This is a genomic window from Sphingobium sp. MI1205, assembly GCF_001563285.1.
In the GTDB taxonomy this organism is placed as follows: Bacteria; Pseudomonadota; Alphaproteobacteria; order Sphingomonadales; family Sphingomonadaceae; genus Sphingobium.
The window spans coordinates 1,041,695-1,099,365 of record NZ_CP005188.1 but is presented as its reverse complement, the minus strand read 5'-3'; the positions used below and the strand labels follow the sequence as shown (position 1 = coordinate 1,099,365).

Here is a 57,671-nt window from a genome sequence, read left to right as displayed (position 1 = left end):
GCGGCGACCAAGGATGATGTCGAGCGGGGTGCCGGGCTTCATGCCCTTGCCGATGTCTCCGCCTGCGAGGGACATGACCTGGGCGACGTCGCTGCTGCTGACACCGGCGCGGGACAGGGCGCGGGCGAGGGAATCGCCGCCGCCGATCTGGGCGCGCAGTTCGATCTGCGGGCGTTCGGGCGTTTCGCGCAAAGGCTGCACGGCGTCGGTCGGCCCCATGCGCCGCCCGCTGTCCGCGCCCATGGCGAGCGGGGTGATCATCTGGCTGCGCACTTCGTCGAACTGCGCCTGTTCAAGCAGGGGCTGCGGCGCGCCGGGTATGGGGTGAAAGCCGGGGGAGAGATAAAGGGCGGCGGTGCAAAGGCCAAAGCAGGTGGCAAGGCCGCGGAACCATGTGCGGCTGCCGACGCGCTGGCCAAGGTCGGGGACCAGCTCCACATCTTCCGCCCAGTCACGCAGGCGGGTGCGCCAGTCGCGCGCATCGGCGGGCGACATGGCGCCCTTTGCGATGGCGTCCGTCAGCCAGAAGGACGCGGAGGCGCCCCCCTGTTGAGGATTAAACTGGCTGCCATGAAACACGTTGAAACGGCCCCCCGCGGGCAAAATACGCCCGACCCCCGCCGTGCGTTCGCGTGCATTGTTGTGAACGCATAGGGTTAAAGTCAAATAAAGACGGAATTTTTAACCCTTTTTGCGCGACGAAACGTGCCTTTCAGCCGTTGAGCAATCGCCACTTTCCTTAGCTCAAGGAGATTCCCGCCCCCTTCCCCTTGCCCTCGCCGCGTCCATCCCCGACATAGAGAGGATCATGGCCCAGTTCGCCCGTTCGCCCGTCACCGCCGTGCTGGGTCCCACCAATACCGGCAAGACGCATCTGGCCGTCGAGCGCATGTGCGGCCATTCGAGCGGCATGATGGGCTTCCCGCTGCGCTTGCTGGCCCGCGAAGTCTATGAGCGGGTGGTGGCGATCAAGGGACCGGGGCAAGTCGCGCTGATCACCGGGGAAGAGAAGATCGTACCTCCGGGCGCACTCTATTATCTGTGCACCGCCGAATCGATGCCGGTCGATGGGGATTATGCCTTTGTGGCGTTGGACGAAGCGCAACTGGGGTCCGACCCGGAGCGCGGGCATGTCTTTACCGACCGGCTGCTGCGCGCGCGGGGCCGGGAAGAAACGATGATCCTCGGCTCCGCCAGCATCAGCCGGGTCGTCAGGGCGCTGGTGCCCGAAGTCGAGATCATCAGCCGCCCGCGTTTTTCCACATTATCCTATGCGGGCGCAAAGAAGCTGTCGCGCCTGCCCAAGCGGTCCGCCATCGTCGCCTTTTCGGCCGAGGAGGTCTATGCCGTTGCGGAAATGCTGCGGCGGTTCCGGGGCGGCGCGGCCGTGGTGATGGGCGCGCTGTCGCCCCGCACCCGCAACGCGCAGGTGCAGATGTTCCTGAATGGCGAGGTCGACTATCTGGTCGCGACCGACGCGATCGGCATGGGGCTGAACCTGGACGTCGCCCATGTCGCCTTCGCATCGCTGCGCAAGTTCGACGGCAGGCGCACCCGGCGGCTGACGGTGGCGGAAATGGCGCAGATCGCGGGGCGCGCCGGGCGGCATCACAAGGACGGCACTTTCGGGAGTCTGGGCCATGAGGATGGCGACGCGGCCTTCACACCCGAAGAGATTGAGGCGATAGAGGCGCATCGCTTCCCGCCTGTCGATCAGCTTTTCTGGCGCGAAGGGAAACCGCGCATGGACAGCGTCAACCGGCTGATCATGGAGCTGGAAACCCGGCCCGACCTGGACCAGTTGCGCGCGGCGCCCGAAGCGGTGGACCTGGCGGTGCTAAGAAGGCTGGCCGACGATCCGCTGGTGATCGACCGGGCCAAGGGGAAAAGGCAGGTTGAACGGCTGTGGGCGGCGTGCGGCCTTCCCGATTTCCAGAAAGTGGGGGCTGAGCATCATGCCAGGACGGTCGGGCGCATCTGGCGATTCCTGTCGGAAGGCAATGGCCATATTCCGCGTGACTGGTTTGCGCAGCAACTGGCGCGACTCGATTCGGTGCAGGGTGATATAGACACGCTGTCGGCGCGGATCGCGGCGGCGCGCACATGGTCCTACATCGCGCATCGGGCCGACTGGCTGGCGCATCCGGCGGAGATGGCGGAGCGCACCCGCGCGCTGGAAGAAAGGCTGTCCGACGCCCTGCACAGCGCGCTGACCCAGCGCTTTGTGGATCGCAGGACCACCGTCCTGCTGCGCGACATGGGGCAGGATGCGAGCAATCTGCCGGTCGATTTGGAGCAAGACGGGACGGTCTGCGTCGATGGTGAGACGATCGGGCGACTTGACGGATTTCGTTTCTCAGTCGATCCGGCTACGCGGCATCAGGACAGAAAGATGCTGCTGGCGGCGGCGGAACGCCGCCTTGGAAGGATATTGCGAGTGAAGGCTGACGAATTGCTGGGCGCGCCCGATACCGATTTCGCGCTCATGGACGAAGCCGGGCAGGCGCCGGGGATCAGCTGGAAGGGCGACGCCGTGGCGGCACTGCTGACCGGCCCGTCCCTGCTGACGCCGGAAATCCGGCTGGATCGCGGCCTGCTGGCGCTGGGTCAGGACGTGCAGAAGCAGATTGCCGGTCGCCTGACCACATGGGTCGAGGCGCAGAAGGAAAAGCATCTGCTACCGCTGACCAAGATGGTCGCCAGTGCGTCCGACCCGGAAGTGCCCGCAGTGGTCCGCGCCGTATTCGCGCAACTGGCCGATGCTGGCGGCGTCATCGCCCGAACGGAGCTTGATTCGGCGCTGGGCCATCTGGACAAGGATCAGCGGCACCTGCTGCGGCGTGCGGGCATCGATATCGGCGTGCTGGACATTTATCATCCCGGCCTGCTGAAACCGGGTGCTGCCCGTTGGCGGGCTGCGCTGCTGGCGGCGCGTATCGCCAAGCCGTGCCTTCCTCTGCCCCAGCCCGGCCTGACGTTGATCCCGGCGGGTGAGAAACAGGAGCAGATGGGCGCGCGCATCGCCGGTTTCCGGGGCTTTGGCGAGCAGATGCTGCGCATCGACATGGCCGAACGCATGGCGCGCACGGCGCATGAGGCAATCGCAAAGGGCGAGGCGTTCACGGCGCTCAGCCCGCAGATCGTGTCGCTGGGCCTGAGCGAAGCAGCGTTCCTGCAATTGATGCGCCTTGCCGGGTTCCGGCCGATCGAGGCGGCTGAAGAAGGTGGCGTCAACTGGGCATTCCGCGGACGGCAGAAGGTGCGGCCCGACCAGCAGCAGGCGCGCGGCCAGGCCCGGCGCGCAGCCCCCGCGCGTGGTGCCCCTGCACGCTCCGGTTCGACCGGGACGACGGCGCCTGCGGGCAATCATGCCTTCGCTGGCCTTGCCGAGCTGCTCGGCCGCAATGGGTGAGAGCGCTGCCCTCGGCAATCACGGGCCGAGCCTGCGCATAGACAAATTCCTGTGGTTCGCCCGGCTGGCCAAGAGCCGGTCGGTCGCCCAGAAAATGGCCGAGGAAGGGCATATACGCCTGAACGGCCGCCGCATCGAACGCGCCCATTCACCGGTGCGCGCAGGCGACCTTATCACCTTTCCCCATGCCAGCGGCGTGCGGGTGGTGCGCGTCACCGCGCTTCCCGGACGGCGCGGACCAGCGCCCGAAGCGCAGACATGTTATGAAGAACTGAAGCTGGGCAATTGACCCTGCAAAAATATCCTCATTGACCTTCTGGCTCGCCGGGCATAGCAGGGCCGCCGCTGTCGAAACCTATTGAGTGCTGACCCATGACCTATGTCGTGACCGACAACTGCATCCGCTGCAAATATATGGATTGCGTCGAGGTCTGTCCCGTGGACTGTTTCTACGAGGGCGAGAATATGCTGGTCATCAATCCGAGCGAGTGCATCGATTGCGGCGTGTGCGAGCCTGAATGCCCCGCCGAAGCCATTTTGCCCGATACGGAAAATGGCCTGGAAAAGTGGCTGGAACTCAACACGAAATTCTCCGCCGAATGGCCCAACATCACCGTCAAGGGCGACGCGCCTGCCGACGCCGACGAGATGAAGGGCATCGAGAACAAGCTGGAGAAATTCTTTTCGCCCGAGCCCGGATCGGGAAGCTGAGCCAGCCGTTATAGGCTTGGAGCGAGGGCCTGATTCGATGCCCCCGCCTGACGCTTTTGACTACCCCTAGCGTCTCATGCCCCTGCACACTCCCGGATTTTGCGTCGGGGGTGGCAATTTTGTTACGAATCTGCTAAATAAGGGTCAAGAGGCGGAAACGGTCGCATCCGTCCTGGAGTATTTGCTCATGTCCTGACGATAGCGCCGCGTTACCCTCGGCTTATGCCTATCTGCGCAACCGCGACGCGGCGGTTATTCGTCCCCGGTAGAATTAGAAAGGTTTCAAATGGCTGCCAAGGCGCTGTCCTTTGACGTTGGTGATTATGTTGTTTACCCCAAGCACGGCGTGGGTCGCGTCGTCGAGCTGCAAAAGGAGCAGATCGCGGGCATGGAATTGGAGCTGTACGTGCTCCGGTTCGAAAAGGAGCGGATGACGCTCCGCGTGCCGACCAACAAGGCCGAAGGGGTCGGCATGCGCAAGCTGTCGTCCAACAAAACCCTGGAAGAAGCCATCGAAACGCTCAAGGGCAAGCCCAAGGTGAAGCGCACCATGTGGTCGCGCCGCGCGCAGGAATATGAAGCGAAGATCAATTCGGGCGACCTGGTGTCGATCGCCGAAGTGACGCGCGACCTGTTCCGTGCGGACGATCAGCCCGAGCAGAGCTATTCGGAGCGGCAGATTTTCGAAGCCGCGTCGAGCCGCCTCGCCCGCGAACTGGCCGCGATGGAAGAAACGGATGAGCCGAGCGCGCTGCAGAAGATTCTGCGCATCCTGAACGAAGCTGCCCCCAAATATGTGAAGGTGGAAGGCTGAACCGACTTCGGCCGAGCCGACCACGGCAGGTTGAAATAAAAAGGGCGTCCCATGCGGGGCGCCCTTTTTCCATTCCAGGCCCGGTCGGCTGACGACCGTTATTCGCTCGCCGGAGCGCCTGCCGCATCCTTGGCCGCGTCACTGACGTCGCTGGCGGCCTGACCGACCTGGGTGGCCGCACCCTCGACCGCGCTGTCCTTGCTCGTCTCGCTGCTGATCAGGAAAAAGGCGGCAATCGCCACCACGACCACCAGCAACAATATCGCGATCGCCGTACCGCCACCGCCGCGCTTTTCAATCACCGTGGTCGTCGTCGCCGGACGCTCCTGATAATCGGCCATCAATGTCCTCCTCATCGTTACGCCACCCGCACGAATAATGCTCTGCGCCGAGGGGGGTTCCTGACCGGCGATGGCGGGCATTTCGATTTTGCGCGCAGAGGTCGCTCGGGGGTTAGGGCGGGAAATGCATTCAGCCGTTCGTCCTGAGCCTGTCGAAGGGCGTGCGGGGGGCTTCGACAAGCTCAGCCCGAACGGGACTTAGGGCATAAACCTTCGCTCGTCCTTTTTGCACTCAACTCCGCGCCACAAATGCGCCTTTCGTCCGGTCCTTAACCACCTGGTCAGCGCGAAACACGGAGCCGCTCATGGTGATATAGACGCCTGGCCCTGCCGTCTGAACTGTGGCGAAAGCCATGCCGAGGTTAAAGCTGGCGTCGCTTTCGCCAAAGCGCGCGGGGGCCAAGGCGCCGACCAGCACGATCGTCTTGCCGGGGAGGTCGCCCAGCATCGCCGCCGTGTCCGTCATCGTGTCAGTGCCATGGGTGATGACGATGTAGCTTTCAGGCGCGGTGGCGGCGCGCTCGCGGATCAGGGCGCGGTCGGCGTCGTCCAGTTCAAGGCTGTCCTTGCGCGCCACTTCCTCGATACGGAAGGGCCGCTTGACCCGCGCGATATCCAGCAGCTTCGCCATCACCGTTTCGCCGACCTGATAGTCGGATAGCGCGTCGAAGTAGATCTTGTCGATCGTACCGCCGGTGGTGAGGATGAGGATGGGCGTGTCGGCGGGTAGCATGGCAGGCTCCGGGGATGGAGAGGTTCAGCCAGCAACCTAGCCAGCTTCTGCGGCGATAGAAACGGCCCGCTAGCCGCCGCGCGCCATTTCCTCGCCCCGGTCGCGGGCTGCCGTCAGCGTATCGGTAAGCAGCTTGAGCAGCCGGTCATCGGCATCCAGGACATTCAGTCCCTCGCGGGTCATGCCCCCCGGACTCGCCACGCGGTCGGCCAAAATGGCGGGACTGTCGCTTGCCTGCGCGACCATGTTGGCAGAGCCCTGCACGGTGGCGAGCGCCATGCGGGCTGCCTGGTCGGCGGGCAAGCCGATCGCTTCGCCCGCGCGCGAGAGGGCATCGACGAAGCGGAACAGGAAGGCGGGGCCGCATCCTGACAAGGCGGTCACTTCATTGAACAGCGCTTCGTCGGCGATCCATTCGGCAAGGCCCAGCGGGGCGATCAGCGCGTCGATGGCCGCCCGATCCGCCGGGGAGCTGGCGGCCTCTGCATGGAGCGCAGTGACCCCCTGCCCCAGGCCGACAGGCAGATTGGGCATGGCACGAACGATCTGCCCGGCATTGGGAAATTGTCGGCGCAGCTCGGCCAGCGGCGTGCCAGCCAGGATGGAGATGAGCGTCATTTCGCCGCCGCACAGGGGAGCCAGCGCCTGCGCGACGTCGCCCAACTGATAAGGCTTCATGCCAAGCAGCACGGTCGTGCCGGGGGGCAGCGTGTCGGGATAGCTGGTGACCACCTGAACGCCGTCCGCGACCGGGCGGCCGCTGGGACGCAGGACGGTGACGGATGCGGGGCCGAGGCCGCAGGCGAGCCAGCGGGTCAGCATCTGCCCGGCCATATTGCCGCAGCCGACAAGGAACAGGTGGTCCGGCCAGGGTTCGGTCATGAAAAAATGCCTCAGGCTTCGCCGCGCGTTTCGATGAGGCTGGCGGAAATCGCTTCGGTTGGGCTCTTGCCGCCCCACAGGACGAATTGGAACACCGGATAGAAGCGTTCGCATTCGTCGATCGCGGTTTCGACCAGCACCTGCGCCTGATCGAGCGTCAGCACGCCGCCCGCGCCCAGCAGCGCGCCGTGGCGGAACAGGATGATGCCGCTCGACGACCAGAGTTCGAAATGACCGAGCCAGAGCTGTTCGTTGATGAGGCCGAGCGTTTCGTAAATGGCGGGACGCTTTTCATCCGTCACGCGGATGTCCGGCAGGGCCAGCAATTGCAGCACCTGATCCTCGTCCCGCCAGATGCCGCGCAGTTCATATTGCGCCCAACTGCCCTGGCTGCTGGCGACGATCTCATCCTCACCAACCTGATCGAAACTCCAGCCATTCGCCTCAAAATAGGCGGCCAGCATGTCGATCGGCGCGGCTTCCTGGCCGCCATTTTCAAATTCGTCGCTGTCCATCATCTGCTGGCCATAGAGCATTTCCCGGCGGCAGGGAAACCGTGCGAATCGGGAAAACGCGTCAACCCGGCGCTTCGTTGCAGAAATTAAACAGTCGGCGACGGAGAGCCTTAATCCGTGGGGGCCGCCCCACCCTTGGGTGAGCGCACCGTCTTGGTGACCGGCTCAGACGACCTACCCTCCAGCGCGTCGATCCGGGCCTTGAGCAGTTCGACTTCTTCGCGGGCCGCCGCCGCCAGCGCCTTTACAGCGTCGAATTCATCGCGGCTGACGAAGTCCATGCCGCCGATCCATTCCTTGGCCTTTTCACGGGCGTTGGCTTCAAATTCCCGGCTCATGCCCGCAACCGTTCCAGCGGCGCCGTTCACCAGCTTGGCGAGGTCGTCGAAAAGGCGGTTTTCGCTCTGCATGTCCTGTATCCTTGATTACCGGCGCGTAGGGGGTGCGCCATGAGAGTTCATATCTGGGTCTTGAGCGCGGGCGCGACAAGTGTCTCCGCATCGGGATTAAGGCGGCCGATCTCATAATTGAGGGCCGATGCAAAGCCCAGCCAGGCAAGATAGGGCAGCAGTAGCAGCCCCGCGACCCGGCGGATGCGCCAGAAAAGAAACGCCGTCACCGCGACCACGACCAGCAGCACGAGGATAAGCGTAAAGGCATTGTCCACCTGATGCGCGCGGAAAAATAGCGGCGACCAGACAAGGTTGAGCAGCAGTTGCACGAGAAACAGGATGATGGCCACGCCCCGCCCCCGCGCGCCGCGCGCATGGATGACGATGGCCAGCGCCAGCCCCATGAGGATGTACAGGATCGTCCAGGCGACGCCGAACGCCCAGCCCGGCGGCATGAAGTCGGGCTTTACCAATGCGTCGAACCAGCGATTGCCATAGCCGCTGTTGGCGAGCCTGCCGGACAGAAAGCCCAGGAACACAATCGCCGGGACGGTGACAAGCGCCCAGCGGAGGTAGGCCAGGCGCAACTGACCCGGGGACGCGATCTCGTTCATCGTCGGCGCAGCTCCACTAATCCTCACTCGGCGGCTTCGGGCGAATCCTTAAGAGCCGTGTCAAGCCGCCGACCAACGGTTTGCGGTGAAACGGTTCGTCCCGCAACCCGCGAATAGAGGATAGGGATCAGGAATAGCGTAATCAGCGTAGCCAGCGAGACGCCGAACACCACCACCACGCCAATCGACTGGCGCGCAGCCGCCCCCGCCCCACCGCGAATGACCAGCGGCATTGCGCCGATCACCGTGGCGATGGAGGTCATCAGGATCGGGCGCAGGCGGCGGGCGGCGGCCTGGCGAATGGCCTGCGCGATCTCCATCCCCTCGTCGCGCAGCTGGTTGGCGAACTCGACGATCAGGATGCCGTTCTTCGCCGCCAGCCCCACCAGCATGACGATGCCGATCTGGCTGTAGAGGTTGACCGACCCGCCGGTCAGCGCCAGCCCCAGCACGCCGCCCGCGACGGCCAGCGGCACGGTCGCGATAATGACGCCGGGGTGGATGAAGCTTTCAAACTGCGCGGCCAGAAGCAGATAGACGATGACGATAGTGAGGCCGAACACCAGCCAGATCGCGCCCCCGGTTTCCCGCAGCGACTGGCTTTCCCCGCGATAGCCGAGAGCCAGCACCTCGGGCGACTGGCGGGCCTGCGTTTCCAGATAGGAAAGCGCCTCACCCAGCGAGTAGCCGGGCGCAAGCGCCGCGGTCAGCGTGATGGAGCGCAGCTTGTTGAAGCGATTGAGCTGGCGCGGCCCAGCGACTTCACGAACGGTAACGACCGCCGACAGCGGCACCAGCTGGCCAGTACGGGTGCGCACCTGGATACGTTCAAGATCGGCCTTGGTCTGCCGCCCTTCCCGTTCGGCCTGGACCAGCACGCGATATTCCTCGCCACGGTCGACATAGGTGGTGACGCGGCGCGACCCGAGCAGCGTCTGCAGCGCCTGGCTGATGTCGTTCGCCGACACGCCAAGGTCGCCCGCGCGCTGCTGATCCACCTCGATCCGCATCTGCGGCTTGGTTTCCTTGTAATCGCTGTCGAGGTTGATGAGGCCCGGATTGCTCGCCGCAGCCGCCATGATCCGGTCGCGCGCGGCGACCAGCCCTTCATAGGTAGACCCGGCAAGGACCAGGTTGACCGGCAGGCCCCTGCCCCGGCCCAGCCCAGATCGCGGAGCGACATTGCCGCGCACGCCGGTCTGGTTGGCAAGCACCTTGTTAATGGTGTCGGCCACTTCCGCCGTGGTGATGGTGCGTTCTTCCCATGGCCGCAGGAAGGCGATGATGGTGCCCCCGTTGAAATCATCGCTCGCGCCGAAACCCGCTGGCGTGCGCATGTTCAGCACTTTGAGCCTGCCGTCCTTCAGCAACGGCTGAAGATCGTCCTCGATGCCGCGCATATAGTCTTTCATCCGGTCAAAGCCAGTGCCTTCGGGCGCGGCGACCTGGCCATCCACCACGCCGGTATCCTCGGCTGGCGCAAGTTCGGTGGGCAGCGTCATGAAAAGCGCGCCAGCCGCGCCAAGAAACAGGGCCAGCGCGACCAGCGCCACGACGGGACGCCGCAGCACCCGGTCGAGCAGGCGCGCATAGCCGGACTCAAGCCGCTGGAACCGATCATCGCCCCAGCGCGCCAGCCGCCCGCGCTCGCTGTGGCGCAGCAGCTTGGAACAGAGCATCGGCGCGAGGCTGAGCGATATGAAACCGGAAAAGGCGATGGCCGCGATCATGGCAATGGCGAGTTCGCGGAAAAGCAGCCCTGTCTGCCCGGCCAGGAACATCACGGGCACGAATACCGCGCAGACGACCAGCGTGGTCGAGATGATCGCGAAGCCGACCTGCCGCGTGCCAAGATAGGCCGCCAGCAGCGGATCTTCGCCCTGTTCGATCCGGTGATAGACATTTTCCAGCACGACGATGGCGTCATCGACCACCAGACCGATGGCCAGCACGAAGGCCAGCAGCGTCAGCAGATTGATCGACAGCCCCAGCAGCCACATCACGGCGCAGGTGGCGAGAAGGCAGATCGGCACCGTGATCGACGGAATGATGGTCGCGCGCAGCGAGCCGAGGAAAAGGAAAATGACCAGAATGACGAGGATCGCGGCTTCCAGCAGCGTGTCATAGACGTTTTCGATCGCGCGACTGATGAAGAGGGATTCGTCCGAGCCGATATTGACGCTCATCCCCGGCGGCAGGTCGGGCTTCAGTTCCTCGATCAGCGCCTTGGCCCGTTCGGCGACCTCCAGCGTATTGGCGCCCGATTGCCGGACTATGCCGACGCCGATGCCGGTCGCGCCGTTCGAGCGGAAGGAGGTATAGGGATTTTCGGCCCCCTCCTCGATCCGGGCGACATCGCCCAGCTTTACCTGATAACCGTCCTGCCCGCGCCCAACGACAAGCTGCGCGAATGTTTCGGGGGTGGAAAAGGCGCGCTCGACACGCAGGGTCTGGTTCTGGTCCTTCGACTCAAAGCGTCCTGCCGGCAGTTCGACATTCTGCGCGCGAAGGGCGTTTTCGATGTCCGTCGGCGTCAGGCTGAAGGCCGCCAGCTTTTCGGCATTCAGCCAGATACGGGTAGAGGGCCGTTCATCCCGGCCACCATTGACGCGCGCGACGCCATCGATGGCGGAAAAGCGGTCGATGACGTTTCGGTCGAGATAGTCGGCGATCTGGGTCGGAGTCCAGCCGGGCCGGGTGAAGACGATATACAGGATCGAGCGCGCGTCGGCGTCCACCTTGCGGATTTCAGGCGCCAGCGCATCTTCGGGCAGATCTTCGGTCACGGAACCCACGCGGTCGCGCACATCATTGGCGGCCGAATCGATATCGCGCGAAGGGTCAAATTCGATGCTGATCGCCGATGTGCCGTCCCGCGACGTCGAACTGATGGTCTGAATGCCCTGAACGCCCGCAACGGCGTCTTCGATCAGCTGCGTGATGCGCGTTTCGACGACAGAGGCCGCAGCGCCGGTGTAGCTGGTTTCCACCGAAACGATCGGCGGATCGGTATCGGGATATTCGCGGACCGACAGGCTGAGATAACCGACCACGCCAACGATGCACAGCAGGACGGCGATGACCGCCGCGAAGACCGGGCGGCGGACGGAAATGTCGGACAGCTGCACCGCGCGCCCCTTATGCGCCGGTCGCGGAACGGTCCGCCATCTTCGCGGCCGGTCCGTTCCTGTCGCCGGGCAGTCGCACGGGCACGCCATCGGTCAGTTTGACGACGCCTTCCGTCACCACATTCGCGCCCGGCCTGACGCCGTTCAGGATTTCGACCAGGCCATTTTGCCGGATACCGGTTTCCACCTTGATCCGCTTCGCCTTGCCGTCTTCGACAAGGAACAGGAAACGTTCCTCCCCATCCCCGACCAGCGCCAGTTCGGGCACGGCGAGCGACTGGCGCTGGCGAGACATGACGCGCACGGTCAACAGCATGCCGGGCTTCAGCGCCCGATCGGGATTGGGCAGGATCGCGCGGACCCGGACGGCGCGGGTCGCCGGGTCGATCACCGGGTCGATGGTGGCGATGGTGCCGGTGAAGGGCCGGTCGGGATAAGCGGACGAAACCGCCCTGATTGGCTGCCCCTGGCGGATCATCGACAGACGCGTTTCCGGCACGGTAAAGTCCAGCTTTATCCGGGAAATATCGCTAACCGTGGCGATGGGCGTCCCTGCCGAGACGATAGCGCCCGGCGACACCGTGCGCAGGCTGACCCAACCGGCAAATGGGGCGCGGATGACCCGATCCCCGATCGAGGCGCGGGCGAGTTGCGCATTTGCGCGGGCGGAACCGGCGGCGGCGACTTGCTGATCCAGACTGGCGGTGGTGGCGAAGCCGCGTTTTTTGAGCGCCTCTATCCGTTCAAGCTGCTGGGTCGCCTGAAGGGCCTGGGCTTCGGCGGCCGCCAGTTCGGCCCGTTCCTGTCCCACCGCCAGTTCTGCGATCACCTGGCCACGGTTGACGAAGCCGCCATCGGTGAAGTTGATCGAGGTGATCCGCTCCGTCACCGGCGCGGATAATATCACCTGTTCATTAGCGAGCGCGGTGCCGACCGCTTCCAGATCGTCGGTGAAGGTCGCAAACCGGATCGGCGCGGCTTCGACAAGGGCGGGCGGACGCGCTTTTTGCTCCTTTTCCGCAGCGCAGCCGGAGAGGGTCAGCAGAAAAAGGCCAAGGATCAGGGATGGGCGCATGTGGAAGGGCTATCGGGCCTTTGCGAGCGATACAACTGGAGCATTTGTCGCGAAATGTAATTGCACCGGGAATAACGAATGCAGCCGGATTATCCACCAAGCGAAGCGTAGATCAAAAACTCGATATTGCCCTGCGGCCCGGTGATCGGACTGGCCGTCACGCCGACGACCGTCCAGCCCTGCCCGGTCAGCCATGCGCTGACTTCTTCGCACACGCGCGCGTGAATGGCCGGATCGCGCACGACTCCGCCCTTGCCCACTTCCTCGCGCCCAGCCTCAAACTGCGGTTTGATGAGCGCGACCAGATGCGCGCCCGGCCGAGCGAAGCTGATCGGCCGCTCCAGCACCTTGGCCAGCGAGATGAAGCTGGCGTCGCACACGATGATGTCCACGGCTTCGGGGATGTGGGCGGCGGTGAGGATCCGCGCGCTGGTCTGTTCATGGACGATGACGCGAGGGTCGGAGCGCAGCTTCCAGGCGAGCTGATTGGTGCCGCTGTCCACGGCATAGACACGCGCCGCGCCCTTGGTCAGCAGTACGTCGGTGAAGCCGCCGGTCGAGCTGCCGACATCCATGGCAGTCATGCCGGTGACGTCCAGCGCGAAATGGTCGATGGCGTGGGCGAGCTTTATGCCGCCGCGCGAGACCCAGGGATGGTCGCGGCCCTTCACATCCAGATCGGCGTCCTGCGCGACCTGCTGGCCCGCCTTTTCGATCTTGCGGTCGCCCAGGAACACGAGACCGGCGAGGATCAACGCCTGCGCCCGTGCCCGGCTTTCGGCGAGGCCCCGATCCACAAGCAGCTGGTCCGCCCGCACCTTCGCCATCAGCGCACCAAGGCCGTGAGGGTGGAGACGGTCAATAGCTGCGGCAATGTCTGCGGCGGCTGTCCGGGCGCGTACCAGAGATAGAGCGGAACGCCCGAACGGCCCTGCGCCTCAAGGAAACGGGTGATCGCGGGATCGGCATTGGTCCAGTCGCCTACCATCACTGTCACGCCAGCCTTTGCAAAGGCGTCGCGCGTTTGGGCACGGTCGATGGCGGATGCTTCGTTCGCCTTGCAGGTCAGGCACCAGTCGGCGGTGAAATAGAGGAAGACCGGCTTTCCCGCACCACGCAGGCTGGCGAGCCGGGCCTCGTCGAACGGCGTTTCCCCATCCTGCGCCTGCGCCACGCTGGCGGCGCGAGCGGGCAACAGGGCCACCCCCGCGCCCAGCAGCAACAGCGAGAGCAGACCGACGATGCGGCCGCCGCGCTTGCCCCGATGCTGGCGTACCCCCAGCCACCAGAGCAGCAATGCCAGCAGCAGCGCCGTGGCGAGGCCGATGCTCATCGCCGGGACCCCGCGCTGCTGGCCGAGCAGCCAAAGCAGCCCGACCGCCGTGAGGAACATCGGCACGGAAAGAATCTTCTGAAACGTCGCCATCCAGGGGCCGGGGCGCGGCAGCCGGGTGCGCAGAGAGGGGATATAGGCGAGCAGGAGGAAGGGGAGCGCAAGGCCGAAGCCCAGCCCTGCGAATAGCGCCAGCCCGGCAGCGACCGGCAGTACCAACGCCGCCCCCATCGCCGTGCCCATGAAGGGGCCAGTGCAGGGCGTCGCGACGAAGGCGACCAGCGCGCCTGTCCAGAATGCACCCGCAACACCCGCCTTGCCCGCCAGCTTTTCGCCGCCGCCAAAGGCGCTGAGTTCGAATAGCCCGGCAAGGTTGAAGGCGACGGCTGTGACCAGCAGCAGCAGCAAGAGGATGACGCGCGGGTCCTGCAACTGGAAGGCCCAGCCGACCGCGACCCCCGCGGCCCTGACCGCCAGCAGCAAGGCGCCCAAGGCGAGACAGGTGAGGATGACCCCCGCGGCATAGGCAAGCGCCTCCCGCCGCACGCTGCGTTCATCGCCGCCCGCACGCGCGAGCTTGAGCGCCTTCAGCCCCAGGATCGGAAAAACGCAAGGCATGATGTTGAGCAGCAGGCCGCCGAGAATCGCACCGCCCAGCGCGATCAAGGTGGCGGACAGTTGGCCGGATGCAGGCGCATCCACAGCGCCGGGAGCGGCCGTAAGCAGAAAGCCGACATGATCGCCGGTGCGCAACACCGCCTGCACCGCGCCGCCCTTCATGGGCTGGGCCGCATCGGTCTCGATGAGCAGGCGATCGCCTTGGCGGCTGACGGTCTGGGGCGCGGCGTAGCGGGCCAAACCCTCTTCGAGCGGGAAAAGATGGACATCGGCCGCCGCCGCATCCGCCGGAAACGGAACCGACAGCCGCAACTTGCCGTCAACAACCGCATAGCTCGCCCGGCTACCCAGAGGCCGTGGCAGATGGGCGCGCCAGCCATCGAAGCGCGCCAGCGCGGCGGCGGTCACCGCGCCATCGCCAGCGACGAGATCCAGCGAGATTTCCGCGCTTTCCGGCACGCAGATCTTGTCGGTGCAGGCGAGCCACTCCGCACGCCCGCTTATGGGCAGGCGCGTCCCGACGGCCACATCCGGCGCGACGGTCAGCGGCGCCAGGATGGCATAGGGACCTTCATAGACATGGTTCATCAGGCCGGAAATCAGAAGCGTTTCGGGCACTGGATAGCGCAGTTGCCCTATGCCGACGCCCTTGGGCAGCACCCATTTGACGGTCATGCCCAGCCCCGCGTCGCCAGGATTTTGCCAATAGCCGTGCCAGCCCGATTCCGGTGTCATGGCAAAGGCGATGCTGGTGGTGCGGCCCGGCGCGGGCGTGGCGCTTTCAGCCACCAGTTGCGCGGCGATATGCGGCGCGCCGGTCCCGAACGCGCCCTGCGCATAGACAGCAGGCTCGAAAAAGAGCGCCAGCGTCATCAGAAGGACATGGAAAATCCGCATCGGGCCTCTGTTCGGGTGAATGAGAGCGGGCTAGGTCTGCCTGCACCCGCCGTCAAGGCATCAGAAGGGGTCAGAATATATGTTGAAGAAGGCGATCGCCGCCCTGCTGCTGGCAGCGCCGCTGCCCGCGCTCGCCCAACCTGCGGCCAGTACCGCCCCGGCGGCCGCGCAACCCCGGCTGATCATCGCCATTTCGGTCGACCAGTTTTCCGCGGACCTGTTCAACGAATATCGCCCCTTTTACAGCGGCGGCCTGAAGCGCCTGAGCGAGGGCGCAGTGTTCCCGCGCGGCTATCAAAGCCACGCCGCGACCGAAACATGCCCCGGTCACAGCACCATCCTGACCGGCAGCCGCCCTTCGCGCACCGGCATCATCGCCAATAGCTGGATGGATCTGAAGACGGACCGCTCCGACAAGACGATCTACTGTGCCGAAGATGAAGGCCAGCCGGGCAGCAGCAGTTCCAACTATGTCGCCTCTCCCGTGCATCTGCGCGTCCCGACGCTGGGGCAGCGCATGAAGGCGGCCAATCCGGCGGCGCGCGTGGTATCCATCGCGGGCAAGGACCGCGCGGCGATCATGATGGCCGGGGCCAAGGCGGACCAGGTCTGGTGGCTAAGCTCCAGGGGCTATGTCAGCTATGCCGACATTCCCACGCCCCCGCTGGTGGAGCGGGTGAACCAGATTTTCGTGCAGCGGCTGGCCGCGCCCAATCCCGGCTTTGACCTGCCGCCGCAATGCGCGGCCAAGGATATTGCCGTCAGTGCCGGGCCGGGCAAGACAGTCGGCACCGGTCGCTTTGCGCGGGGGGCTGGCAATTTCAACGCCTTCCGCACATCGCCGGAGCAGGACGCGCTGACGCTGGCCTTTGCCGCAGCCGCCATCGGAAGCATGGGATTGGGCAAGCAGGCGCAGACGGACATCCTTTCCATCGGGCTGTCCGCCACGGATCTGATCGGCCACGCCTATGGCAATGAAGGCACGGAAAGCTGCATCCAGATCGATCGGATCGACCGCGAACTGGGCGCCTTTTTCGATCAGCTGGACCGGCAGGAGATCGACTATGTCGTCGTGCTGACCGCCGATCATGGCGGCCACGACCTGCCCGAACGACATCGCCAGAACGCAATGCCGATGGAACAGCGGGTAGACCGGGCGCTGATGCCGCGCGCCTTGTCCGAAGCGGTTACCGCAAAGACCGGCATCGGCGGCAAGGATCTGGTCCGGGGCGATGGCCCATCGGGCGATCTGTATTTCAGCCTCGACCTGACCCACGCCCAGCGCGCCAGGGTCGAAACGGCCACGCTGGCGCTGCTGCGGGCGCATCCCCAGGTCGAAGCCGTGTTTACCAAGACCCAGATCGCGGCCGCGCCCTCCCCTTCCGGTCCGCCCGAGAACTGGTCCCTGCTGGAAAAAGCCCGCGCCAGCTTCGACCCTGAACGGTCCGGCGACCTTATGCTGCTGCTGAAATCCCATGTCACGCCAATCGCCGATCCGGCCCATGGTTATGTTGCGACCCATGGGTCGCCATGGGACGGGGATCGCCGGGTTCCGATCCTCTTCTGGCGCAAGGGCATGCGCCATTTTGAACAGCCGCTGGCGGTGGAAACGGTGGACATCATGCCGACGCTGGCCGCGCTCATTGACCTGCCGGTGCCCCGCGACGAGATTGACGGGCGATGCCTGGACCTGATTGCCGGGGAAGGCGACAGTTGCAGAGGGAATTAGGCTAACGGGTGCCGCCTAAGCCTCAACATCCGTTCGCCCTGAGCTTGTCGAAGGGCGCTAAGAGTGGACTTCGACAAGCTCAGCCCGAACGGATGTGGGAGGTTGCGATGTCACACAGTGGCGCAACCGCTCTCAAATATTCTCCGCAAAGCCGTCGCGCAGGCCGTGAACCCTGTGCGGCGCGGAGACTTCCACACGGCTCGTCACTTCATATTGCGCCTTTGCCTGGCGCACATTGCTGTCGGCAGGCACGCTGTCAGTCAGCCAGACATTGCCGCCGATCACCGAGCGGCTGCCGATGATGATGCGCCCCAATATGGTGGCGCCTGCATAGATGACGACGTCATCCTCAATGATCGGGTGGCGGGGCAGCGCCTTTTCAAGCGCCCCTTTCTCATCGGCGGGGAAGCTGCGCGCGCCCAGCGTCACCCCCTGATACAGCCGCACCCTGTCCCCCACGATCGCCGTTTCGCCGATGACGACGCCCGTCCCATGATCGATGAAGAAACTGTGGCCGATCCGCGCGCCGGGGTGGATGTCGATCCCGGTCTGCGAATGAGCGATTTCGGAAGTGATCCGCGCGACCAGCGGCGCGCCCAGATCATAGAGCCGGTGGGCCAGCCGGTGGTGGATGATCGCCAGCATCGAGGGATAGCAGATCAGCACCTCGTCCATGCTGCGGGCGGCTGGATCACCCAGGAATGCGGCCTCCACATCGCTGTCGAGCAGTTCGCGTACTCCGGGCAGGCTTTCGGCGAAAGCGCCGATGATGCGCGCCGCTTCCGCGTCGATTTCAGCCGGTGCGCGATCATGCATGGCGTAAAGCAGTTCAAGGCGGATCTGGCGGTAAAGCCGGCTGAGCGCGGTCTGAAGGGTCTCGGCCACGAACGCATCTTCATTATGAACGCGAATAGTATTGGGGCCGAGGCGAAGCGGAAACAGCGCGCTGCATAGGGCATGCGTAATCTTCATGAGGCTGGCTCGTGAAGGGAATCCTTCCGCGCCATATTCAGCGTGATGCTGCTGCGCCTGCCGCCAACGGCCGCGCACCGCGCCCAGATCACTCACCAGCCGGCCAATATCCCAATAGCCGTCCAGAACCTGATCTTCGCCTTCGCCGTCTGCGGTCATATACGCCTCTTGTTCAACCCGAGCCGGGCATAGACCAGCTTGGCAAGAGCTATAAACGACTTTTGCTTGGACTCTGACAGTTTCTCTTTTGTCAGGACGAAGAGAAAGGCTCAGCGCCTTTTTTCGGGCGCGGCGGGCTGTGGCAATCGGATTTCGACGCGCAATCCGCCCTCCGGCCGGTTGGACAGCGTCAAAGTCCCGTCCTCCTGGTCCACCGCCTTGGCGACGATGGCCAGGCCCAGGCCCAGTCCGCGCGTGTTCCGCTGCCGCGCCTGATCCAGTCGCGCGAAAGGCCGCAACACTTCTTCCAGCTTGTCTTCAGGAATACCCGGTCCGTCATCATCGACACGGATGAGCACCTCGTCACTCCGCCGCTCGACGCTGACCTCCGCGCGGTGGCCATAATGCAGAGCGTTTTCGACAAGGTTGATGATTGCGCGACGAAGCAGCATCGGATGGGCATTTATTTCCAGATGATCCGGGCCATCATAGGTGACGTCCGCATCCTGATCCTGAAAGGCATCGACGACCGTCGCTACGGTCACGGCAATGTCAGTGCGGACCAGGGGTTCGCCGTTCTTCTCACCGCCCAGGAAGGCCAGCAGGGAATCGATCATCGCCTCCATCTCGGCCAGATCCCCGCTCATCGCGTCCCTGGCCTCGGCATCGTCTATCGCTTCAAGACGCAGCTGCAACCGGGAAAGCGGGGTGCGCAGGTCGTGGCCGACCGCCGCCAGCGTTTCGGTGCGTTCCGTTATCAGCCGGTGGATGCGTTTCTGCATGTCGTTGAATGCGCGGATGAGATCGCGCACGTCGCTGGTGCCGCCTTCCTCTACGATCACCTCGTCGCTGAGGCCGATATGCTCGGTCGCCTTTTTGAGGTCACGGAGCGGCGCCAGCGTCCGGCGGATCAGCATGCCGCCGGCCACCATCAGCGCGACGAGCGGGAAGAGAGCGAGGCCCATCCGCCCGATGGTGAAGGTCCATTGCCCCCCGGTATGGCGCATACCGAAATAGAGCCAGCTTTTGTCCCGCAGTTGCAGTCCGCCATTGATTTGCGAAACGCGCCCCGGCGCAGCCAGCCGCAACCACAGGTTCGATTGCTCCAGGCTGGGTTCCCAGGTGACGATCTGACGGCGCATCCGCTGCAGTTCAGGGGCCAGCGGCGGCGGCGGCGGAGAAGCCGGGGTCCAATGAATGTCATAGCGGTCGGTGGTAAGCTGGATCGACATCGCATGCCGCTCGGACGGTGGTTGCTCCGCCACCAGCTTCCGGGCGATGACGAGATGCTCGGCGAGCCGCCGCGCCTCGTCATCCTGAAGCGAAAGATGGCCCGCACGCTCGTAGATCAGCGTGCCGACCGCGAATTCCAGGGTCAGCGTCAACAGCAGGATCGCCAGAAGCCGGCCGACAAGACCTACCGACCGACTGACATGAAGCCTCAAGCGCGGCTGACCTCTGCATTGAACATATAGCCGACGCCCCGCACGGTCGTGATCGGCGCGGTCCTGCCCTCAAGGGACAGCTTGCGGCGCAGGCGGCTGACCAGCACGTCGATACTGCGATCCGAACTGTCACCCATGCGCGTCCGTGACAGTTCGATCAGGCGCTCGCGAGCGATCACGCGCTGCGGGTGGCTGAGGAAAGAGCCGAGCAGGTCGAATTCCGCACCCGTGAGGTCCACGATGGCGCCGGTGGGAGAGCGCAGTTCGCGGCGGGGAAAGTTGACGACCCAACCGTCGAAGCGCGCTTCATTTTCCCGATGCTCGTCAGGCCCGCGCTCCACGCCGACGCGGCGCAGGATCGCGCGGATGCGGGCGATCAGTTCGCGCGTGCCGAAGGGCTTTGGAAGATAATCGTCCGCGCCCAGTTCAAGACCGACGATGCGATCGGTCTCGCTGCCCTTGGCACTGATGAAGATGATGGGAACGTCGCTCTTGCGGCGGATCTGGCGGCAAAGATCGATGCCGTTGGTGCCCGGAAGCATGACGTCGAGCACGACAAGGTCAACCGGGCCAGCGTCGAACGCAACCCACATTTCGGGACCGGATGATGCAGGCCGGACCTGATAGCCATGTTCCTGGAGCGCCCGCGCCGTCAGGGTGCGCAGCGGCGGGTCATCTTCTACCAGAATGATCGTGGGTGCGGTCATCCCAGGAAGTTCACGCGGCGAAATGGGCTCATGTGTCGCGGGATAAGGGTCACTGGATGAAGGGTCAACCAGACGTTGCCACAGAAACGCATTGAGACAGGATCAGCAATGCTTTGTCATCCTGCGGACAATTTTTGGATTGCAGAAGTAGTGATGCCGGGCCCGGCGAACCGGGCCCGGCATTACCGGATCAGAACGCTGCGGTCAGCGAGAACACGACCTGGCCGCGAGCAATCGACTTGCCGAAGTCCTTGCCGTCATTGACCATGAAGTTTGGACGGATGTAGTTTTCCTCGACGCGCGCGATGTCGGTGTCGACATAGGCGATGCCCGCGGTCAGCGGCGTGCCGGGGATGGCGACGTCGGCGCCCACCATCCAGTCGAGATACTTTCCGGTCGGCGCAATCGATGTGCCGTTCGGGCCGAGGCCGGGGTTGCCGGCCGAATAACCCAGGTGAGCCTTCAGCGAGACGGGCGTGCCGGGCACCGAACCGCTGATGTCGCCCCAGATGTACAGATTGTCTTCCTTGTCACCCGGGTTGGCGATCGTGCAAGCTGCGTCGCTGCACCAGTTACCCAGCGCTTCCTGCTTGGGAGCATAGGCAACACCGAGCAGGCCCTTGACCGGACCGAGCTGGCTCGACAGCTTCACATAGGGTTCAGCGAAGTCGGTGGTGTCCGCACCCGACGGGTACATGTACCAGGTCAGGCCGACGTCCAGCGTCGCGCCGCCCAGAGGAACGGCGTAACCGGCGAACAGGTCGAGTTCCATGTTGGCGCCGCCGAAACGGCCCCAACCGCCGAGGTTCGAACCCCAGGTGCCTGCATAGAGGCCGCTTTCATGCGTGGCGGTGATGCCGCCCTGAATGGCCATGCCCTTGTCGGTCTGCGAAACGCCGCGGAAGCGATAGTCAGAAACCAGCGCGACGCTACCCGACACGGTGACGGGACCTTCGGCTTCTTCCTGGGCAAATGCCGGCGCGCTCGACATCAGGGCGAGGGCAGCACAGGCGATTTGATATTTCATGAAACATTCCCCTTTTTGGTAAGAATGTTCCGTCCTGCGTCCACTCTGGCTCAACGATCTGTTCGTCGTCGATTACCGGCGGATTGAGCACAGACTATTATGCTGCGGCGCAAAGCGATACGGTTATTGCCGCAAGTGCGAAGGAGAAAAGACGACCGTGCCAAAAATGCCACATTAGGTTTCTATTTGAATGCTATACATTGCTACTATGTTTCTGGATAACGCCGGGCAAAAATAGAGCCGCCGCGCCATCGGGATTGGCGCGACGGCTCACGTCGCCTGGAAGGGGGTGGGGTTCAGGCGGCGAGGTTGCGAAGTCGTCCGGTTGCGCCCGACAGCTCGACGGTTGCGCCCGTGCCGCGCCTGCGGTCGATCCACTCTCGCACCATCTCGGCGCATGTATGATCGATGTGCAGCAGACGCTCGACATTCAGGATGACCGAGCGTTCAGCGGGAACCGCTTCCAGCCTGGCCGACAATTTGGGCAGGGTCAGGAAGGTAGCGGTGCCATGCAGCGCGACCTCATGCGCGTCATCGCTATGATCTTCGTCCAGGCGCAGACCCAGGCGGCGCGCATGGGGGAGAAGTTCGAGCAATGACAGGCCGATGCCCACCAGCACGCCGGTCAGCAGATCGGTGGTGACGACCATGATCAACGTCGCTGCCCACACGACCGCCGGAAGCGGGCCGTAGCGATGCAGCAGGTGCTTCACATGGTCCACGCTGACCAGCCGCACGCCAGTCACGACCAATATGCCCGCCAGAGCGGCCATCGGGATTTCCCGCAGCAACCAGGGAAGCAGAGCGACAAAGCCCAAGATCCAGAAGCCGTGCAGGATTGCGGACATACGCGTCTTTGCGCCCGCCTGGACGTTTGCGGAACTGCGGACGATCACGCCGGTCATCGGCAGCGCGCCTGCAAAGCCGCAAAGCAGGTTGCCCACGCCCTGCGCGCTCAATTCGCGATTATAGTTGGTGCGCACGCCGTCATGCATCCGATCGACCGCCGCCGCCGACAGCAGCGTTTCAGCGCTGGCGATGAAAGCGATGGCGACTGCCGTTGTCAGAATGGCCGGGTTCATCAACTGCTGGAGCAGCCCCTGTTCGGGCAGCGACACGGCCGCGACGATGGATTCCGGCACGACGACGCGCGCCACCGGCAGTCCGAGGACAAAGGCCACGAGCGTCGCCAGCACCACGCCCACGAGCGCGCCAGGCAACAGCTTCAAGGCTGCAGGCCGGAATTTTTCCCAACCCAGCATGCCGCCGATGGTGACGAGACCTATGGCGAAAGCGGTCGCGGCGTCCTGATTACTGAGGCCGAAAAGCTGGCCCGGCATCGCGATCAGGTTGGCCAGACCGCTGGACAACGGCTTGTCATCGAACAACACATGGAACTGCCCGACCACGATCAGTACACCGATGCCGGCGAGCATGCCATGGACGACAGCAGGCGAAATGGCGCGGAACCAGCCGCCGACCCTCATCAGGCCCGCAACGACCTGAATCGCGCCGGCCAGGATCAGGATCGGACCGAGGGCGGAAAGCCCCTGTTCCCGCACGATTTCAAAGACGATGACGGCAAGGCCCGCCGCCGGGCCGCTGACCTGCAGCGGCGAACCGGCCAGCATGCCAACGACGATGCCGCCGATGATGCCGGTGATCAGTCCCTTTTCCGGCGGCACGCCGGACGCGACGGCGATGCCCATGCAAAGAGGCATCGCCACCAGGAACACGACGATGGAGGCAGTCAGGTCGCGGCTGAACGTGCCGCCGGAAAGAGCTTTCAACATAGGTTACTCCGCCGCCTGCGCGTAAATGGCTTCCGCAGCGAGACGGCGGCCATGGGGCAGCGCGATCGGCATGGGCTGGCCTTCCCTGAGCGGCAGGAAGCGGCCGGTTTCGCCGTCGAGGCCCAGCACCTGACCAGCGTGGATGTCCACATACCAGCCATGCAGCGCGATTTCGCCGCGAGCGATGCCCGACGCGACCGACGGATGCGTGCGGAGGTGCGCAAGCTGCGTGACGACATTTTCCAGCGCCATATTGCGGAGCTTTTCCGCGTCGCTGAGGTCATCGGGATAGCTTTCGCGGCAGACTTTCTGCGCCGCATGGCTGTGCCGTAACCAGGCAGCAACATTTGGCATGTTGGTCAGGTCGGCATTGGTGGACAGTGCCTTCATCGCGCCACAGTCGCTGTGGCCGCACACGATGATGTCACGCACGCCCAGCACCATGACCGCATATTCAACGGTCGAGGTGACGCCGCCATTCTGGGTGGCATGGGGCGGCACGATGTTGCCAGCATTGCGGCAGACGAACAGGTCACCCGGCTGCGCCTGCATGATATGTTCCGGCACGATGCGGGAATCGGCGCAGGAAATCATCAGCGCCTTGGGGCTCTGGCCATCGCTGGCCAGCTGATTGTAGAGCGCGCTCTCGTTCGGGAAGACTTTCGTCTCGAAGCTGAACACGCGACCAATAAGCTCGTTCATGGCTTCTCGCTCCTTCTGGTTTGTTGCCGGTCAGGGGGACGGACCAGCGTGACAATGAAGGATAGGAACGCGCTTTTGCTGCGTCGCAGCGGATTTGTTAAATAGTGTGTCTGGCAGGGTTTAATTGCATCAGTGGCGTTCGACGGACGCGCTCAGCATATAACCGGCGCCGCGGACCGTGACGATAGGCGCCGGCCGCCCGCCCCGGCTCAACTTTCGCCGAAGCCTGCTGACGAGCACATCGATACTGCGATCCGACGATGGCGCGTCGCGTACGCCCGCCAATTCCATGAGACGCGCGCGCGCGATGACTGTCTGGGAATGCTCCAGCAATACCGCCAGCAAGGAAAATTCCGCGGCGGTCAGTGCGACCGACTCGCCCTGCTGATCGATCACCTCACAACGGGCGAAATCGACGCGCCAGCCGTCGAAACGCGCTTCGCTGCGCGAACGCAGGCCGATTGCGCGCTCGTTTCTGCTGCGCCTTAACACCGCGCGCAGCCGGGCGGCCAGTTCGCGATTGGAAAGCGGCTTGGTCATATAGTCGTCCGCGCCCAGTTCCAGGCCCACGACTCGATCAACCTCGCTGCTGTTGGTGCTGATGAGGATGATGGGCACATCGCTCCGCTCGCGCACATCACGGCACAGGTCCATGCCGTCCGGGCCGCGCAACGCGGTGTCGAGCACCAAGGCGCCGACCGGCATCGTCGTTATCGCATTCCATATTTCCGACGCCGATCCGGCGGCCACGGCGCGAAAGCCGCTCTGTTCCAGATATTCGCGCAGCTGATGGCGCAAATCCTGCTGTTCCTCGGCAATCAGGATCAATGGTCGACTCATCCGCCCTTCACGGAAATGCCGTGGATGCCGTCAGGGGCCGTTACGGTCGCGACCGAGGCGATAATGAGGAACATTGAAGCCGTCTCCTTCGCGAGCCGTAGCAATTGCGAAGGCTGTAGGCACGGCAAATGTCTCTGAAATATGCCGGATGTTACAAATTGTTGCCATAGCTCATCGAGGCGGCGCGCTGCATCGCCATTATCGGCGGCATCGGGACGGCCGATCCGGGAGCGACATGGCCGAGCAGGGTGGAAAGCCAGGCTGCGTCGGACGCGGCCCGGTGTCGCAACGGGTGACGAGCGTCGGCTTGGGCGACTGCCGCCACAATGCACTCATCCCGTGCGCCATATTCGTCGAGCAGACGGGACACATGGTCGATGGCGAAGGGCGCCGGTTCGCCAGCCGCACGCGAAAGCGTTTCCAGCCAATATTGATCGATATGGCTGTCGGCGACCACCCGGCGTCCGTCCACCGCCGCGACGAGCCGGTCAAAGACGGCTTCAACCGGCAATCCCTCTCGATAAAGCCTTTCAAGCGTCAGGCCATGCAAGGCCTGCGCCTGAGCAGTCCAGTCCCATCCGCGCCAGCTTTCATGCGGGCGGATCAGCCAGCTTTCGCTCCAGCCGTCGACCGCGACACCCACCTCAATTGGGAAAGATCGCCCATGCCGGGGCAGACAGGACGCTTCGAAATCGATCGCCAGGATAGTCACACTATTCTCCTGCTTCTTCAGGCCATATCCCCCCTTACGAAACGGCCCGCCAGTTCATCGCGCGCCATGCCAACCGACTATGTCACCCGAAAGTCAGTCGCCGCGACAATGATGCGAGCGGCTCCCCAGCCGGGACGGGCCGAGGCGGTTGCGACGAAATCGTTCGCCGTGCGGCCAACGCATGCAACCCGATCACCTCTGGCGGCTTTAAGCGGTGTCAGTCGCATCGTTCGAAATCGGGGGCGTTCGATCAACCATGAGGATCGCTGCATGAAAATCGCTCAAATTGCCCCTCTTGCCGAAAGCGTGCCACCCAAGCTCTATGGCGGCACCGAACGTATCGTTTCCTATCTGACAGAGGCCCTTGTCGATCAGGGTCATGACGTCACTCTGTTCGCGAGCGGCGATTCCGTCACCCGCGCGGAACTGGTGCCGGTGGCCGAGATGGCCTTGCGGCTCAATCCACATGTGCGCGATCCGATTCCCTATCACGTCATGCTGCTGGAAGCGGTGCGGCGACGGGCCGACGAGTTCGATGCGCTGCATTTCCACATCGATCTTGTGCACATGCCATTGGTTCAGGACATTATCGGCAGATGCGTCACCACGCTGCACGGTCGCCTTGATCTGCCCGACCTGCCCGCATTCTACCGCACCTTCCCGCATCACAGCCTGGTGTCGATATCCGATCACCAGCGCTCGCCGATGCCGCCCGTGAACTGGGCGGGCACCGTCTATCACGGACTGCCTTCCGACCTTTTGCCTGCCCGTATCGGCGGGGATGAGGGCTATCTGGCGTTCCTCGGCCGGATATCGCCGGAAAAGCGGCCCGACCGCGCCATCCGCATCGCCGCCCGATCAGGCAAGACGCTCAAGATCGCGGCGAAGATCGACAATGTGGATCGGGACTATTGGGAGAAGGAGATCGCCCCCCTCGTCAACCAATATCCCAATGTCCAGTTTATCGGTGAGATCAACGAAGCGCAGAAGGCGGGTTTCCTGGGCGGCGCAAGTGCGCTGCTGTTCCCGATTGACTGGCCCGAACCGTTCGGCCTGGTCATGATAGAGGCAATGGCCTGCGCCACGCCGGTCATCGCATTCCGATGCGGATCGGTGCCGGAGGTTATCGACCATGGCGTGTCGGGCTTCATCGTGGATAATGAGGATCAGGCCGTCGAAGCCGTTGCACGGCTTGGCGAATTGGACCGCCGCGGGGTGCGTGCCGCCTTTGACGCACGTTTCACGGCAGAACGGATGGCGGCGGACTATGTGCGGCTTTATCGTGCCCTGCCCGGCGCACGGACCGACGCCGCGCGGCTTCGGCGAGAGCGCGGGGAGGAAACGGAGCTTCACCTTCAAGCGGTCGGATAAGGAGAGTCGCATAATGGCGAGCCAGTTGCAGCCAGAGGCCCTGGTAACCGAACCGGCAAAGTCCCTGTCCCAGCAACAAACCCAATTCTTCATTCCCGCAACGGCGTCGCTCCATGAGCGGCGCCCGCGGACGTTGAAGCATGGGGACAGTTTCGCCGTCTTTGATCATAGCGGAGACGCGATCGCGGGACCGGGCAGCCCGGAGGGGCTGTATCATCGGGATACGCGGCATTTGTCGCATCTGTACCTGACGGTCAACGGATCGCGACCGATCCTGCTCAGTTCAGCCCTGCGCGACGATAATGCGATGCTGACATGCGACCTTACCAACCCCGATTTCGCGGGCGATGATGGTCGGGTGGCAGTGGAGCACGACCTGATCCATCTGCGCCGCACGCGCTTTCTTTGGAAGGGCGCGGTTCATGAACGGATCACGATACGAAATTTCGACACCGAACTCAGAGCGGTAAGGATCAACATCGCCTTTGCCGCCGATTTCGCCGACCTGTTCGAAATTCGCGGCATGACCCGGCTGCGCAAGGGCGAGATGAAGCCGCCGGTCGTCGGCGACGCTGATGTGCTGCTGACCTATGAAGGGCGCGATGCACGCAGGCGTGAAACCCATCTGTGCTTCGATCCGCAACCACAGGTGCTTACCGACAGTCATGCGGCGTTCGAAGTGACCGTGCCGCCAGGCGAACGGCGCACGTTGTACATGCGCATCGCGTGCGAGCGCCAGGAATTGCTCCCCACCCCCTTTTCGCGCCAGTTCCTGAAAGCGCTGCGCGAATCCATGCAATCGTTGAAGCAGGCGCGCGCGCGTGGAGCCTCGGTCAGGTCGTCCAACGCCCTGTTTGATGAGGTGACGCGCCGGTCGGTCGCCGACATCAGCATGCTGTCGACCGATACCGAACATGGCCCTTATCCCTATGCGGGCATTCCCTGGTTCAGCACGGTTTTCGGACGCGACGGCATCATCACCGCGCTCGAAACGCTGTGGATGGACCCAGAAATCAGCAAGGGCGTGCTGGGCTATCTGGCGAAGCATCAGGCGACGGCTTTCGACGCCGCTGCCGACGCTGAACCCGGCAAGATCCTGCACGAAGTGCGCCATGGCGAAATGGCGGAACTGGGCGAAGTGCCGTTCCGCCATTATTATGGCAGCATCGATTCAACGCCTTTGTTCGTCATGCTGGCTGGCGCTTATCTGGAACGCACAGGCGATGCTGACTTCATCGCCACGCTGTTGCCGCACGTGGAGGCGGCGTTGCAGTGGATCGACGAGCATGGCGACCGCGATGGAGACGGCTTCGTCGAATATGGGCGACTGACCGATCAGGGCCTCCAGAACCAGGGCTGGAAGGACAGCCATGATTCCGTTTTCCACGCCGACGGGTCGATCGCGCACGGGCCGATCGCGCTCGCCGAGGTGCAGGCCTATGTCTATGGCGCGTGGAGAGCAGCCGAAGCTATCTTTTCCGCCCTGGGCGACAGCGCACGCAGCCAACATTATGAGGGGCGTGCCGACCGTTTCCGCGACCTTTTCGACGCCGCCTTTTTCGACGCCCAGCTTGGCACCTATGTGCTTGCGCTGGATGGGGAGAAAAAGCCCTGCCGTGTCCGGTCATCCAATGCGGGGCATGTGCTGTTCACCGGCCTGGCGCTGGAGAAACGGGCGGAATCAGTGGTTCGGACGCTCATGGCTCCAGCGTCCTTTTCAGGATGGGGCGTGCGGACGATCGCGTCCACCGAAGCGCGCTATAATCCCATGAGCTACCATAACGGCTCGATCTGGCCGCATGACAATGCCCTGATCGCAGCAGGCTTCTCACGCTATGGCTACAGGCAGGAGGCCGCGAAGATATTCGAAGGGTTGTTTGCTGCGGCCACCTATGTCGATCTGATGCGGTTGCCGGAGCTGTTCTGCGGATTTCCCCGCCGTCGCGCGCAGGGGCCGACTTTCTATCCGGTCGCCTGCACCCCGCAGGCCTGGTCGGCCGCTGCGCCGCTGTCATTGATCCAGTCCAGCCTGGGCTTGGGTTTCGACGTGGCGACTTCGGAAATATCGTTGCAGCAACCCGCCCTGCCCCGCTTCCTTCAGGAACTGAGGCTTTATGGCTTGCGCGTGGGCGATGCGTCCGTCGACATCGCGTTCGACCGCATGGACGACAAGGTGGTGGTAAAGCCGCTCGACCGGACCGGCTCTGCAAGAGTGGTGACGATCAGTTAGCGCACGTGTCCGATGCGGCCCGGTTCAGCGTCTGGATTTCGCCTTGCCCTTCGGACAAGGCCATGCCTTGCGCGTCGCTGCGAATACCAGGGTTGAAGCAGATTTGTCCCGTTCCTTCGCATTGGCGAGCAGGTAATCGACGGTAGCCTCTCTAAGCTGACCGACGGTTACTTTGCCGGGGATGCAGCTTTTGAGCTTATTGACCTCACGCGTGGTGTTGAAGGCATCGACCGCGCCAGTGATGTAGGCGACGCATTCATATGTCTTTTCCAGATAATCCGGGGTCGCGCGCTTGGTCGTGCAGATTTCCAGCAACTGCTCACCGGAATAGAAACCGGCCGAGGCTGGAGCGGCGGAAAGGCCAATCGCTGCAACGGCCGCCAGAGGGAGCGCCGTCCGAAACATCATATCCATTCTCTCCCGGAGCATTTCCGATTACCGCCGCCACAATCTTCACATTGTTGAGGTGAGAAAGGGCTGCACCCGTATCGGTGGAAAAACCTCCTCAAGCGACCTGGTGTCGGGCAGCACATAAACATAGCCGCCCTTCCGCCGAAGCAGCTTGCGGAGATGGCCATTATAAAATGCCTTGGGCACGTTGATGCAGCCGAATGTTATGCGGTTGTCCTCTATCGTGGGCGACAATATCCGGGCGCGGCGGCGTTCCTTGGGATTTCCGCTTGGAATGGTGTGCAGCGCCACCGACGTCGCATAATCGACCCACAGCACTTTCTGGTTTCCGGCAGCCAGCCCGAACTTCGCCAGAAAACGGCCAGCAGGCGTCGTCTTTTCAGCGGGGCCTATCTCCGCCAGGCTTTTTTTGCCGACGCCCGGCGTGGCGTCATCCCCTGCGGCGATACCGATCAGTATCGGGGCGTCGGCAACATTTTTGCCCTTCGCGTCGAACAGGAAAGCGCGGGCCGCAACCTTGTCGATGATGACATAGGGAAGCGATCGGTTGTCTCCAGTGGCGGCGATCCAGTCCATGACTCGCGTCGCCGCCTCTGATCTCGTCGCCATTTGCGGCTGAGGGTCGCCGCTTTCCCGCCGCACATCGGATGCCGTTGCCTTGACGCCATCGGCAGCGCGGGCCGACATCGAACCACAAAGGGCAAGCGCGGCCAGGGCCGCGTGGAATTTAATCATCTGGGACGCACTCACGGAAAAAGCCGACGCCCCAGAAGGGCGCCGGCACGCAATCCCTGCCCGAAGGCAGCGAAAGATCGCAGTTGTCAGTTACGCGCGCGCTTGCGGCGGGTTTCCTGCAGCCTCTGTTCGACGCCATCGACACGGGCGTTGAGCTGATCCAGCCGCTGGCCGTTATTCTGAGCCTGACCAGACGCGGCCTGCGCTTCTGCCAAAGCCTGCTTTGCGGTGCCGTCGGTAGCCTGCAATCTCGCGTCGAGCGCATCGACCCGCTGGTTCACGGTGGCAACCTGCTCACGCACGAACCCCTTTGTCGCGCAGCCCGCCAGGCCCAGGGAGCCGACGAGAACCACGAGAACAGGGGCTATTTTCATTAAAGGCTGCGACATCAAATTCTCCCAAAACACTTTGCCCCCGTCAATTTCCCAAGCGGAGCGCCTGTGAGATGACAATATGTTTCTGTCTAACGGTGCATTCGCCCGGTTGAACGGAACAGTCCGGTTATGGCCCGTGCCGATCGGGATAGGTTGATCCGCACTTTGCGCTGGCAAACATATTCTGGATATCGATGCCGTAGTCGGCAAAAAGCGGCCGCACGACCGTCAGCGCACAGCGGGCTGAGCGACGCCAACCCGCCCGCGCAATTGTCTCGCGCCATGGCGATCTACAATCTGGGCATCACCATCGGCGGGAGCCTGGCCCTGCTGGTGAGTGGCCTTTATTCTGGTGGCGCCTCCTTGCCCTGCTTTGGCATCTGACGCGTTCCCAATGGTTCTGGGTGATGATGAACGCCATTTTGCAGGGTGATCTGGGTTGAACCACCCGGTGCGGCCCAGGCGGGCCGTGCCTGCGTAACTCTACCTATAGAAGCGGACAGCCCCTTGGCCGAAAATTGCACGGCAAGATCTGGCAAGGAGGATCGCTCGACGAGCGGGACCGTCTGATCTTCGGCAAATAAATCAATGGAATAAAGGAGAAGGACTGTGGCTGACTATCGTTCCCTCATTCCCTTTGGCCGGGGCAACCTGCTGCGCGGCAATTTCGATCCCTTTGGTGATTTTCGCAAAGAAATGGACCGTCTGGTCGATGATCTGGGCCGCGGATGGCCATCGCAGAGCGGTGACGGCAAGAGCTTTCTCTTGCCCAAGGTGGACATCGCGGAGACCGAAACCGGCCTGGAACTGACGGCCGAACTGCCCGGCTTCGACGAAAAGGACGTCTCGCTCGACATTCAGGAAGGCGTCCTGACCGTGAAGGCCGAACATAAGGAAGAGCGCGAGGAAAAGGACGAGAAGAAACATTATCATCTGATCGAACGCAGCCAGGGCAGCTTCCTGCGCCGCTTCGCCCTTCCGTTCGAGGCTGACCCCGACAAGGCCAGCGCTCATCTGGAAAAAGGATTGTTGAAGGTATCGGTGCCCCGTCTCGCAACGGAGGCGAAGAAGCCGCGCCAGATACCGGTGGGTTCAAAGCAAGCCGGATGAAGCAGGTCGATGCGATCGCGCAATGATCCTTTCATGATGCTATGAAGGGGGGATGAACCTTATTGCGCTTTCGCCGCTGACGTCGGCGCTGCTGGCGGCAGCGACAGCCGCCGATGTACAGATTTCGATGCTGGACGACCGGATCAGCAAAACCGTCGTCAGGACGCGGTGACGTCATGTTCGACATCGCGCATCCATATCTTTCCCTGATCGCATCCGTCGCCGTTGGATTGCTGGTGGGGCTAGAGCGTGGCTGGACCCAACGGGATTTCGGCAAGGGCCGCAGGGTTGCGGGCTTTCGCACATTTGGACTGATAGGATTGCTGGGCGGACTTGGCGGGATCGCGCCGGACATGATCGCCGCCATTCTGGGTGCCGGGATCGCGGCCATTCTCACCGTGGGCTATGCCCGAACCATCGATCAGGATCATCTGTCCGCAACGACGACAGTCGCGGGCCTTTTGACGTTCGCGGCAGGCTTTTGCGCAACGCGGATCTCGCCCACATTTGGCCTAGCCACCGGCGCGGCGATCTTTGCGATCCTCAGCGCGCGGCAATCGATGCACGCCCTGCTCAGGGGAATGGACGAGAGCGAGATAGAAGGCGTTTCCCGCTTCCTGCTGGTTTCCCTCGTCATCCTGCCGCTGCTGCCCGATGCCGCCTACGGCCCCTATGACGCCTGGAACCCCCGCAAAATCTGGATGGTGGTGGTCTTCGTCATGGGACTGTCCTTTGCCGGTTACGCTGTCTCGCGACGCTTCGGCCGCGACCGGGGCGTGTTGGCGGTGGCGCTGACCGGCGCCATCGTCTCCTCTACCGCAGTCACCGCCGACTATGCCCGACGACTGCGGGATGAGCCGGATGGGCGCTCTCTATTGTCCGCTGGCATTGCGGTCGCATCCATCGTGATGTTCGTGCGGGTTCAGCTTGTCGCGCTCGCCCTCGTCCCCCGCGCATTGCCGACGCTGGCGCTGACCATGGCGCCGGCCACGCTGGTGGGGGTCGCCTTCGCCCTGATCGCCTGGCGCGCGCAGGGGAAGTCGAGTGACGGGAGCGCGATATCCAATCCGCTGGGCTTCACGCCTGCGCTGCTGCTGGCCGCCCTCGTTGCCGCGCTTTCTCTCGCCGCGCGATGGGCGTTGGAGCATTTTGGACAGCAGGGCATGGCGGTCGTCCTGACGCTCACGGGCATTTCGGACGTGGATGCGGCGGTGATGACGATGGCGGGGCTTCCCGCTCACCTGCTCGACGACCGCACGGCCGGGCTGATCCTGGGGGCCGCCGTCCTCGCCAACACGTTCGCCAAGGCGGTCATTACCATCGTCATCGGCTGGGGCCATGGCGGGATCAGGGCCTCCATGCCCCTTCTGGCCGCCATGGCGGCGGCGGGCGCGAGCCTTATCGGGTGGATGACGTTATGACGTTATGATGGGGTTGCGCCCGGGCGCGACCGCATAGGCGGCCGGAGCCATTATAATCCCTTCGGCGTTTTCACTTCGAAAACTGACGGGAGAGCGCAATGCGCATGCTTCGAGACAATGGACTGACGATCGTCCTGATGCTGCTGTTCGCCGGTACCATATTGGGGCAATGGATCGCGGGTTGGCATGTCCAGGTGGAAGATGCGCAGCGTCACGGCGAAACCGTCCTTTCCCCCGCTGCCTATCTTTTCAGCCCCGAATTCCTCTCAAGCGTGTTCGAGAATTGGGAAAGCGAATTTCTCCAGATGTCGGCCTATGTCGTGCTGACGGCGTTCCTTATCCAGCGTGGTTCGGCTGAATCAAAGGATCCGGACGGCCCCGCCCGTGACGAAGATCTCGATCTTCAGGCGAGCAAGCCCGGTTCCCCGCGCATATTGCGTCGAGGGCCGCTTTGGCGAGCCCTTTATGCCCGCTCGCTGGGATTGGCGCTGGCTATCCTGTTCGTCATATCCTTCATCATCCACTGGACGCAAAGCGCCCGCGCCGCAGCACAAGAAGCGCTCGCCCATGGCGAGCAGCCGCTTACCACATTCGCCTATCTGGGCGATCCGCAGCTGTGGTTCGAATCCTTCCAGAACTGGCAAAGCGAGTTTCTCTCGACGGCGGTGCTCGTGGTCCTGTCGATTTTCCTGCGGCAACGGGAGTCGCCAGAGTCGAAAGGGGTTGCAGCGCCCCATGCGCAGACCGGCCAGTAATGCCGGGTCGCATTGCAATTGGACGACAGGTCTTTGCCGGGGCGGCACGTGCCCTTGAACCCCGTCAAGCCCCTGAACAAACTCGATAGGCAGGCAGGGCAGGCCATCGCACGCTTGCGCTTCGCCGACGCAGGCGGCACATCAGTGTGATCGCCGATGAATGAGAGGATCCCCGATGAACCGTCTCGCGCGCACGTGCCTGCTATTGACCGCCATTGCCGTCCCCGCCCTGCCCCTCGCCGCGCAGCATGAGGGCCACACGATGCCGCAGAAGGCCGATCCGATAGCGGCGGCAGTTGCCGCGCCAAGCCGGAGCGCCACCAACACGGCGCGCGACAAATATCGCCACCCGGCTGAAACACTGGCCTTTTTCGGTATCACGCCGGACCAGACGATTGCTGAATATAGTCCGGGTGGCGGCTGGTACACCGAAATCCTCGCCCCCCTGCTGCGCGAAAAGGGGACATTATATGCGCTCCAGCCATCGGGTCGCTATCTCGACGGCTACCGGAAGTTTCTCGCCGCGAAGCCGGATGTCTATGACAAGGTGAAGCTGGTTCCCTACCCGGAACAGACGACCACGATCCCGGCCGGCAGCGTCGATACGCTGCTCACCTTCCGCAATGTACACAATATGGTCATGGCAGGAACGGAGGCGGCGACCTTCAAGGCTTTTTACGATCTTCTGAAGCCCGGTGGGACGCTGGGCATCGTCGATCACCGCTTGCCCGAAGATCGGGACAGCGCGCTTGAAAAGAAAAGTGGCTATCTCAAGACCTCGACCGTTCGCGGCCTGGCCGAGGCCGCAGGCTTTGAATATGTCGGCGGATCGGAAATCAACGCCAACCCCGGTGATACGGCGGACTGGCCGAAGGGTGTCTGGACGCTGCCTCCCACGCTCAGCAATGGCGATATGGACACGGCGAAATATCTCGCCATCGGCGAAAGCGACCGGATGACACTCAAATTCAGAAAGCCCGCAGGGTAGCGTAAGGATGCTGTTGGCCCATGAGCAGCCTCATTCCGGCTGCTCAGCCATCTGCCTTCCCAATAGCCGACACAGCGAGAGTTGATTTGGCCTTTCCATTTTCTGTCCGAAACCGATAGGCGCCATTGGTCAGCCCGGAGTTGCCCCATGACCGACCATCCCACGTCCGCCATCCCCTGGGATCAGCCCGCCACGTTGATCGACCTTGAAGGACGGGCGCCTCTCATCGGAACCATTCGTGACTGCGCCCAGCATTTCGCGATATTCAAGCCCCATGCGCGCGAACAGGCCCGCGTTCTCCTGACCCAGCCGATCCATCGCGTGGGCCGGAAGACCCGCACCTGGATTCTGGAGCCTTTCGAAATTGAGCAGTTGGCGGATCGGCTGCGCGCGGAAACGCACTGACCTGACGGGCCAGGCCGACGACTACACCTGCGCCTACGCCAGAAAGTCTTACTCCGGCGCGACCGCCGCCTTTGCCAGCCGATGCATCATCGCCCGGAACTCGGCCAATTGCTGCGGATTGGCGGGATCATAGGACCGGTCAGGCCCCAGCTGACCCCGTTGCAGACATAGTGCAACGCCCAGCCGCGACCATGCTGAGCAACAGCATCGCAGACACCTGCGCCAAATGTTCTGACGACGGACACGCAGCACTGCGATAGCGCAACGACTGCGTCATCGCTGGCCTGCAAGAAGCTATCGCTGCCAAGCAAACCTTCCCCTCTGCCATTTGACGATTTCGCACAAACTCAAAAGCACAATCGGCAGCAGAACCACGAAGGCCAGATCCTGTAATTGGAACGCAGAGAAGTGGAGAATGCGGCGCAGCGGCGCCAGCCAGAGAATCGATGCGCAAGCGGCCAGCACGGCAGCCACAACATAGCTCAGCGACGCATTGTTCCGCCGGAGTGCTACCTTCAGCGAAGTACTGAAGGAACGGGTCACTAGCACCAGCGCCAAGATGGATCCGACCAGTGCGAAGAAAAGCAGCGATCTCACCCGATCGGGCGCAAATCCCCAGTATGTCGCGCCCAACTGAAGTCCAAACAGCAGCGCGAAAGCAATCCCGCCATAAAAGATGCTGGGGAGGACCAGCCCTGCCGAAAAGAGGCGTTCGGTCGGATTACGCGGCGGCCGCTGCATAATGCGGTCTTCTTCTCGTTCGGCTTCAAAAACGAGCGCGCAAACCGGATCGATGATCATTTCCAAAAGCGCGATTTGGATCGGCCCCAGCAGGAGCGGCAGGCCCAGCAGCAGCGGCGAAACGGCTAGCCCGGCGATCGGCACATGCACGGCGAAGATGAAGCCGATAGCCTTGCGGATATTGTCGTAGATGCGGCGGCCCAAGCGGATAGCCACGACGATTGCGCCAAAGTCATCCTCCACCAGCACGATGGCCGCCGCCTCGCGCGCCACATCCGTACCGCGCTTACCCATGGCGATGCCGATGTCGGCCGCTTTGAGCGCTGGAGCGTCATTGACCCCGTCCCCTGTCATCGCCACCACTTCGCCCGCAGCCTTGAGCGCCGACACGATGCGCAGCTTCTGTTCCGGCATGGTGCGGGCGAATATCGCGACATGCTTCACCCGCGCGCAGAGGTCAGCATCGGACAGCGCCCTAACCTCATCGCCCGTCATGATCCCACCCGGCCCGATCCCCGCCTGTGCAGCGATCGCCTGTGCGGTGACAGGATAGTCGCCAGTGATCATCACCACCCGGATTCCGGCTGCGCCGCACTGGGCGACCGCCTCTGTCACGCCAGCCCGCAGCGGATCGGACAGGCCAACCAGCCCCAGCAGCGTGAAATCATGCATTTCATGCCCCTTGGACAGATCAGCGCCAGATGCGTGGGCTGATGCGACGCCCAGAACGCGAATGCCGCGCGCCGCCATAGCCTGCGCCGCCTGGTCAAGAGCCTGACGCGCCTCCGTATCGAGGCGGCACAGCCGCGCGATCGCTTCTGGAGCGCCCTTGGCGGCCACGGTCAACGGCTCTCCCTCTCCCGATGACCGCCACACATTGGACATTGCCAGCAGGTCAGGGCGCAGAGCATTCGTGTGCACCAGCTGCCAGTCCGCACGGGCGGGAAGTCGGGTCTCCCTGGCGATGCTGTGGAATGCGACCTCCATAGGATCGACCGGCACCGGAGCGCTCGCGAGCGCCGCCGCCCCGATCAAGTCATGAAAGTCAGGATGCGGCGCTCCTTCGCCAATGCCCGTCGCCGCTCCCGACGGGAGCCAAAGCTCCGTCACGGTCATCCGGTTCTGCGTCAGCGTCCCCGTCTTGTCGGTGCACAGGACCGTTGCAGCCCCCAAAGCCTCAATCGCCGATGCCCGCCGGGTCAGCACGCCCACCTGCGCGATGCGCCACGCGCCCATTGCCAGAAAGATGGTCAACACCACTGGAAATTCTTCCGGCAACAGCGACATGGCGGTAGCGATCCCCGCCAGCAGCGCCGCCATCCAGTCACCGCGCAGAGAACCATAAAGCAGCACGACCAGCAGGGCCACGCTCACGCCGCCCGCGGCGCACAGGCTCACCATCCGCGCCGTTTCCTTTTGAAGGTGCGGAACCTGCGTCTCCAAAGTCTCCAGAAACCGCCCGATCTGACCGATGCGGCTGCGCAGGCCGGTCGCGGTGACGCGCGCAATCCCACTGCCGCGCGTGACTATGGCGCCAGAAAAAAGGTGGGGTGTATGGTCCCCGCCTGGCTCCGCCTGTTCGGGATCGCGCGCCTGCGCCGCGCGCTTGGCAACAGGCACCGCTTCCCCGGTCAGCAGGGATTCGTCCGCTTCCAGCGCCTGCGTTTCCAGCAGCAGCGCATCCGCCGCAATCCGGTCGCCAGCATCCAGCACCAATATGTCGCCGGTCACCACCTCGCGCCCTGCTATGCGTCGCGCTTCCCCATCGCGTATCACTAACGCGCGCGGCGCCGACAGGTCGCGCAACGCTTCCAGCGTTCGTTCCGTGCGCGCCTCCTGCACGATGGTAATGAAGATGGACAGACCAGCAAAGCCCAGCAGGATCAAAGCCTCTGCCTTGTCGCCCAGCAGCAGGTAGATGCCCCCTGCCGCCAGCAGCATGGCGAACATGGGCTCCCGCAGGACCTCCAGCGCGATCCTGAACGGCGTGCGCCGCGCTGGCTTTGGCAGCTCATTGGGCCCTTCGGCCGCCATCCTCTCCCGCACTTGCGAGGCGGACAGGCCAGTCAGCTCAGGTCGCGCAGAGGCGGCCATCTCACGTCCCAGGGGCTGCTCGCTTCGCTTCCGCCTCAGCCACGCATTTCAGCGTCGCCACGAAGCTGTCCGGGTTCAAGGATATGCTGTCGATCCCTTCGCGCACCAGAAATTCGGCGAAGTCGGGATAGTTGCTCGGCGCTTGCCCGCATATTCCGACCTTTACCCCCGCTTTGTGCGCACGAGCGATCAAATCCGCGATCATATGCATCACCGCCGGATCCCGCTCGTCGAACAACGGCGCGAGCAGATCGGAATCGCGATCGACGCCAAGGACCAGCTGGGTCAGGTCGTTGGACCCGATCGAAAAGCCGTCGAACCGGGCAGCGAATTGCTCCGCCAGCACCACATTGGCGGGAATTTCAGCCATCATGTAGAGCTGCAACCCTCGCTCACCCCGCATCAGGCCGTGGCGCGACATTTCGGTGATGACCTTGTCCGCTTCGGCGATCGTCCGGCAGAAGGGGATCATCACGACGATATTTTCAAAGCCGATCGCCTCCCGCACAAAGCGGATCGCGCGACACTCCAGGGCAAAGCCGTCCCGATAGCGCTCATGATAATAGCGGGACGCGCCCCGGAAGCCGAGCATCGGATTTTCCTCATGCGGCTCGAACGCGCCGCCGCCCAGCAGATGGGCATATTCATTGGTCTTGAAGTCGGACAGCCGCACGATCACCGGATGGGGGTGGTGCGCGGCCGCGATCTTCGCGATGCCCCGACCCAACGTCTCGATGAAATAGTCGCGCGGATGGTCATAGCCCTTGGTGAGGGCTTCGATCTCCCTGCGCTCAGCCGCATCCTGTACCTGATCGGGATGGGCGAGTGCCATCGGATGGACGCGGATGAGATTGCTGATGATGAACTCCATCCGCGCGAGCCCGACGCCGCGCGAGGGCAGCCGCCACCAGCGGAAGGCGCTGGCCGGGCTTGCGACGTTCAGCATCAGCTCCGTGCGCGCGGTGGGCAGGCTGGAGGTCTCAACCTCTTCGGCAACAAAGGGCAGGCGGCCGGGATAGACATGCCCGCGATCGCCCTCCGCGCAGGACAAGGTGATCTCCTGTCCGGGGCTTAGGCGGCTGGTGGCATCGCCAGCTCCCACGATGGCGGGCACGCCCAGTTCGCGGCTGACGATCGCCGCATGGCTGGTCGGCCCGCCATGGTCGGTGACGATCCCCGCCGCGCGCCGCATCACCGGCACCCAGTCGGGATCGGTATTGTCGGTCACCAGGATCGCGCCATCGACGAAGTTCGCAATGTCATCGGTGCTGCGAATGACGCAGGCCGCGCCCGAAGCGATCGCATCGCCCACCGCCGCCCCGGTGACGATCGGTGCGGGCGCCTTGCTCGTCAGCCGCCAAGTCTTGAGCGCCGTCGCGGATCGCGAACCATGCACCGTTTCGGGCCGCGCCTGCACGATGAACAGCTTACCGCTCTCACCGTCCTTGGCCCATTCCATGTCCATCGCGCAGCCATAATGCCGCTCGATCAGCACGGCCCAGCGGGCCAGCTCCAATATCTCCTCGTCCTCCAGCACATAATGCTCGCGCTCATGGCGGCTGCATTCGACCAGCTCCGTCCGCGCGCTGCCGCCGGTCGCATAGACCAGCTTCTGTGCCTTCGCTCCGACCCGTTCCTCGACGATCGGCTTCAGCCGCCCGTCCGACAGGAACGGCTTGAACACCATATAGCTGTCCGGATCGACCCGCCCCTGCACCACCGTCTCGCCCAGCCCCCAGGCCGCGCTGATGACCGCGACGCGCGGAAAGCCTGTCTCCGTGTCAATCGAGAACATGACTCCCGACCCTGCAAGGTCCGACCGCACCATGACCTGTATCCCGATCGACAGCGCGATCTGCAAATGGTCGAAGCCCTTGGCCTCGCGATAGGATATCGCCCGATCGGTGAACAGCGATGCAAAGCAGCGGCGGCAGGCGTCGAGCAGCGCCCGCTCGCCCACGACATTCAGGAAGCTTTCCTGCTGCCCCGCAAAACTCGCGTCCGGCAAATCCTCCGCCGTCGCGCTTGACCGCACCGCCACCGCCGCCTCGCGCTTGCCAGCCTTGCGCGACAATTCCCGATAGGCCGCCAGGATCGGCTCAGCCACGGAAGGCGGCAACTCCGCGTCCAGGAACAGCCGCCGCGCGCCCTCGCCCGCATCATGCAGCGGCATCGCGCCGCTCCGATACTGCGCCACGATGCCCGCCAACCGATCGCCGATCCGGTTATGCTCCACCAGCGCGCGATAGGCCGACGCCGTGGTCGCAAAGCCCGGCGGCACCGCTATGCCAGCGCCACCCAACACCGAAACCATTTCGCCAAGGGAGGCATTCTTGCCGCCCACCCGGCCGACATCGCCCCTTCCGATCGCGTCGAACCAGAGGATCACCTCATCCTTGAGAGGCTGGGGCGGCTTCGTTGGTGCTTGGCTACTCATCCGCTTACTGTGCGGAGGCGCTCAACCCCGCGACATTAGGAAAGATACGGATGCGTCGCCCCATCAGTATAACTACGGACTGCCTCCCCCGCCCGTTGGTCTATTCATGGTAGCCTGAATGCAACAAGACGGAGAGACGGCGTGAGCCCTGCCATGACCCTGACATTTCACGGCGCGGCTGGCACCGTCACGGGCTCCTGCATGGAATTGCGCTTGGACGAACGGGCCATCCTGATCGACTGCGGCCTCTTCCAAGGATCGCGTACCCTCGAAACGCTGAACCATGGCGCATTCAGCTTCGACCCGGGCAAGATCGACGCGGTCGTCCTCACCCACGCCCATATCGACCATTGCGGCCTGCTCCCCAAACTCGCGGCACAAGGGTTCGACAAGCCGGTCTGGTGCACGCCGGCCACCTCCGACCTGCTCGAATATATGCTCGCCGACGCCGGGCGCATCCAGGAAAGCGAAGCCGATCGCCGCAACCGCCGCCGCGACCGGGCGGGCGAAAGCCGTTTCGAACCGCTTTATACCGAAGAAGACGCAATCAATGCCTGGCGTCTCTCCCGTCCAACGCCACTCTGCCAATGGTTCGATCCCGCCCCCGGCTTTCGCGCCCGTTTCTGGAACGCCGGACATATTTTGGGCGCTGCCTCGGTGGAGATAGAGGCAGCAGGCATGCGCCTCCTCCTGTCTGGCGATCTTGGCCCGATCAACAAGGCTTTTCACCCTGACCCACAATCCCCGTCAGGCATCGACCATGTGGTCTGCGAAGCCACTTATGGCGACCGCACGCGGGAAAAGTTCACCATCGAACAGCGCCGCACCCAGCTGGAGGCGGAGATCAAGGACGCCCTGTCGCGCGGCGGCAACCTCATCATCCCCAGCTTCGCGCTCGAACGGACGCAGGAACTGCTGCTTGACCTCGCCAAGCTGGCCGACGCCGGCCGTATTCCCAACGTACCGATCTTCGTCGACTCCCCCCTTGCCAGCCGCGCGACAAAGGTGTTCGCTGCCCATGCATCGGAACTGGAGGACACCGGGGGCGAAAACGTCTTCCGCCATCCGTCCATCCACTATGTAGAGGATGTGGCGGAATCGATCCGCCTGAACAGAATCAGCGGCGCGATCATCATGGCCGCGTCGGGCATGTGCGAAGCAGGCCGCATTCGCCACCACCTGAAGCACAATCTGTTCCGCCGGGATTCCACCATCCTGTTCGTCGGCTTTCAGGCGAAGGGAACGCTCGGCCGCGTCCTGCTCGACGGCGCCGAGCGCGTGCGCATTTCGGGCGAGGACGTCAATGTCCGCGCCCGCATCCGCCGGATCGACAGCTATTCCGCCCATGCAGACCGGGATGAACTGCACAGCTGGATCAGCGCGCGCAGGCCGATCAGCGGCAGCCTGTTCCTCGACCATGGCGAACCCGAAGCCGTCGCGTCGCTACGCACCTTGACGCAGGGGGACGACCCCGCAGCCAGCATCATCGCCCCGCAGATCGGCGAAGTCTATGCGCTGGAACTTGGCAAGGCCGCCCGCCGCATCCAGACGGGCCGCATCGACATGGAGCAGCTTAGCGGCCCCGACTGGCAGAATGACTATGCCGACTTCATCACCCATCTGAAACAGCATCTCGGCCGCATCCGCAGCCAGCGCGCCCGCCGCGAAGCGCTGGCGCAGATGCGGCGCGTGCTCGACGCCTATCAAGAAGCGAAGCAGCGCCAGTCCGCCAAATGAGGGACATGCCCATGCCCAGTGATCCCCTGTCTCCCATCCGTCACGCGGTGGTGCTCGCCCATCCCGATCCCCGCAGCTTCAACGCCGCCATCGCCCATACCTATTGCGAGGCGGTCGAAGCGGCGGGCCAGCAGGCGATCCTGCGCGACCTCTACGCCATGAATTTCGATCCGGTGCTGAAAGCACAGGAGCGCCCGGACCGCAGCGACTTCCGCCTCTCCCCTGACGTGCAGGCGGAACTCGCCATCATGTGCGGCGCCAATGTCACCACCTTTGTCTACCCCGTCTGGTTCGGTATGCCGCCCGCCATTCTGGTCGGCTATATCGACCGGGTGCTGGGTGCGGGAACGACCGTGGGACAGGTCCAGCATGGGGCTGGCCAAGGTTTGCTCGACAACGGCCATCTGTGCGCCATCACCACCTCAGGCGCGCCGCAGGAATGGCTGGAAGCGCAAGGCCAGACACAGGCGCTGCGCGAACTGGCCGGAACCTACCTGTTCCGCGCCTTCGCCATGCATTCGACCCAGGCGCTGCACATCGGCAATGTCGTGGAGGGCGCGCCTGCCGACTTCATCGAGGACAATCTTGCCCGCGTGCGCCAACGAGCGACGAGCATCTGCGCCCGTGTCGCGGAGGAACTGCACGGCACCCCGCTTCCGCCGCAGCTGGGCGACGGCAGCTGATCCCCCCATGCTGACGATCAAGCGCCTCGCCATCGACACCCACCCGGAAAACACCGCCTTCCTGCTGCGCGAGAGTAACGGCTATTCGGCCGAGCAATTTCAGGCCCTGCGCAAGATTCGCATAAGCGACGGCACTGCCGAAATTCTCGCCACTCTCGCGCTGGTGGATGAACTCGCGATGTTGAAGCCAGGGGAAATTGGCCTGGGTGAGCAGGCCTTCCGGCGGCTCGCCCTGCCCGAAGGAGCCTCCGTCGCGATCGAACAGGCGATGCCGCCGCCCAGCCTCGAATTTGTCCGGCGCAAGATTGACGGCGACACGCTTCAGGATGACGAAGTGTCCGCCATCATCCGCGACATCGCCGCCCACCGCTATTCACCGATGGAGATCGGCGCGTTCCTGGTCGCCTGCGCCGGGTTCATGAGCACGCAGGAAACCCTGGCCGTCACCCGCGCCATGGCCGACGTCGGCAACCGCTTCGACTGGAAAGCCCCGCTCGTCGTCGACAAACATTGCATCGGCGGCATACCCGGCAACCGCACGTCGATGATCGTGGTGCCGATCGTGGCGGCGCACGGCCTCATCATGCCCAAGACATCGTCGCGCGCGATCACCTCCCCGTCCGGCACCGCCGACACCATGGAAGTGCTGGCAAATGTGGACCTGTGCGAAGAGGCGATGCGCTCGATCGTTGCGAAGGAAAAGGCCGTGCTCGCCTGGGGTGGCAAGGTGAACCTGTCACCCGCCGACGATGTGCTGATCTCGGTCGAACGTCCGCTGCGAATCGACACATTCGATCAGATGGTCGCTTCCATCCTGTCGAAAAAGCTGGCCGCAGGGTCCACGCATCTGGTCCTCGACATACCGCTCGGCCCTACCGCCAAGGTCCGCACGCAGGATGACGCCGTTCGGCTGCGCAAGCTGTTCGAACATGTGGCGGACAAGATCGGCCTCGTGATCGACATCGTCGTCACCGACGGATCGCAGCCCGTGGGCCGTGGCGTCGGCCCGGTGCTGGAGGCGCGCGACGTCATGGCCGTGCTGCGCAGCGATGCCGACGCGCCACAGGATCTTCGCGAACATGCGTTGTTCCTCGCGGGCCGCGTCCTCGACTTTGATCCTGCGCTGCGCGGCGGCCGGGGCTATGCGCGGGCGATGGACCTGCTCGCTTCGGGCAAGGCGCTCGCCGCCATGGAACGGCTGATCGACGCGCAGGGGCGACAGCCGCTGAAGTTTGCCCTCGGCGACCATATCCATGAAGTGCTCGCCACGCAGGAAGGGCGGGTAAGCGCGATCGACTGCCATCGCATCGCGCGCATCGCCCGTCTTGCCGGTGCGCCCATGGACAAGGGCGCGGGCATAGACCTGCTGCACAAGGTCGGCGCGCAGGTGCGCAAAGGCCAGGCGCTCTACCGCATCCACGCCCAGTCGCGCACAGGGCTAGGCTTCGCGCGGGATCTGGCGACGGAAGACTCCGGCTATGAGGTGACACGGTGAGCGCGGTCATCCTTGCCTTCGTGGATAGCATGGCGGCGGCGGGCAGGCTGGGCGCGTCGCTCGACCTTCCAGTCCATGAAGTCACCGTTCATCGCTTCCCTGATAATGAATCCCTGATCCGCATCCCCGCGTCGGCGCAGACCGTCATCCTCTACCGTTCGCTCGACAACCCTGACCACAAGCTCATCGAACTCGTGCTCGCCGCCTCCGCCGCACGGGACGGCGGCGCGGAACGCGTCATCCTCGTCGCGCCCTATCTCGCCTATATGCGGCAGGACAAAGCCTTCCACCCCGGCGAAGCGGTCAGCCAGAAAGTCATAGGCGGCCTGCTCGCCAGCTATTTCGATGGCTTGGTCACGGTCGATCCACACCTTCACCGCGTCGCGAACTTGTCTGAAGCCATTCCCGGCATCCCGGCCCTCAGCCTGTCCGCAGCCCCCCTCCTCGCGGCGCTGATCGATCCCAAGGACAACCCGATCATCATCGGCCCGGACAGCGAATCTCGCCAATGGACGGAAGCGATCGCTAGACCGCTCGGCCTCGAAACGCTGATCGCCACGAAGCAGCGCCTTGGCGACCGGCAAGTTAGCCTGACCATTGCAGAAGTGGAGCGCGCAAAGGGCCGCCGCGCCATTATCGTCGATGACATGATCTCCAGCGGCCGCACACTGGCGGAGACGGCAAAATTGCTGCGCCAAGCGGGCGCCACTTCCGTCGAAGCCATCGCCACCCACTGCCTCGCCGATCCCGACGATTTGGCCTTCATGGCCGCTCAGGGGATCGACCGCATCGTCAGCAGCGACAGTATCGATGGACCAACCAGCAAGGCAGCGCTCGCCCCTCTCATCACCCGCGCGTTGAGGGACAATGGGCTGGCTTAGATCACCCGAGCACCAACGCCCGTTCGGGCCGAGCTTTTCGAAGCCCTCTACTCCCCCAACAACGCCCGCAAAATATCCGCCCGGCTGATCAGCCCCACCAGCTTGCCATGCCCGATGACCGGCAACCGCTTCATTCCATGCCGTTCCATCAGTGCAATGGCCTCCTCAATCGGGGCATCGCCATCGACGCTGATCAGCGCGGTCGTCATGATTTCGGCCACGCGCCGCTCTTCCAGTTCCCGCGTCGCGCTGCCCACACCCGACCGGGCGAGTTCCTCAAGCCGGAATCCCTCCCCATCACGCCGGAAGAAATCGCCTTCGGACACTATGCCGCGCAGCTTCCCGTCCCCGTCCACCACCGGCAGCGCGCTGATGCGATGGTCGCCCATGCACCGGATCGCGTCCGCGAGTGAGCTGTCCGGCGTCGTCGTCGCCGCGCCCAGCGTCATGATATCACTGGCTTTCATGCGCCTGCTCCTTATCCATGGTTTGGGAAACGTCGACCTGGGGCACCAGCGCCAGCAATCGATCGACATCCGCGCGATGGCAAAGGTCGGTGCCCGGCGTCAGCACCGCCGCCGTGCCAGCGGCAACGCCAAGCCGGAAGGCTTCGAGCGGGCTTTGCTCACACCCAAGGGCGAACACCATCGCCGCCAGGAAACTGTCGCCTGCCCCAACGGCGCTCTTGGCCTCGACGGGGATCGCGGGCAGCCGCCAAGTGCCAGACCGGCTTGCCAGCAGCGCGCCGTCGTGGCCCATCGTCACGGCGACATGCTCCGCCCTGCCGCTGTCCACGATCTCCCGCGCCGTCGCTACGATCTCGTTTTCCTCAGCCAACGCCTTGCCGGTCAGCTGCCGCAACTCGCCAATACTCGGCTTGATAAGGTACAGCCCGCCCCCGCGCACCGCGGCGCGCAGCGATTCGCCCGAACTGTCGAGGATGATGCGCATTCCATGGCGCTGCCCCAGCAGGCAGACGCGGCAATAGAAGTCCTCCGGCACGCCCGGCGGCAATGATCCGCTGATGACCAGATAGTCCGCCTGCGCCCCGTCCAGATGATGGAGCGCCGCCTGCCATTCCTCGGCGGTAACCTCCGGTCCTTTGGGAACGACACGATATTCCTTGCCCGTCTCCTGTTCGTAGAGCGACGTGCTGATGCGGGTATCGCCCTTGATCGGAATGCGGAAACGGACCAGCGCATGCTTGTCCAACAACCCGTCGAGCGCGCAGCCGGTAGCGCCGCCCGACAGATAATAGGCCCGCGCCGTACCGCCCAGCCGCGCAATCACCCGCGCCACGTTGATACCGCCGCCGCCCGGATCATAATGTTCCTGCCGCGTCCGCATCTTGCGCGTGTGAAAGACCCGGTCCGTCTCATAGGCGACGTCGATCGCCGGGTTCATCGTCAGGGTGATGATCCTCTTCATGCGAAAGAGGCTATCCGCCCCTCTCCGCCACCGGTATAAGTATATGTCCCCATTGGTCCCGTGCCCCGTGCATGGGAAAAGGGGATGCTCATGGAACAGGAAGGATCGGCTGCGATGCGGACATTGGCTATACTGGCGACGGCGCTGCTTGTTGTCGCGTGCGAGCCCGCCAAGGATGGCGAAGCACCAGCACCCGACACGAATGCGGCGGGCATGAACTATGCCGCCGAGGTCGCCGCCTTACCCAAACAAGCCCGCGACGCCGTCTTCTTCCGCGCCATCCGGGACGCGGGCCTGTCGTGCCAGAAGATCATCGACAGCAGTCCCATGCCGGATGCGGCGCCGCCCGCCATAATGTGGCGCGCGCAGTGCGAGGACAGGGCCTATCACCTGATCCAGATCCAGCCCAACGGATCGGCGGTCGTCACCAGTCGCACCACGCCCTGATGCGGCGCGGACCGTGCGCTACTGGACCGTCGTTGCTGCCCTTGCCTTCGCGCTGATCCTTGCTGTCCTCATACTGCAACTGATCGGCGTGGAATGGCTGTGGGTCATCCTCAACGGTATCATGCAGCACGAATTGCGCTGGTAGCCATCAAGCCGACTGGCCGCTCCGCAACGCTCGCATGTCGTTCAGCAGCTTCACCACTTCCTCGTCGCTCGTCTGGTCAAACACGACATAATGCGCCCCCACCGCATAGAATGGGTAGGGCTCATAAAGGCATATCACCTCGTCGCACTCCGCGCGCAGCTCCGCGATCATATTGGCCGGCGCCACCGGCACCGCCAGGATCAGCCGCGCAGGATGCGCCTTGCTCAACCCCTTTAGCGCCGCCTTGACCGTACCACCCGTGGCAATCCCGTCATCGACGATGATCACCGTGCGCCCGGCCGCCGCTATCGACTCCCGGTCGCCCAGATAGGCCCGCCGCCGCCGATCGATCTCAGCCAGCTGCTTGCGCATTTCGGCCCGGATATATTCAGGCGTCGGCCCCAGTTGCCGCACGACATCCTCGTTGAGGACAAGCTGCGGGTTCGCCCCATCGACGACCGCGCCGATGCCCAGTTCCTCATATCCCGGCGCGCCCAGCTTGCGCACGAACAGCAGGTCAAGATCTGCATTGAGCGCTCTCGCCACCTCGAACGCCACCGGCACTCCTCCACGCGGCAGCGCCAGGATCAGCGGATGGTAATCGGCAAAACGGCCCAGCGCCTTCGCCAGATGCAGGCCCGCGTCGCGGCGATCATGGAATAGCATGGATTGCCCCATCATCGCGCCTCCTCCTTCAGGTGAGAAATGAACCAGCGGGCAGCAAGATCGATCACCTGGTCCAGCGTGCCGGGCTCCTCGAACAAATGGCTCGCGCCCGGCACGACCACCAGCTCCGACGGCGCCGTCATCAGCGCCTTCGCATCATGATTGAGGCCCAATACATCCTGGTCCAGGCTGCCGACGATCAGCAGCGTGGGAGCCGTCACGCGCTCCAACGCCGCCGCACCCGCCAGATCCGGCCGCCCGCCGCGCGAGACGACTGCGGCGGCACGATCGCCCGGCATGGAGGCCGCGATGATTGCCGCCGCCGCGCCCGTGCTCGCGCCGAAATAGCCGATCGGCAGAACCCCCAGTTGCGGCACGTCCTCCGCCCATTGCGCCGCCTCGCGCAATCGCCCGGCGAGCAACGACACGTCGAACACGTTGCGGCGGTCCCGCTCCTCCTCCGGCGTGAGCAAATCGACCAGCAACGTCGCCATGCCCACGCGGTTGAGACCGGCGGCAACATGCTGGTTGCGTGGCGAGTGCCGCCCGCTGCCGCTGCCATGGGCGAATATCACCAGCCCAGTGGTATTTGCCGGCACGTCCAGGAATCCGGACAGGCGATGCCGCCCAATGACCACATCATGTCTGTTCGTAATAAGCTCTGTCATGATCATAATCCAAAAGGCCAGGTTTCCGGCGCGCCATGCGGCCGTTCGGCACCCAGCGGCTCGACCGCCGTCGTTTGCTCGAACCACACCCACGCATCGAACTGCTCTGCCATTACGGCCTCGAAATAATGGCTGAGACGCTCGGTCTCGGGCCGGTAGATAACGCCTATGGCGCGCTCCAGCAGCGGCTGGCCCAGCGCCTCGCGCAGCTCCTCCTTGCCCGCCCCGCGCCAGTCGGTCAGGCCGCGCGCGACGCCAGTGCGGCGGAAGGCATGCTCATAGCTGTCGGGCCGCGCCGGGCGGACGGTCTTGATCTCCATCGTGCTGCCCCAATCGCTCGCCGCCGCGACCAGGCCTGTGTCCGTGCCGAACCCGATCGACACCGCATCCTCGCCATGGGCGAGGCGGCAAAGCTGCCCGATGTTGAATTCACCCTGCCATCCCATCGCCGTGGCGGCGGCATTGCCGATATGGCTGTTATGCGCCCAGATGACCGCTTTCGTGCCGCTGCCGCGATGGGCCATCAGGCTTTGCAGCGTTTCGAACATGTGCCGGTCGCGCAAATTCCAGCTCTCGGTAGAGCTGCGATACATGGCCCGATAATATCGTTCCGCCGCCCGCACGATGCGTGCATTCTGATAGGCATCGAACCACGCCTCGCCATCCTGTTTCAGCAGGTCCAGCCGCTGGTTCAGCAGTTCGCGAAGCTGCGCCACGACGCCGTCCTCGCACCCCTTGCCGCCCGACAGCATGACCTGACGGCCATATCGGGCGGGCTCATCCTGCCATGGCGTCAGGCACCCATAGCGGCGGCGTGCCTCCGCCGCTTCCTGCGGATCCGCCTTGTCCAGATAGGCCAGCACGGCATGGATGGATTCGCTCAAGGAGTAGACGTCCAGCCCGTGGAAGGACGCTTGCCGCTGTTCCTCCAATCCCTGATTATGCCCGCGCAGCCAGTCGGCAAAAGCCAACACTTCCTGATTGCGCCACATCCATGTCGGAAACCGGGCGAACACATCGCCCTTCCTTGGGCGCGGCGCCTGATGCCGGACATAATCGTCAATGCGTGCAGCATCGGGCCAGTCGGCCTCCACCGCGACCAGTGTAAACCCATGCCGCTCGATCAGCCGCCGCGTGATCGCCGCCCGCGCACGGTAGAATTCCGACGTGCCATGGGTCGCTTCACCCAGCAGGACGACGCGCGCATCCCCGAACCGGTCGAAAAAACGTCCGAACGCCTCCACCTCGTCAGGCGATGGCAATGGCTCGGCATGGCGGCGCAGCACTTGCACCAGCTCATCGGGCGCTTCCATGGTCGAATGGCGGGACGGCCTTGCCTCATTCATTATCTTCCTCCCACATAATCGCTGAAAGGTCGAAGGGCCGCAGTTCGACCCAGCTGCCATGATCCCACAATCCGTGCCCGGCGACATTGGGGATTATACGAGGTGGTTCGCCGCAGCGGCAGGGCGTGCTCCTCAGGGGGCCGCGATCGGCGTCAATGCGGCGGTTTGTTGCCGAACTCGAATGGCGACGGACCATTTAGAACATAGAGGGCGACGAGGTGGGCGACAGACTGCACGCCCAGCTTCCGCATCAACCGTGCGCGATGGACCTCGACCGTCCGGTGACTGATGCCCAGCAGCTTGCCCGTCTCCCGGTTGGTCAGGCCCCGCGCTACAGCAGCCAGCACTTCGCGTTCGCGGGGCGACAATATGTCCATGGCGGCGAAGGGCGGCCCGGCTGCCTGTCTTTTCCCCGCTTTCATCATGGCGGCCCCTGTCAGCTCCCTGCCTGGTCCATCGTCGCGTCCCTGATGGCGTTTACCAGCACTGATTCCTTGCACGGCTTGTCGACCACGGCGTCAAAGCCGCGCGTCATCGCCTTTTGCAGCAGTTCGGCCGACCCATAGGCGGTGACCAAGATAGCGCGCCCGCTCCATCCCGCCGCGCGCAACCTGTCCAGCACTTCCACGCCATTGCAGCCCGTCATCCGGTAATCCGTCACCAAACAGGCTGGATTGTTCGCCTTCACGTCGGCGATCAATGCTTCTGGGCTTTCGAAGGAACGCACCTGGAAACCACGGCCCTGCAACAGCAGCTGCATCGAACGCCTCGCCCCGGCATCGTCGTCCAGGATGGCAACCGAAACTGGAGGGCCTGACATTCTTCTCGCGCCTTGCACCGCTGATGTGAGCAACATGCCCAAAGCGTGACATGGAGGGGCGCGCAAGTCTTTACGTATTGATCGCAGTCAGGTCCTTGTGGCCCATGCCCGCCGCAAAGGCGATGCGCAGGGCGTCCGACAGGCTGTGGACATGCAGCTTGGTCATCATGTTGGCGCGATGCACTTCGACCGTCCGGGATGAAATGCCAAGGTCATAGGCGATCGTCTTGTTGGGCAAACCTTGTGCCAGCCCTTCCAAAACTTCCCGTTCCCGCACCGTCAGCGCCGCTATGATCACATCTGCGCGCGCCGCATCCGCTGTTGCGCCCTCAGCAGAACGCACGCGGTCGAAAGCGCGCTCAATCGCGTCGATCAGGACAGCCTTCTCGAACGGCTTCTCCAGGAAATCGACCGCGCCTGCCTTCATGGCCTGCACGGCTATCGATATGTCGCCATGACCAGTCATGATGATGACAGGCATGGCGATCCCGCGTTCCGCCAGAATGCGTTGCACCTCCAATCCGTCGATGTCCGGCATGCGAACGTCCAGCAGGATGCAGCCTTCCTCTGCCGATCTCGCTTCCTTCAGGAAGGCGGCGCCCGATGCCCATGTCTCGACCGCATAGCCCGACGTCTTGAGCATATAGCCCGCGGATCGCCGGACCGAATTCTCGTCATCGATGATGTGAACAAGCTTCTTGTCGGTCATACGCTTCCTCCGCCTGCGCTCGAATGAGGGTGAAGTGGAAATCGGTGCCTTTGCCCTTGCGGCTTTCCATCCAGATCTTGCCGCCGTTCACTTCGACGATGGTGCGGCATATGGAAAGGCCAAGGCCCATGCCGTTGGGCTTGGTGCTGACGAATGCGGTGAACAGCTGCCGCGCGACGCCCGGCGCGATGCCGCAGCCCGTGTCAGACACAATGACCTCGACTTGATCGTCCCTGGACACGCGGGTAGCAATGGTCAGCTGTTTTACCGCGCTGGCCGCCATTGCTTCGCACGCATTCCGGACCAGGTTGATCAGCACCTGCTGGATCTGCACCTTGTCGACGAGGACTGGCGACGCCAGCGGATCGATATCGAAATGCACATCGATCCCCATCTCGCGGGCACCTGCGAGCCCTAGCGCCGATGCCTCACGCACCAGCTCGGGCAGGCTTTCGATCGTCTTTTCAACTTCCCCGCGCGACACGAACTCTCTTAGCCTGCGGACGATCTGACCGGCGCGCAACGCCTCGCTGGCGGCCTCGGCCAATGCCTCGCGCATCATCGGCCACTCGCTTTCCTGCGGCTGCGCCATCTGGTCGCGCACCGCCTCGACATAATTGGCGACAGCCGCGATCGGCTGGTTGAGTTCATGCGCCAGCGTCGATGCCATCGTTCCCATCGCGCTCACTCGAGTCACATGGATCAGTTCGGCTTGCAATGTCGCCATATGATCTTCGACCGCGCGCCGTTCAGTCAAGTCGCGGATAAAGCCGGTGAAGATGCGCTCATTACCCCGCATCGCCTCGCCGATATATAGCTCCATCGGGAACAATGACCCGTCGGCCCGCCGGCCCGAAACGACCCTGCCCTTGCCGATGATGCGCTTTTCCCCGGTTTCCAGATAGCGCTGGATGTAGCTGTCGTGCCGTTCGCGATCGGGAGACGGCATCAACATGCGTACATTCTTCGCCAGCACCTCTTCCTCGGCATAGCCGAACAGCGCCTCCGCAGCCGCGCTGAACGACAGCATGGTGCCAACCTCGTCAATCACCACCATCGCGTCGGGCACGGTGGACAGGATCGCGCGCAGCTGGCTTTCATGGGCGCGCAGCTGGTCTTCGGCCGACCTTTTTTCGGTTATGTCGGACACGATCTTGGCAAAGCCCCGCAGTGCGCCATCCTTGCCGTGCAGCGCGGTCCAGCTGACCGACGCCAGAAATTCCGATCCGTCCTTGCAAAGACGCCAATCCTCTTCCTCGAACCGTCCTTCGATCCGCGCGCGCTCGATGTCGGCCGCTGGCTTCCCGGCGGCCACGGCTTCCGTCGGGTAAAAGAGGGACGAAGGCTTACCCAGCACCTCCTGCTCGGTCCAGCCCTTCAGGCGCTCGGCGCCCCGGTTCCAGATCGTCACCCGGCCAGTCGGGTCGAGCATGTAGATCGCCAGCCCTTGCGCGCCATCAATCAACAGGTTGAGTTCGACCGCCAGCTGCTCGCTCGCCGCGCCGCGATGTTCGGTGGTTAGTTCAGCAGCCTTCAATCGCTGGTTCGACCGGCGGCCAAGGCGGCTCATCAGGATAATGCCAGCAGCCGTTACAATGAACAGGACGATCTCGACGAGGTCGCGGTTGTCGAAGATCGACCGACGGGCAATCACTGACCCCGCCGTGACGCTCAGCAAAGCCGCAAGGATCGCGGGGCCTTCGCCCAGCCACAGCGCGATCGCCACGATCGCGAAGACATAGGGCATATAGGCCGACCGGTCGCTCAGCCACGGATCGAGGAAAAACCGGATCGCCGCTACTAGAGCCACGCCCACTAGAGCAAGAGCATAGCGTTCCAGACGCGCTGTTTTCCACGGGGGCATGGCCTCACCTTGCACGAAACGTCGTCGTCAGCCTGGTAGAGGCTCAGCCAATCCTAACATCATTGTCCGAACTGCAACACATCCTTACTTATGGATGAATTAACATACTGTAATTACGTACTATTATTTCGGCTATATAGTGTCATCCCCAATAGTCATCCTACTATCCGAACGACTCCACCTTCCAGGCCTTCAGCCCAAATCCATTTCCTCCAAGCCACATCTCGCCTGAGGCCGCGCCTGGATGCGTCCGGCTTTACTTCTTCTCCCTTCCGCGCTTGCTGACCGGCATCATCATGGACGAGCAAGAGCACGTTCTTCCTGTCGATTTCCTCACGACAAGAATTCTCTATCCGACGGGCGTCATCCGGGCATTCTGGCCAGGATCATCGCTGCGATGGCGATCATCAGCCCGATGGTCATGGCTGCCTGAAACATGGCGTCTGCGGATTGGCGCACGCGATCTATAACGGGCATATGCTCTTCCAATGAAATAGCGGCAGGGACCGACCCGCAATGGAGCGCCCCGGCAGGCATGGCGCACCTGCCAGGGGCACCGGGGTCAGAATGTTGATACGACAATATTGTCCTCGACCTTGGTCACGCCCGGCGCCGCCCAAGCCGCCCGCTCCGCGACGCCACGCTCGTGCCAGGCCTTCACCCGGCCGCCCAGGCGAACGGTGTTCCCGTCGGTCGCGATCGTGACGCTAGCGGCGTCCAGATCCGCCTGACGCTTGAAGGCGGCGGCGATCCGATCCCGGATGTCGGCGGTGATGGGCAGCTTCTTCACCTCGATAAGGTTGCTGACGCCGGTTACGCCTGAAATCCTGGCGGCCGCCCTCCTTGCCTCGTCGCTCTGATAATGCGCATCGACAACACCGGACAGCGTGACCCAGCCCTTCTCCACCTTCACATTGATCTTGTCGTGCGGGATGGACACGTTCCACGAAAACATGTCGAGGATACGCTTGGCGATTTCATGGTCCGCCGTCTTGGGTTCCGACTTGAAGCGCACGTGAATTTCCTCGGCAATCGCCTTGACTCCGCTGACACGCCGGGTTGCCTTTTCAGCCGCCATTTTCTCGACATAGTTGGAAACATAGCCAGACAGGGTCACGACCCCGTCATTCACCGCGACGCCTATATCCGCATGATCGACGCTCGGGTCCCATTCCAGTTCGTCCATGACGTCATGCTGCAACTGTCCATCGGTCTTCATCACAACTCTCCTCGTTTGTGGGTGACGCGCCCCATTGCCGGGGGCGTGATTTGCTGGCGGCAGGAAACGCCACCGGCAAAAGCATGGCGACCACCGTGCCAGCGCCTGCGCTGACACTGCCGCGAATAAACAATTTGCCATTCATGTCGCGGACCGCCCTACGGACCCGATGCAACCCATTGCCATGGCCACTGTCCGATGCCTTAAGTGGCGGCCGGTCAACGGCGGCAGCCAGCAATCCCGGACCATCGTCCGCAATCACCAGCCAAATCCAGTCGCCGATCCTGCGGCAGCGCAGCCGGATATGCCGCGCGCCTGCCCGAGCGGCATTGGCGACAAGTTCCAGCATCACCGCTTCCATTTCGGCCGGTTCGGCGCATACCCGCGCGGCGGGCAAAGCCATTTGCGTATCGATCTCCAGTGACGCCGGGTGCTTCACTACAGCGCGCAGTAAGGGGGCGGCGTCGGCGACTTGCGCGCCCATGTCCACGAGCAACCGTTCGCCGGATGTCCGCCGCGCAAGCAGTCGGGACGTTAGTTCGTCGCCGCGCACCGCCGCTTCCTCCAGCCCACGCAGCATGGTCTCCCGCGCGGGCCCGTCATCATCATTCTTATCTAGCAGATGCCTGATCGAAGCGATGACAGCGAACAGGTTGCGCAGGTCGTGAACCGTTTCCCGGACAGGATCGTGCCGTGGAGCACCGCCTGCCGCTTCGCTTGAACACTGCATGATCGCCTCCTCACTGGTCGAGGCGATTTTAGGAAGTGCGCATCGCGTCCCTATTCGCAACTTCCCGTAAGTAGCTTTTCAGTGTCCCTGCCCCGATGCCCTGCGGCATTTACGCATATCGCCTTGGACAGGGCCTTTCCTAGGATGGCTCCGCATTCGCGTGATCCCAGCCAAGGACGAGAAACGCCATGACCATCCGAAATCTGTCGCCGCTTCTTCACGCCCGAACCATCGCACTGATCGGAGGATCGCAGGAAAGAGGCGCCGTAGGTATGCTCGTCCTGGACAATCTGCTGGCGGGCGGCTTTGACGGCACCGTCTATGTTGTCAATCCTCACCCGGTTCGGCGACAGGGCATGACATGGGTCGCCAGCCTAACCGACCTGCCCGAAGCGCCCGAACTTGCGGTCATAATGACGCCCGAACCGACCGTGGCGGCGATCATCGAGCAATTGGGAAGCCGGGGCACGCGCTGCGCCGTCATCCTGACGGCGGGCCTTGACGATCCCGTCGCATTCCGCGGGGCGATCATGGAAGCGGCCCGACGGCACGACCTGCGGATCGTCGGGCCCAATTGCCTTGGCATCATCGCGCCCCATGCGCGGATCAACGCCACCTTCGCCCGCACCCCGGCGCAGCCGGGCTATCTTGGCCTCATATCGCAGAGCGGCGCTCTCATCACCGCCGTGCTCGATTGGGCGCAAACGCGCGGAATCGGTTTTTCGAGCATCATTTCCGCAGGCGACATGGCCGATGCGAACCTTGGCGACCTGATCGACCTGCTCGCGGCCGATCCGCACACCCATGCCATTCTGCTCTATGTAGAGGGCGTCACCGAGGCAGCGGGGTTCATGGCAGCTGCCCGTGCCGCCGCGCTCCACAAGCCGATCATTGCGATCAAGGCCGGCAAGAGCCAGCTCGCCGCGCAAGCGACACTTTCCCACACAGGGGCCATGATCGGTTCCTATGATGTATATGAAGCCGCGTTCGCGCGGGTCGGAATTCTGCTGGTCGACAACCTGACGGCGCTGTTCGACGCCGCCGAGATTCTCTGCGCCTGCGAGCCGGTGCCCGGCAACCGGCTGGCGATCCTGACCAACGGCGGCGGCGCTGGCATACTGGCGGTCGATGCCTTGGCGCAGACGGATGGGCAGCTTGCCACATTGACCATCGAAACGATCGCCGCCCTTGCGGAGGTAACGCCCGCAGGTTCGCCGCGCGCGAATCCCGTCGATATATTGGGCGACGCGGACGCGGACCGCTATGCCGCTGCTGTACGAGCCATCCTGCGCGACAACGGGAGCGACGCGGTGCTGGTCTTGAACTGCCCCACCGCGCGCAGTGATGCGAAGGAAACGGCGCTGGCTATCTGCCGCGAAGTCGCAGCGGCGGCGCAGGACCGTATCCGCAAGCCTGTCCTCGCCTGCTGGTTGGGTGACGCCAACAGCGATATGGTCAGGCCTGTTTTCGCGGCGGCGGGCATCCCGGTCTTTTCCACCCCGGACGACGCCGTGCGCGCATTTGGCTATCTGGCCCAGGCTCGCCGCCTTCGTACAAGTCTGACGGAGGCACCTGCCCAGTCCCGCGAGGTAGAGGCGAATCGCGTCGCCGCCCGCGCCATCATCTCCGACGCCCAGGCGGACGGATCGACAACGCTTTCCGAAATCAAGGTCAAGAAACTGCTGGAGGCTTATGGCATCCCCGTCGCGCCAACGCGCTTCGCCGCTTCGGCGGAGGCGGTGGAGGAAGCCTGCTGTTGGCTTAGCCCACCCTATGCGGTGAAGATCGTCTCGCGCGACCTTCCTCACAAGTCGGACGTGGGCGGGGTCGCGCTTGACCTCCCCGACGCCCATGCTGCCGTCGCCGCGGCGAGGGACATGGAGCGGCTAATCCGTCGCGACTTTCCCGGAGCGCGCATCCAAGGGTTCGCCGTCGAGGACATGATAAAGGTGAAAGATGGCAGGGAGATGATCGTCGGGCTCAGCAACGACCCGACTTTCGGTCCCATCATCATGGCTGGCGCGGGCGGCGTCGCTACTGAACTTCTCAATGACAAGGCCATCGACCTGCTCCCGATCGACCATGCGCAGGCCCGCGCCCTCATTGCGCGGACGCGCATGTCGCGGCGGCTCGCCGAATATCGCAACGTCCCGGCCGCCGATGTGGAAAGCGTCGCCGATGTACTGGATGCCGTATCGGCCATGGCCGTT

At 63.7% G+C, this 57,671-nt stretch carries 54 protein-coding genes (2 of these 54 running past the window's edge); 19 read left to right on the top strand and 35 right to left on the bottom strand.

Annotation, left to right across the window (positions count from 1 at the left end; genetic code table 11):
* Positions 1-579: the 5' end (the start) of a M23 family metallopeptidase gene (locus K663_RS05280; RefSeq protein ID WP_062120387.1), read on the bottom strand. 963 nt of this gene lie to the left of the window's left edge; 579 of the gene's 1,542 nt are visible here — the first part of the coding sequence; the start codon lies at positions 577-579; its stop codon lies off the left edge, out of view.
* A gap of 229 nt (positions 580-808) precedes the next feature.
* Here K663_RS05280 and K663_RS05275 point away from each other — a divergent pair, with 229 nt between their 5' ends.
* From K663_RS05275 to K663_RS05260, 4 genes are all read left to right on the top strand, one after another.
* Complete coding sequence (locus K663_RS05275; protein WP_201026676.1) at positions 809-3,412, top strand: helicase-related protein; 2,604 nt, start codon at positions 809-811, stop codon at positions 3,410-3,412.
* Positions 3,405-3,701 (top strand): RNA-binding S4 domain-containing protein, encoded by a 297-nt coding sequence (locus K663_RS05270; protein ID WP_062115010.1) that lies wholly within the window; start codon positions 3,405-3,407, stop codon positions 3,699-3,701. The genes K663_RS05275 and K663_RS05270 overlap by 8 nt, the downstream gene beginning before the upstream one ends.
* 83 nt (positions 3,702-3,784) lie before the next feature.
* The gene (fdxA, locus tag K663_RS05265; RefSeq protein WP_062115007.1) at positions 3,785-4,123 is read left to right on the top strand and encodes a ferredoxin FdxA; all 339 of its coding nucleotides are present in this window, start codon (positions 3,785-3,787) and stop codon (positions 4,121-4,123) included.
* Between the two features lie 286 nt (positions 4,124-4,409).
* On the top strand, positions 4,410-4,937 hold the full coding sequence (locus K663_RS05260; RefSeq protein WP_037461812.1) for a CarD family transcriptional regulator: 528 nt from the start codon (positions 4,410-4,412) through the stop codon (positions 4,935-4,937).
* A 98-nt stretch (positions 4,938-5,035) separates the two neighbouring features.
* On the opposite strand, the gene K663_RS05255 is transcribed toward K663_RS05260, so the two are convergent.
* The 10 genes from K663_RS05255 to K663_RS05210 form a co-directional block, all read right to left on the bottom strand.
* Positions 5,036-5,278 (bottom strand): hypothetical protein, encoded by a 243-nt coding sequence (locus K663_RS05255; protein WP_062115004.1) that lies wholly within the window; start codon positions 5,276-5,278, stop codon positions 5,036-5,038.
* A gap of 232 nt (positions 5,279-5,510) precedes the next feature.
* Entirely contained in the window at positions 5,511-6,011 is a 501-nt protein-coding gene (locus tag K663_RS05250) for an asparaginase domain-containing protein (protein ID WP_062115002.1), read from the bottom strand.
* Between the two features lie 69 nt (positions 6,012-6,080).
* Positions 6,081-6,893, bottom strand: coding sequence for a pyrroline-5-carboxylate reductase (proC, locus tag K663_RS05245; RefSeq protein ID WP_062114999.1), 813 nt, complete (start codon positions 6,891-6,893; stop codon positions 6,081-6,083).
* Positions 6,894-6,904: 11 nt separating this feature from the next.
* Positions 6,905-7,411 carry a YbjN domain-containing protein gene (locus K663_RS05240; RefSeq protein WP_062120382.1) on the bottom strand — a complete coding sequence of 169 codons (507 nt, stop codon included), beginning with the start codon at positions 7,409-7,411 and terminating at the stop codon, positions 6,905-6,907.
* 107 nt (positions 7,412-7,518) lie between these two features.
* Positions 7,519-7,818 (bottom strand): accessory factor UbiK family protein, encoded by a 300-nt coding sequence (locus K663_RS05235; RefSeq protein WP_037461801.1) that lies wholly within the window; start codon positions 7,816-7,818, stop codon positions 7,519-7,521.
* Positions 7,819-7,865: 47 nt separating this feature from the next.
* The gene (locus tag K663_RS05230; RefSeq protein WP_062114996.1) at positions 7,866-8,414 is read right to left on the bottom strand and encodes a TspO/MBR family protein; all 549 of its coding nucleotides are present in this window, start codon (positions 8,412-8,414) and stop codon (positions 7,866-7,868) included.
* Between the two features lie 23 nt (positions 8,415-8,437).
* Positions 8,438-11,542, bottom strand: a complete 3,105-nt coding sequence (locus K663_RS05225) for an efflux RND transporter permease subunit (RefSeq protein ID WP_062114993.1) — start codon at positions 11,540-11,542, stop codon at positions 8,438-8,440.
* A gap of 10 nt (positions 11,543-11,552) precedes the next feature.
* The gene (locus tag K663_RS05220) at positions 11,553-12,617 is read right to left on the bottom strand and encodes an efflux RND transporter periplasmic adaptor subunit (protein WP_062114990.1); all 1,065 of its coding nucleotides are present in this window, start codon (positions 12,615-12,617) and stop codon (positions 11,553-11,555) included.
* Between the two features lie 89 nt (positions 12,618-12,706).
* Complete coding sequence (locus K663_RS05215) at positions 12,707-13,444, bottom strand: TlyA family RNA methyltransferase (protein ID WP_062114986.1); 738 nt, start codon at positions 13,442-13,444, stop codon at positions 12,707-12,709.
* On the bottom strand, positions 13,444-15,465 hold the full coding sequence (locus tag K663_RS05210; RefSeq protein ID WP_062114983.1) for a protein-disulfide reductase DsbD family protein: 2,022 nt from the start codon (positions 15,463-15,465) through the stop codon (positions 13,444-13,446). The genes K663_RS05215 and K663_RS05210 overlap by 1 nt, the downstream gene beginning before the upstream one ends.
* A gap of 79 nt (positions 15,466-15,544) precedes the next feature.
* Here K663_RS05210 and K663_RS05205 point away from each other — a divergent pair, with 79 nt between their 5' ends.
* Complete coding sequence (locus tag K663_RS05205) at positions 15,545-17,194, top strand: alkaline phosphatase family protein (RefSeq protein WP_062114980.1); 1,650 nt, start codon at positions 15,545-15,547, stop codon at positions 17,192-17,194.
* Positions 17,195-17,326: 132 nt separating this feature from the next.
* Here K663_RS05205 and epsC read toward each other — a convergent pair whose 3' ends face one another.
* The 8 genes from epsC to K663_RS05165 form a co-directional block, all read right to left on the bottom strand.
* On the bottom strand, positions 17,327-18,325 hold the full coding sequence (gene epsC / locus K663_RS05200; RefSeq protein WP_062114972.1) for a serine O-acetyltransferase EpsC: 999 nt from the start codon (positions 18,323-18,325) through the stop codon (positions 17,327-17,329).
* 110 nt (positions 18,326-18,435) lie between these two features.
* Positions 18,436-19,770: an ATP-binding protein gene (locus K663_RS05195; RefSeq protein WP_062114969.1), complete on the bottom strand. Its 1,335-nt coding sequence runs from the start codon at positions 19,768-19,770 to the stop codon at positions 18,436-18,438.
* A complete protein-coding gene (locus tag K663_RS05190; RefSeq protein WP_037461781.1) occupies positions 19,767-20,477 on the bottom strand; it encodes a response regulator in 711 nt (236 codons plus the stop codon). The genes K663_RS05195 and K663_RS05190 overlap by 4 nt, the downstream gene beginning before the upstream one ends.
* 190 nt (positions 20,478-20,667) lie before the next feature.
* Positions 20,668-21,504, bottom strand: coding sequence for a TorF family putative porin (locus K663_RS05185; RefSeq protein WP_062114965.1), 837 nt, complete (start codon positions 21,502-21,504; stop codon positions 20,668-20,670).
* Positions 21,505-21,800: 296 nt separating this feature from the next.
* Complete coding sequence (locus K663_RS05180) at positions 21,801-23,297, bottom strand: SulP family inorganic anion transporter (RefSeq protein ID WP_062114963.1); 1,497 nt, start codon at positions 23,295-23,297, stop codon at positions 21,801-21,803.
* A gap of 3 nt (positions 23,298-23,300) precedes the next feature.
* Entirely contained in the window at positions 23,301-23,999 is a 699-nt protein-coding gene (locus tag K663_RS05175; protein WP_062114959.1) for a carbonic anhydrase, read from the bottom strand.
* Between the two features lie 129 nt (positions 24,000-24,128).
* Positions 24,129-24,839, bottom strand: a complete 711-nt coding sequence (locus K663_RS05170; protein ID WP_062114956.1) for a response regulator transcription factor — start codon at positions 24,837-24,839, stop codon at positions 24,129-24,131.
* 151 nt (positions 24,840-24,990) lie between these two features.
* Positions 24,991-25,551 (bottom strand): 3'-5' exonuclease, encoded by a 561-nt coding sequence (locus K663_RS05165; RefSeq protein ID WP_083535835.1) that lies wholly within the window; start codon positions 25,549-25,551, stop codon positions 24,991-24,993.
* Positions 25,552-25,821: 270 nt separating this feature from the next.
* Between K663_RS05165 and K663_RS05160 the strand changes: the two genes are divergently transcribed.
* Together K663_RS05160 and K663_RS05155 are read left to right on the top strand one after the other, a co-directional pair.
* A complete protein-coding gene (locus K663_RS05160; RefSeq protein ID WP_062114953.1) occupies positions 25,822-26,922 on the top strand; it encodes a glycosyltransferase family 4 protein in 1,101 nt (366 codons plus the stop codon).
* Positions 26,923-26,932: 10 nt separating this feature from the next.
* The gene (locus tag K663_RS05155; protein ID WP_443018999.1) at positions 26,933-29,152 is read left to right on the top strand and encodes an amylo-alpha-1,6-glucosidase; all 2,220 of its coding nucleotides are present in this window, start codon (positions 26,933-26,935) and stop codon (positions 29,150-29,152) included.
* 24 nt (positions 29,153-29,176) lie between these two features.
* On the opposite strand, the gene K663_RS05150 is transcribed toward K663_RS05155, so the two are convergent.
* The 3 genes from K663_RS05150 to K663_RS05140 form a co-directional block, all read right to left on the bottom strand.
* Positions 29,177-29,566, bottom strand: a complete 390-nt coding sequence (locus K663_RS05150; protein ID WP_062114947.1) for a Rap1a/Tai family immunity protein — start codon at positions 29,564-29,566, stop codon at positions 29,177-29,179.
* A gap of 39 nt (positions 29,567-29,605) precedes the next feature.
* A complete protein-coding gene (locus K663_RS05145; RefSeq protein WP_062114944.1) occupies positions 29,606-30,298 on the bottom strand; it encodes a hypothetical protein in 693 nt (230 codons plus the stop codon).
* Between the two features lie 86 nt (positions 30,299-30,384).
* Positions 30,385-30,687 carry a hypothetical protein gene (locus K663_RS05140; RefSeq protein ID WP_062114942.1) on the bottom strand — a complete coding sequence of 101 codons (303 nt, stop codon included), beginning with the start codon at positions 30,685-30,687 and terminating at the stop codon, positions 30,385-30,387.
* Positions 30,688-31,281: 594 nt separating this feature from the next.
* Here K663_RS05140 and K663_RS05135 point away from each other — a divergent pair.
* The 5 genes from K663_RS05135 (at position 31,282) to K663_RS05115 (ending at position 35,351) form a co-directional block, all read left to right on the top strand.
* Positions 31,282-31,782, top strand: coding sequence for an Hsp20/alpha crystallin family protein (locus K663_RS05135; RefSeq protein ID WP_062114939.1), 501 nt, complete (start codon positions 31,282-31,284; stop codon positions 31,780-31,782).
* Positions 31,783-31,958: 176 nt separating this feature from the next.
* Complete coding sequence (locus tag K663_RS05130; protein WP_062114935.1) at positions 31,959-33,203, top strand: MgtC/SapB family protein; 1,245 nt, start codon at positions 31,959-31,961, stop codon at positions 33,201-33,203.
* A 98-nt stretch (positions 33,204-33,301) separates the two neighbouring features.
* Positions 33,302-33,958 (top strand): DUF6766 family protein, encoded by a 657-nt coding sequence (locus K663_RS05125; RefSeq protein WP_062114932.1) that lies wholly within the window; start codon positions 33,302-33,304, stop codon positions 33,956-33,958.
* A gap of 175 nt (positions 33,959-34,133) precedes the next feature.
* Positions 34,134-34,946, top strand: coding sequence for a class I SAM-dependent methyltransferase (locus K663_RS05120; protein ID WP_062114929.1), 813 nt, complete (start codon positions 34,134-34,136; stop codon positions 34,944-34,946).
* Between the two features lie 147 nt (positions 34,947-35,093).
* The gene (locus K663_RS05115; RefSeq protein WP_062114926.1) at positions 35,094-35,351 is read left to right on the top strand and encodes a hypothetical protein; all 258 of its coding nucleotides are present in this window, start codon (positions 35,094-35,096) and stop codon (positions 35,349-35,351) included.
* Between the two features lie 294 nt (positions 35,352-35,645).
* On the opposite strand, the gene K663_RS05110 is transcribed toward K663_RS05115, so the two are convergent.
* Together K663_RS05110 and ppsA are read right to left on the bottom strand one after the other, a co-directional pair.
* A complete protein-coding gene (locus tag K663_RS05110) occupies positions 35,646-38,126 on the bottom strand; it encodes a cation-translocating P-type ATPase (protein ID WP_235589524.1) in 2,481 nt (826 codons plus the stop codon).
* 61 nt (positions 38,127-38,187) lie between these two features.
* Positions 38,188-40,623, bottom strand: coding sequence for a phosphoenolpyruvate synthase (ppsA, locus tag K663_RS05105; RefSeq protein WP_062114920.1), 2,436 nt, complete (start codon positions 40,621-40,623; stop codon positions 38,188-38,190).
* A 201-nt stretch (positions 40,624-40,824) separates the two neighbouring features.
* Between ppsA and K663_RS05100 the strand changes: the two genes are divergently transcribed.
* Genes K663_RS05100 through K663_RS05085 form a run of 4 tightly spaced genes read left to right on the top strand, consistent with a single transcriptional unit; the run spans position 40,825 to position 45,419 of the window.
* Positions 40,825-42,360, top strand: coding sequence for an MBL fold metallo-hydrolase (locus K663_RS05100; protein ID WP_201026696.1), 1,536 nt, complete (start codon positions 40,825-40,827; stop codon positions 42,358-42,360).
* An 11-nt stretch (positions 42,361-42,371) separates the two neighbouring features.
* A complete protein-coding gene (locus K663_RS05095; protein WP_158511155.1) occupies positions 42,372-43,043 on the top strand; it encodes an NAD(P)H-dependent oxidoreductase in 672 nt (223 codons plus the stop codon).
* A gap of 7 nt (positions 43,044-43,050) precedes the next feature.
* Complete coding sequence (locus K663_RS05090) at positions 43,051-44,538, top strand: thymidine phosphorylase family protein (RefSeq protein ID WP_062114910.1); 1,488 nt, start codon at positions 43,051-43,053, stop codon at positions 44,536-44,538.
* Positions 44,535-45,419, top strand: a complete 885-nt coding sequence (locus K663_RS05085) for a ribose-phosphate diphosphokinase (protein WP_062114907.1) — start codon at positions 44,535-44,537, stop codon at positions 45,417-45,419. The genes K663_RS05090 and K663_RS05085 overlap by 4 nt, the downstream gene beginning before the upstream one ends.
* A gap of 47 nt (positions 45,420-45,466) precedes the next feature.
* Here the strand turns inward: K663_RS05085 and K663_RS05080 are convergent, their stop codons facing one another.
* Both K663_RS05080 and K663_RS05075 read right to left on the bottom strand, forming a co-directional pair.
* On the bottom strand, positions 45,467-45,886 hold the full coding sequence (locus tag K663_RS05080) for a CBS domain-containing protein (RefSeq protein WP_062114904.1): 420 nt from the start codon (positions 45,884-45,886) through the stop codon (positions 45,467-45,469).
* Positions 45,873-46,847 (bottom strand): 1-phosphofructokinase family hexose kinase, encoded by a 975-nt coding sequence (locus tag K663_RS05075; protein WP_062114901.1) that lies wholly within the window; start codon positions 46,845-46,847, stop codon positions 45,873-45,875. Before K663_RS05075 ends, K663_RS05080 begins: the two co-directional genes overlap by 14 nt.
* Before the next feature lie 90 nt (positions 46,848-46,937).
* On the opposite strand from K663_RS05075, the gene K663_RS05070 reads away from it, so the two are divergent.
* Positions 46,938-47,294, top strand: a complete 357-nt coding sequence (locus K663_RS05070; RefSeq protein ID WP_145902236.1) for a hypothetical protein — start codon at positions 46,938-46,940, stop codon at positions 47,292-47,294.
* A 13-nt stretch (positions 47,295-47,307) separates the two neighbouring features.
* Positions 47,308-47,439, top strand: coding sequence for a hypothetical protein (locus tag K663_RS25070; RefSeq protein WP_256382207.1), 132 nt, complete (start codon positions 47,308-47,310; stop codon positions 47,437-47,439).
* Positions 47,440-47,442: 3 nt separating this feature from the next.
* On the opposite strand, the gene K663_RS05065 is transcribed toward K663_RS25070, so the two are convergent.
* The 9 genes from K663_RS05065 to K663_RS05025 form a co-directional block, all read right to left on the bottom strand.
* Entirely contained in the window at positions 47,443-48,120 is a 678-nt protein-coding gene (locus K663_RS05065; RefSeq protein WP_062114895.1) for a phosphoribosyltransferase, read from the bottom strand.
* Positions 48,117-48,773 (bottom strand): dienelactone hydrolase family protein, encoded by a 657-nt coding sequence (locus tag K663_RS05060; protein ID WP_145902235.1) that lies wholly within the window; start codon positions 48,771-48,773, stop codon positions 48,117-48,119. Before K663_RS05060 ends, K663_RS05065 begins: the two co-directional genes overlap by 4 nt.
* A 2-nt stretch (positions 48,774-48,775) precedes the next feature.
* Positions 48,776-50,119, bottom strand: a complete 1,344-nt coding sequence (locus tag K663_RS05055; RefSeq protein ID WP_062114889.1) for an erythromycin esterase family protein — start codon at positions 50,117-50,119, stop codon at positions 48,776-48,778.
* 152 nt (positions 50,120-50,271) lie between these two features.
* Positions 50,272-50,544, bottom strand: a complete 273-nt coding sequence (locus K663_RS05050; protein ID WP_062114886.1) for a response regulator transcription factor — start codon at positions 50,542-50,544, stop codon at positions 50,272-50,274.
* Positions 50,545-50,555: 11 nt separating this feature from the next.
* A complete protein-coding gene (locus tag K663_RS05045; RefSeq protein ID WP_062114883.1) occupies positions 50,556-50,939 on the bottom strand; it encodes a response regulator transcription factor in 384 nt (127 codons plus the stop codon).
* 70 nt (positions 50,940-51,009) lie between these two features.
* A complete protein-coding gene (locus tag K663_RS05040) occupies positions 51,010-51,648 on the bottom strand; it encodes a response regulator transcription factor (protein WP_062114880.1) in 639 nt (212 codons plus the stop codon).
* Complete coding sequence (locus K663_RS05035) at positions 51,614-53,512, bottom strand: PAS domain S-box protein (protein ID WP_062114877.1); 1,899 nt, start codon at positions 53,510-53,512, stop codon at positions 51,614-51,616. The genes K663_RS05040 and K663_RS05035 overlap by 35 nt, the downstream gene beginning before the upstream one ends.
* 562 nt (positions 53,513-54,074) lie before the next feature.
* A complete protein-coding gene (locus K663_RS05030; protein ID WP_062114874.1) occupies positions 54,075-54,731 on the bottom strand; it encodes a BON domain-containing protein in 657 nt (218 codons plus the stop codon).
* Positions 54,703-55,461 carry an ATP-binding protein gene (locus K663_RS05025; RefSeq protein ID WP_062114871.1) on the bottom strand — a complete coding sequence of 253 codons (759 nt, stop codon included), beginning with the start codon at positions 55,459-55,461 and terminating at the stop codon, positions 54,703-54,705. The genes K663_RS05030 and K663_RS05025 overlap by 29 nt, the downstream gene beginning before the upstream one ends.
* A gap of 188 nt (positions 55,462-55,649) precedes the next feature.
* On the opposite strand from K663_RS05025, the gene K663_RS05020 reads away from it, so the two are divergent.
* Positions 55,650-57,671, top strand: partial view of a bifunctional acetate--CoA ligase family protein/GNAT family N-acetyltransferase gene (locus K663_RS05020; RefSeq protein WP_062114868.1) — the 5' portion only. 654 nt of this gene lie beyond the right edge of the window; 2,022 of the gene's 2,676 nt are visible here — the first part of the coding sequence; its start codon is at positions 55,650-55,652; its stop codon lies beyond the right edge, outside the window.

Bases quoted from the DNA above. Each gene is read 5' to 3' on its own strand.
- epsC (WP_062114972.1), bottom strand. From the start codon at position 18,325: ATGACCGCAGACGGCGAAGGCGAAGATCAGGTTCTGGACGGCTATTGG.
- K663_RS05240 (WP_062120382.1), bottom strand. From the start codon at position 7,411: ATGATGGACAGCGACGAATTTGAAAATGGCGGCCAGGAAGCCGCGCCG.
- K663_RS05115 (WP_062114926.1), top strand. From the start codon at position 35,094: ATGACCGACCATCCCACGTCCGCCATCCCCTGGGATCAGCCCGCCACG.
- fdxA (WP_062115007.1), top strand. From the start codon at position 3,785: ATGACCTATGTCGTGACCGACAACTGCATCCGCTGCAAATATATGGAT.
- K663_RS05070 (WP_145902236.1), top strand. From the start codon at position 46,938: ATGGAACAGGAAGGATCGGCTGCGATGCGGACATTGGCTATACTGGCG.
- K663_RS05185 (WP_062114965.1), bottom strand. From the start codon at position 21,504: ATGAAATATCAAATCGCCTGTGCTGCCCTCGCCCTGATGTCGAGCGCG.
- K663_RS05275 (WP_201026676.1), top strand. From the start codon at position 809: ATGGCCCAGTTCGCCCGTTCGCCCGTCACCGCCGTGCTGGGTCCCACC.
- K663_RS05030 (WP_062114874.1), bottom strand. From the start codon at position 54,731: ATGAAGACCGATGGACAGTTGCAGCATGACGTCATGGACGAACTGGAA.
- K663_RS05065 (WP_062114895.1), bottom strand. From the start codon at position 48,120: ATGATGGGGCAATCCATGCTATTCCATGATCGCCGCGACGCGGGCCTG.
- K663_RS05220 (WP_062114990.1), bottom strand. From the start codon at position 12,617: ATGCGCCCATCCCTGATCCTTGGCCTTTTTCTGCTGACCCTCTCCGGC.
- K663_RS05075 (WP_062114901.1), bottom strand. From the start codon at position 46,847: ATGAAGAGGATCATCACCCTGACGATGAACCCGGCGATCGACGTCGCC.
- K663_RS05190 (WP_037461781.1), bottom strand. From the start codon at position 20,477: ATGACCGCACCCACGATCATTCTGGTAGAAGATGACCCGCCGCTGCGC.
- K663_RS05045 (WP_062114883.1), bottom strand. From the start codon at position 50,939: ATGTCAGGCCCTCCAGTTTCGGTTGCCATCCTGGACGACGATGCCGGG.
- K663_RS05175 (WP_062114959.1), bottom strand. From the start codon at position 23,999: ATGAACGAGCTTATTGGTCGCGTGTTCAGCTTCGAGACGAAAGTCTTC.
- K663_RS05210 (WP_062114983.1), bottom strand. From the start codon at position 15,465: ATGCGGATTTTCCATGTCCTTCTGATGACGCTGGCGCTCTTTTTCGAG.
- K663_RS05035 (WP_062114877.1), bottom strand. From the start codon at position 53,512: ATGCCCCCGTGGAAAACAGCGCGTCTGGAACGCTATGCTCTTGCTCTA.
- K663_RS05270 (WP_062115010.1), top strand. From the start codon at position 3,405: ATGGGTGAGAGCGCTGCCCTCGGCAATCACGGGCCGAGCCTGCGCATA.
- K663_RS05050 (WP_062114886.1), bottom strand. From the start codon at position 50,544: ATGATGAAAGCGGGGAAAAGACAGGCAGCCGGGCCGCCCTTCGCCGCC.
- K663_RS05180 (WP_062114963.1), bottom strand. From the start codon at position 23,297: ATGTTGAAAGCTCTTTCCGGCGGCACGTTCAGCCGCGACCTGACTGCC.
- proC (WP_062114999.1), bottom strand. From the start codon at position 6,893: ATGACCGAACCCTGGCCGGACCACCTGTTCCTTGTCGGCTGCGGCAAT.
- K663_RS05040 (WP_062114880.1), bottom strand. From the start codon at position 51,648: ATGACCGACAAGAAGCTTGTTCACATCATCGATGACGAGAATTCGGTC.
- K663_RS05080 (WP_062114904.1), bottom strand. From the start codon at position 45,886: ATGAAAGCCAGTGATATCATGACGCTGGGCGCGGCGACGACGACGCCG.
- K663_RS05140 (WP_062114942.1), bottom strand. From the start codon at position 30,687: ATGTCGCAGCCTTTAATGAAAATAGCCCCTGTTCTCGTGGTTCTCGTC.
- K663_RS05090 (WP_062114910.1), top strand. From the start codon at position 43,051: ATGCTGACGATCAAGCGCCTCGCCATCGACACCCACCCGGAAAACACC.
- K663_RS05160 (WP_062114953.1), top strand. From the start codon at position 25,822: ATGAAAATCGCTCAAATTGCCCCTCTTGCCGAAAGCGTGCCACCCAAG.
- K663_RS05170 (WP_062114956.1), bottom strand. From the start codon at position 24,839: ATGAGTCGACCATTGATCCTGATTGCCGAGGAACAGCAGGATTTGCGC.
- K663_RS05125 (WP_062114932.1), top strand. From the start codon at position 33,302: ATGCGCATGCTTCGAGACAATGGACTGACGATCGTCCTGATGCTGCTG.
- K663_RS05255 (WP_062115004.1), bottom strand. From the start codon at position 5,278: ATGGCCGATTATCAGGAGCGTCCGGCGACGACGACCACGGTGATTGAA.
- K663_RS05150 (WP_062114947.1), bottom strand. From the start codon at position 29,566: ATGGATATGATGTTTCGGACGGCGCTCCCTCTGGCGGCCGTTGCAGCG.
- K663_RS05025 (WP_062114871.1), bottom strand. From the start codon at position 55,461: ATGCAGTGTTCAAGCGAAGCGGCAGGCGGTGCTCCACGGCACGATCCT.
- K663_RS05260 (WP_037461812.1), top strand. From the start codon at position 4,410: ATGGCTGCCAAGGCGCTGTCCTTTGACGTTGGTGATTATGTTGTTTAC.
- K663_RS05230 (WP_062114996.1), bottom strand. From the start codon at position 8,414: ATGAACGAGATCGCGTCCCCGGGTCAGTTGCGCCTGGCCTACCTCCGC.
- K663_RS05250 (WP_062115002.1), bottom strand. From the start codon at position 6,011: ATGCTACCCGCCGACACGCCCATCCTCATCCTCACCACCGGCGGTACG.
- K663_RS05130 (WP_062114935.1), top strand. From the start codon at position 31,959: ATGTTCGACATCGCGCATCCATATCTTTCCCTGATCGCATCCGTCGCC.
- K663_RS05095 (WP_158511155.1), top strand. From the start codon at position 42,372: ATGCCCAGTGATCCCCTGTCTCCCATCCGTCACGCGGTGGTGCTCGCC.
- K663_RS05055 (WP_062114889.1), bottom strand. From the start codon at position 50,119: ATGAATGAGGCAAGGCCGTCCCGCCATTCGACCATGGAAGCGCCCGAT.
- K663_RS05060 (WP_145902235.1), bottom strand. From the start codon at position 48,773: ATGACAGAGCTTATTACGAACAGACATGATGTGGTCATTGGGCGGCAT.
- K663_RS05110 (WP_235589524.1), bottom strand. From the start codon at position 38,126: ATGGCGGCCGAAGGGCCCAATGAGCTGCCAAAGCCAGCGCGGCGCACG.
- ppsA (WP_062114920.1), bottom strand. From the start codon at position 40,623: ATGAGTAGCCAAGCACCAACGAAGCCGCCCCAGCCTCTCAAGGATGAG.
- K663_RS05215 (WP_062114986.1), bottom strand. From the start codon at position 13,444: ATGGCGAAGGTGCGGGCGGACCAGCTGCTTGTGGATCGGGGCCTCGCC.
- K663_RS05120 (WP_062114929.1), top strand. From the start codon at position 34,134: ATGAACCGTCTCGCGCGCACGTGCCTGCTATTGACCGCCATTGCCGTC.
- K663_RS05100 (WP_201026696.1), top strand. From the start codon at position 40,825: ATGGAATTGCGCTTGGACGAACGGGCCATCCTGATCGACTGCGGCCTC.
- K663_RS05145 (WP_062114944.1), bottom strand. From the start codon at position 30,298: ATGATTAAATTCCACGCGGCCCTGGCCGCGCTTGCCCTTTGTGGTTCG.
- K663_RS05235 (WP_037461801.1), bottom strand. From the start codon at position 7,818: ATGCAGAGCGAAAACCGCCTTTTCGACGACCTCGCCAAGCTGGTGAAC.
- K663_RS05205 (WP_062114980.1), top strand. From the start codon at position 15,545: ATGTTGAAGAAGGCGATCGCCGCCCTGCTGCTGGCAGCGCCGCTGCCC.